This is a genomic window from Pseudomonas sp. 2725, from assembly GCF_050434585.1.
GTDB classification, from domain to species: domain Bacteria; phylum Pseudomonadota; class Gammaproteobacteria; order Pseudomonadales; family Pseudomonadaceae; genus Aquipseudomonas; species Aquipseudomonas jessenii.
In genome coordinates this window covers 1-53,607 of record NZ_JBNDIV010000002.1, presented here as the reverse complement: position 1 = coordinate 53,607, position 53,607 = coordinate 1, and the positions used below count along the sequence as shown (strand labels likewise).

The window sequence follows — 53,607 nt, the reverse complement described above, 5'->3', positions numbered from 1 at the left end:
ACAAACAGATCCGCCTGCAAATCCAGAGCCCGGCGCTGCTCAAGCCGATGCTGCAATACGGCTTGCATCTGGGCCAGCAGGCCGAGATGGTCACCGACAGTTTGCGCGCGTTGTTCCTTGAGGCCTGCGGCTACGAGACCAAGGTGTTCGAGTTCATCTCACTGGACCACACCAACAAGAACAAGATGATCCTGGCGGTCAAACGCGCAGAACCAGTGGACCCGGCTCAGTTGCTGGCGAAGATTCAGGAGCTGAAGGATTTCTATCGCATCAGCGAGCATTGCCTGGAAACCCTGCTGCGCTCCGACGGTTACCTCTGATCCTGTTGTAGGAGCGAGCTAGCTCGCGATGGACGTCAACGATAACGCGTGCTTTCTGAATCAACGCGTCGGTTTCAAGTCCTTCGCGAGCAAGCTCGCTCCCACAGGATTGGGTTTGATCGCTGTCTTGCGCCCGAGCATCACCGTCACGATCACCCCGCCAGCAAACAGCCAGGTAATCGGCTCCACATGTTCACCGAAGAACAGCGCCGAGAAGGCGATGGTGAAGAAGATCTGCAGCAACTGGATCTGACTGACCCGGGCAATGCCACCCATGGCCAGTCCGGCGTACCAGGCAAAGAAACCGATGAACTGCGAAAACAGCGAGACATATCCGAAGGCCCACCAGGTCTTGGCGGAAATCTCGCCCTGATGTTGTAGTGCCAGATACACCACCGGGCCGATCAGCAGCGGCGTCGACAGCACCAGCGCCCAGCAGATCACCTGCCAGCCGCCCATCTCCCTGGCCAGCCGGCCTCCTTCGGCGTAACCCAATCCGCCCACTGCAATGGCACCAAGCATCAGCAAGTCACCGGCCTGAATGCTGCCGGCACCGCTGATCAGTGCATAACCGAGCACCAGCGCACTGCCCAATGCGGCGCAGGCCCAGAAGGCTTTCGAAGGCCGCTCATGGGACAACCACGCGGCGTACAGCGCCACGCACAGCGGCTGTAATCCGTTGACCAGCGCGCCGTGGGACGCCGGCAAGGTTTGCATGGCCCAGGCCGACAATACCGGGAAACCCAGGATCACCCCGGCCATCACCAGCGCCAGGCCTTTTACCTGCTTCCAGGTCGGCCATTTTTCCCGGTGCCACAGCAACAGCAACGCCGCCGGAACCGCTGCAAACAGTGCCCGGCCCAGGCCATTGAGCAGCGGGTGGAGTTCCTGCACGACGATCCGCGTGAAGGGCAGGGTGAGGCTGAAGATCACAACGCCGAGCAGGCCCAGGGCCATGCCGGTGTTTTCGCGCGAGGACATGATGGCAACCAGAATCGTGGAAGGTGGGAGGTGTTGTTATCTAGCCATAAACCCGGTGTAAGCCGCTGTTACAGCTAGGTGCAGAGTTATCCGTACAGTTGCGAACACACCTATGTGGCGAGGGGGCTTGCCCCCGTTGGGCTGCGCAGCAGCCCCTATCCGGTTTCATCAACCGAACCGCACTGTCCTATTTTGCGCCTGCTTCGCAGGCGAACGGGGGCAAGCCTCCTCGCCACAAGGTAGTAGCCGGTTGTTACCCGACCCGCCGGATAAGGACTACCTTGAATACTCCTGCACGCCCACTTCCAGAGGAGTCCTCCCCATGGCTGCGAAAAAAATTCTGATGCTGGTCGGTGATTACGTCGAAGACTATGAAGTGATGGTGCCGTTCCAGGCGTTGCTGATGGTCGGCCACACGGTGCACGCCGTTTGCCCGGACAAGGCTGCCGGCCAGACCGTGCGCACGGCGATCCATGACTTTGAAGGCGACCAGACCTACAGTGAAAAACCCGGTCACCTGTTTGCCCTCAACTTCGATTTCGCCAAGGTCAACGCCGCCGATTATGACGCGGTGCTGATTCCGGGCGGCCGTGCGCCGGAGTACCTGCGCCTGAACGAAAAAGTCCTGGAACTGGTGCGCGCGTTCGACAAGGCTGGCAAGCCGATCGCTGCCGTGTGCCATGGCGCGCAGTTGCTGGCGGCAGCGGGTGTTCTCGAAGGTCGCGAATGCAGCGCTTATCCGGCCTGCGCTCCGGAAGTGCGACTGGCGGGCGGTACGTATATCGATATTCCGGTGACGGACGGCCATGTCCAGGGCAATCTGGCCACCGCTCCGGCCTGGCCTGCGCATCCGAACTGGCTGGCCGGTTTCCTGGGGTTGTTGGGTACTAAAATCACGCTGTAAAGAGGGGCATGCCCATGTGCGAGCTGTACGTCAAAGCCGACCCGATACTCTACGAATCGCGCTCCCGCTCGCTGCGCATTTGCGGGGTGGTCACCACCTTGCGGCTGGAGAATCAGTTCTGGGACATCCTCAGCGAAATCGCCGAGGTCGACGGCATGACCACCAATCAGTTGATCGCCAAGCTGTATGAAGAGGTGATGGACTACCGCGGCGAGGTGGTCAATTTCGCTTCGTTCCTGCGGGTGAGTTGTACGCGGTATCTGAGCCAGCGGCGGACGTCAGCACCGGAGTTGTCGGTGGTGCGGGCTGCGGCGAAGTAAGGAAGATCGTGTCGACGCCATCGCGAGCAAGCTCGCTCCCACAATGGTTTGGTGTACACAAGTCTACTGTGGGAGCGAGCTTGCTCGCGAAGGGGCCAGAGCAGGCGACAGAAACCCGAGGCTGGTCTTTACTGTGAAGCGCGCAACCTTTCAATCGCCAAGGAGAAAGAGCATGTCCGGATGGTATGAAGTGAGCAAAAGCAGCAATGGCCAGTTCAGGTTTGTCCTCAAGGCGGCCAACGCCGAGACCATTCTGACCAGCGAGCTGTACACCACCCACGCCGCCGCCGACAAAGGCATTGCCTCGGTCCAGGCCAACAGCCCGCTGGATGAGCGTTACGAGAAGAAAATCACCAAGGATGGCCACCCGTATTTCAACCTGAAGGCGGGCAACCACGAGATCATCGGCAGCAGCGAGGCCTATTCCTCCGATGCCGCCATGGAGAAAGGCATCGCCAGCGTGAAGGCCAACGGTTCGTCCAAGGTGGTCAAGGACAAGACGTTGCCGGTGCTTTGAGATCAACACACATCCCCTGTGGGAGCGGGCTTGCTCGCGAAGAGGCCGTCACATTCAACCTGTCTATTGAATGTTCCACCGTCTTCGCGAGCAAGCCCGCTCCCACATTTTGGTTTTGTGTATGGCAGGAAGTCAGCGCAAGGCGTTCAGCAGCCCTTGCAACTCACCACAACCTGCCTCACTCAACGGGAATACCGGCAGCCGCGGATCCCCCACCTCCAGGCCCGTCGCCCGCAAACCCGCCTTGATCGTCGCCGGCAAGCCACCCTTGAGGATGAAATCCAGCAGCGGCAACTGGCGATAGAACAGTTCGCGAGCCTTGCGCAAATCGTTGGTCAGCACTGCTTCGTACAAATCCAGGTTGAGCTGCGGGATCAGGTTCGGCGCAGCGGTGCACCAGCCTTTTGCGCCGGCGGCGAAGGCCTCCAGGGCCAACGGATTGCAGCCGTTGTAGAACGGCACCTGGCCTTCGCCGAGACGTTGCAGTTGATGCATGCGCTGGATGTCGCCGGTGCTCTCCTTGACCATGGTCACGTTTTCCACGGCGTTGACGATGCGCAGGATCAGGTCCACCGACATGTCGGTGCCGCTGGTGGCCGGGTTGTTGTAGAGCATGATCGGCACGCCGATGCTGTCGCCGATGGCGCGGTAATGGGCGAGGATCTCCGCTTCGCTGAGCTTCCAGTAGGACGTGGGTAGCACCATCACCACATCGGCGCCTTGAGCTTCGGCGAAACGCGCGCGGCGCACCGCTTTAGCGGTGGTCAGGTCGGACACGCTGACGACGGTCGGCACGCGCCTGGCCACGTGCCTGATGCTGAACTCGCTGACCTGATCCCACTCTGCGTCGCTCAAGTAGGCACCTTCACCGGTGCTGCCCAGCGGTGCGATGGCGTGTACGCCGCCCTCGATCAGTCGGTCGATGGAGCGCCCGAGGGCATTCAGGTCAACGCCCTCGCCGTGGGGGGTGAAAGGGGTGATGGTGTAACCGATGATGCCGTGAATGTTTGCGGTGGACATGGTGTCTCTCCGTTCGATCGATGGGTTCAGTTCAGGCAATCGGCGTGTTGGCGCAGGATCTGCCGGGCGTAGTAGTTGAAAGCGGCGGCATGCCGCTTGGGCCGGGCAATCCAGTCGTGGGCTTCGCGGCCCAGTTCGGGAATGATCGGCTTGATGGTCCCGGCGCTCATCGCCAGCAGTTGCAGTTTCGCGGCGCGTTCGATCAGTTGCGCGATGACGCAGGCTTCCTCGATGGTGCCGCCGGTGGACAATTGGCCATGGTGCGAAAGCAGGATCGCCCGTTTGTCGCCCAGTGCCCCGGCAATCAGCTCGCCTTCCTCGTTGCCCACCGGCACGCCCGGCCAGCCTTCGAGAAACGCGCAGTCGTCATAGAGCGGGCAGAGGTCCATGTGGGAAATCTGCAACGGCACTTCCAGCATCGACAAGGCTGCAACGTGGGTTGGATGGGTGTGAATGATGCAGTTCACATCCGCTCGGGCGCGGTACACCCAACTGTGAAAACGATTGGCCGGGTTGGGCATGCCGTGGCCTTCGAGCACCTCCAGGTCCTCGTTGACCAGCAGCAGGTTGCTCGCGGTGATTTCGTCGAAACCCAGGCCCAGTTGTTGAGTGTAGTAAGTGCCGGGTTGCGGACCACGGGCGGTGATTTGTCCGGCAAGGCCGGAATCGTGACCATGCTCGAACAGGATGCGGCAGGTCAGGGCCAGCTTTTGCCGGGCGGTCCACGTATTATCCGCCAGGGTATTTTGCATTTGGCTCAGCGCGTGCTTGACCAGCTGCTCTTTGGGCAGTGCTAATGTCTTGGCCATATCGGTGTCCTTTGGGTGATTCAATGGACGTCGGGTTTGCCGTTCACCGGTTCCTCGCAAAGTCGTCGGTGAGTGCAAATGACACTAAAGAGCCTATATGACACATTGTGTCATTGGCAAGGACAAATCGTTGCCTCCTTGATGGATAAATCGCTCTACATGTCTATCCGTTTGAAATTACTCAGAAAAAAACTTGGCGTGACGTTGGAAACCCTGGCCGAACAATCCGGCATGACCAAGAGTTACCTGTCGAAAGTCGAGCGCGGGTTGAACACGCCGTCGATTGCTGCGGCCCTGAAACTGGCCAGGGCGCTGAATGTGAAGGTCGAGGAACTGTTCTCTGAAGACAACGTCAGCCTCGACAGCTACAGCCTGGTGCGCAGCCACGAACGGCAACCCTTGGGCGTCAGTGACAACAATTCGGGTTACGCGGTGCTGGCCCATCAGGTCAGCGAACGCAGCCTGCTGCCGTTCATCATCTACCCGCCGGCCGAGTTCACCGACAAGACCTTCAAGGAGCATTTGGGCGAGGAGTTTTTATTCGTCCACGAAGGGCGGGTGGAGGTGGACTTCATGAACGAGCGCGTGCTGCTCGATCGTGGCGATGCGTTGCACTTCAATGCGCAAAAGCCGCACCGGATTCGTTCGGTGGGCGAGGTGCAGGCGCAGTTGCTGGTGGTGGTGCACAGCGCTGAAGAATGAGTTGACTGCAAAAGCATCGCGAGCAAGCTCGCTCCCACAGGGATCACGCTGAACCTGTGGGAGCGGGCTTGCTCGCGAATGCGTCAGATCAGTTGCCGCTAAACCTCGACCGGAACCGCCAGCTTCGTGCCACCCAACGCATGGCTCTTCGAATCAAAAAAACGCAACTCAACCCCCGTCCCCTCAAACACCTTCGCGTAATGCCGCTTCTGGTGCTGGATGAAGGCCTTGCTGCGCGGGTAAATCGAGATCGCCACCACCTGCGGTTTCGCCAGGCGCAAGGCATGGATGATGTGGCTGTCCTGCTCCCCCAACGCATGGCCGAAGATGCACAGCGCCTGGCCGTGACCGAGTAATTGCTCGTAGCAGAACGACAGGTAATCCGAACTGCGAATGGTCTTGAGCTTGTCCGCACTCGGGCCTTCATTGACGAACAGCGGCACGTCGTCGAGGGTCTTGATCGTGTTGTTGATGGCGAAATTGCCCAGCAACGTGCCCTCTGTCGACATCAGCTTGCGCGCCGTGCCGTCCTGGTTGCGCACCAGATGCAGACCGCCGTGTAGGTACAGCAAACGGGTTTTATCGGTGGTCGTGTCGCTCAGGTCGAAACCGGGCTCGGCGCCCTGGAACAGATCGCTGATCGCCTCAGGTTGGTGTTGCACTGCCCAGTAGTTGAGCAGGTCGTAATTGGTGGTGAACACCGTGTGGTAGCTGGCCAGCTCCTGATTGATCGTCGCCAGCGTCGAAGGCACCACCAGCCGCCACGGGATATGCACCGCATGCACAGTGTTGATCAGTGCTTCCTTGATCGCGTAGTAGCGATTGCGCGGGGCGGCGGAGCTGACGGCCAGGGCCTTGTTGACCCGGCTGGTGGTTTTCAAGGCGCTCAGTACCTGCTCGAAACTGCGGGTCTGCATCGCATCGAACACGCTCAACTCGGACGGGCTCAGGGGCTTTTCTTCAACGGTGCGGGCGTTTTCGAACAGCGATTCGTAGCCGAAATCGTCCCACACCGCGCGACTGGCACCGTTGCCCACCAGCAAGCCACTGAACGAAGTGGTGCTGCGCAAGGCGTTCCAGTCTTCAAGTTGAGCATCGACATCCTGGAAATCGGTCATTGCGTTCTTCGTCTCACGGCAAAAGGTCTGTGGGCGGCGACTTTATCACGACCGGTGCCTGGACCACGGCACGACGTGGGCGAAGAACGCTATGCTGCGACTTCGCCTGAGCCGACTTCGCCGAGTACCCGATGCTGCAAAAAAGCCTGATCCGCCGTCTCGACCTGATCACCCTGCAACTGTTCGTCGCCGTGCACGAAGAGGGCACGCTGACCCGTGCAGCGGTGCGCGAAGCGATTGCCGTCTCGGCGGCGAGCAAGCGTTTGATGGAGCTGGAGGAGGCGTTGGGCATCAGCCTGTTCGTGCGCCAGGCCAAGGGCATGTCCCTGACGCCGGCCGGTGAAACCCTGCTGCACCATGCCCGGCAGATGTTGTTCAACGTCGAGAAAATGGGACTTGAACTGGGCGAGCACAGCCACGGTGTGCGCGGCTACGTGCGGATGCTCGCCAACCTGTCGGCGATCATTCAGTTTTTGCCCGAGGACCTGCGGGATTTTTCCGAGCGTCACCCACAGGTCAAGACCGACCTCGAAGAACGCCCCAGCGCCGGGGTGATTCAGGGCGTGCTCGACGGCGTGGCCGACCTCGGGATCTGTTCCATCGACAGTGACATCAAGGGCCTGCACAGCGTGCTGTATCGCCAGGACAAACTGGTGGTGTTGATGCCGTCGCACCATCCATTGGCGAGTCGGTCCAGCGTGGCGTTCGCCGATACGCTGGACAGTGATTACGTTGGGTTACATGCCGCCAGTTCGATCAACATGCGGACCCATGCCGCCGCCCGCGAGGCCGGCAAGGTGCTGCGGGTGCGAATTCATGTGCCAGGGTTCGACGCCATGTGCCGCATGATCCAGGCCAACATGGGGATCGGCATCCTTCCGCAGCGCGCCTATGAATTGTTTGGCCGGGCGCTGGGTTTGCACGCGGTGCCGTTGACGGACGAATGGTCCGATCGGGCGTTGATTCTGGTGGTGCGCGATGAGGCGTTGCTGTCGCCGGTGAGCCGGATGTTGTTTGAGCATTTGCGGGATACAGCCTGATAGTTCTCGGCTGAATGGGCGGGCCTCATCGCGAGCAAGCTCGCTCCCACACTGGGTCGGCGCCGCACTGAGGATCCCTGTGGGAGCGAGCTTGCTCGCGATGACTGACCTGAGGCCACGACAATTTCCCAAAGCGTTCGCATTTCGCGAACGCCCGTTGCCAACTGAAGGTTGGATTCCCGAGCGACCTGTCCTCTAGCCTTGGCACATATTCCAAGAACAAGAGGTACCCCGCGATGACTGCCCCTTTGAGTGCGATCAAAGTGATCGAGATCGGCACGCTGATCGCCGCGCCGTTTGCGGCGCGCATGCTGGCCGAGTTCGGCGCCGAGGTGATCAAGATCGAAGCCATGGGCCAGGGCGATCCCCTGCGCAAATGGCGCAAGCTGCACGAAGGCACCTCGTTGTGGTGGTACCTGCAATCACGCAACAAGAAGTCCCTGGCGCTGAACCTCAAATCCCCTGAAGGCATCGAACTGGTCAAGCAACTGGCGACCAGCGCCGATGTGCTGATCGAGAACCTGCGCCCCGGCGCCCTGGAAAAACTCGGCCTCGGTTGGGACGTGTTGCACGCGCTCAATCCCAACCTGACGCTGGTGCGGATTTCCGGATACGGCCAGACCGGCCCGTACCGTGATCGTCCGGGTTTCGGTGCCATAGGCGAAGCCATGGGCGGGATCCGCTACACCACCGGCACGCCTGGTTCGCCGCCGGCGCGGGTCGGCGTGAGCCTTGGCGATTCCCTGGCGTCACTGCATGCGGTGATCGGTGCGCTGATGTCGCTGCTAAGGGTCAAGACCGGGCAGGGCGGCGGGCAAATCGTTGATGTGTCCCTGGCCGAAAGCGTGTTCAACGTCATGGAAAGCCTGGTGCCGGAATACGACATGCTTGGCCATGTGCGCGAACGCAGCGGCGGTGCCTTGCCGGGTATCGCGCCGTCCAACACCTACCTGACGGCCGACGGCGCCTACGTGGTGATCGCCGGCAACAGCGATCCGATCTACAAACGCCTGATGCAAACCATCGGCCGCGCCGATCTGGCCGAAGCGCCGGAGTTCGCCCACAACGACGGGCGTGCAGCCAAGAGCAACCTGCTCGACGCCGCCATCACCCACTGGACCAGCAGTTTGCCCATCGACGAGGTGCTGGCCGCGCTGGAGGCCGCCGAAGTCCCGGCCGGACGCATCTACTCGGTGGCCGACATCGTCGCCGATCCGCACTATCAGGCGCGGGACATGCTGCTCAATGCCGAGTTGCCCGGTGGCGCCACGGTGAAGATGCCAGGCATCGTGCCGAAACTCTCCGAGACGCCCGGCGGCGTGAACTGGTCCGGCCCCGGGCTGGGCCAGCACACCGACGGCATCCTCGCGCAATTGGGCCTGACTGCAACAGACATCGAACGCCTGAAAGTCGAAGGAGTGGTGCAATGATCAGCGATTATTCCGACCACCTGATCGTGCAGGAAGTGTCCCCGCGCGACGGTTTGCAAATCGAGCCGACCTGGGTTGAAACCCACGACAAGATCGCTCTGATCGATCAACTGTCGCTGGCCGGGTTCAGCCGCATCGAAGCCGGTTCGTTCGTGTCGCCCAAGGCCATTCCTGCGCTGCGCGATGGTGAACTGGTGTTCAAGGGCATTACCCGGCAACCGGGGGTGATCTATGTCGCGCTGATCCCCAACCTCAAAGGCGCGCAGCGGGCATTGGCGTGCCGTGCCGATGAGCTGAACCTGGTGATGTCCGCCAGCCAGACCCACAACCTGGCGAACATGCGCATGCGTTGTGAGGATTCATTGGCGGCGTTCGGCGAGATTGTGCAGTTCGTCGGCGACAGCCCGGTGCGACTCAACGCCAGCATCGCCACCACCTTCGGCTGCCCGTTTGAAGGCAAGATCGATGAGGACCGGGTACTGCAAATCGTCGACGCCTATCAGGAGCTCGGCATCCAGGGCATCACCCTGGCCGATACCACGGGCATGGCCAACCCGCGTCAGGTCGAGCGGCTGGTGCGCCGGGTGCTGCAAAGGGTCTCCCCATCAGACCTGACCCTGCATTTTCACAACACTCGCGGTCTTGGCCTGTGCAACGTGCTGGCCGCTTACGAGGTCGGTGCCCGGCGCTTCGACGCGGCCCTCGGCGGCCTCGGCGGCTGCCCGTTCGCACCGGGGGCATCGGGAAACATCTGCACCGAGGATCTGGTGAACCTGTGCGATGAAGTCGGCATTCACACCGGCATCGATCTGCCGCTGTTGCTGAAACTGTCCCGGGGACTGCCGGCGCTGCTCGGCCATGAAGTGCCCGGTCAACTGGCCAAGGCCGGGCGCAATTGTGATTTGCACCCGATACCCTCCTGACCAAACACGAAACCCTGTGGGAGCGGGCTTGCTCGCGAAGACGGAGTGTCAGTCGACATCTTTGCTGAATGTCAGACCGCTTTCGCGAGCAAGCCCGCTCCCACAAAAAAAGCACCTCAACCAGACAACAAAAACAATCGGACACCCACGGGAAGTCCGCCTGGAGAAACGCAATGAGCCTTAATGCACTGGAGGCCGGCGCGAGCCCGGCCGTTAGCCACGACGAAGAAAAAGCCCTGGTCAGCAAAGTCGCCTGGCGCCTGATGCCGCTGATCATGGTCTGCTACCTGTTCGCCTTTTTCGACCGCATCAACATCAGCTTCGCCAAGTTTCAGCTGCAGGCCGACCTGAGTCTGAGCGACACCGCTTACGGCCTGGGTGCCGGGTTGTTCGTGGTCGGTTATGTGATTTTCGAAGTGCCCAGCAACATGATGCTGTACAAGGTCGGAGCCCGGCGCTGGATCGCCCGGATCATGATGTCCTGGGGCCTGGCCACGGCGGCTATGGTGTTCGTCAACAGCGAATGGCAGTTCTACGTGCTGCGCTTCGTGATCGGCGCGATGGAGGCGGGTTTCGCTCCGGGCGTGCTGTATTACCTGACCCTGTGGTTCCCGCAGCACTATCGCGGGCGAATCACCTCGATGCTGTTCCTGGCGTCGGCGTTCGCTGGCCTGGTGGGCGCGCCGTTCTCGGGTCTTGTGCTGCAACACCTTGACGGTGTGCTGCAAATGCGTGGCTGGCACTGGCTGTTCCTGCTCGGTGGCGTTCCGTGTATCGGCCTCGGTTTGCTGGTGCTGACCCTGCTCAAGGACCGCATCGAAGACGCCCATTGGTTGACGCCTTCGGAGAAGACTTTGCTGGCCAGCCGTATCGCTCAGCATGAGCCGCACAAGAGCGGTGGTTCGCTGCTCGCCGCCCTGCGGATTCCGGGCTTCCTGACTTTGGGGCTGATCTATTTCCTGATTCAGGTGGCGTCCTACGGCTTGAATTTCTGGGCGCCGCAACTGATCCGCAGCGCAGGTACCGAGAGTCCGGTGATGATCGGCTTGCTGACGGCCATCCCGTACATCTGCGGCGCCATCAGCATGGTGGTGATCGGACGGCTGTCCGATGCTACTGGCGAGCGGCGCAAGTTTGTCGCCGGTCTGGTGGCGGTCGGTGCGGTCGGGTTCTTCTGTGCGGGGATCTTCGCCAGTCACACGACCTTCCTGATTGTCGCGTTGGGCCTGCTCGGTGCCGGGATCATCGCCTCCATCCCGAGCTTCTGGACCCTGCCGCCGAAACTGCTGGCCGGTGCCGGCGCGGGCGCGGCCGGCGGGATTGCGGTGATCAACACCCTGGGCCAGTTCGGCGGCATCGTCAGCCCGGTGATGGTCGGCCGAATCAAGGATCTGACCGGCAGCACCACGCCGGCGCTGTATGTCATTGGTGTGTGTGCGCTGATTGCGGTGGCGCTGTTGTTGTGGGGGTTGCCGCAGAAGTTGCGCACACTCGATAAGTTTTAAAAGATCGCAGCCTTCGGCAGCGCCTGCTCGGACCACGCATCCCGGTAGGCGCTGCCGGAGGCTGCGATCTTTTGATCTTCAAGAAGTCGCTGTCATCGCTTTTTCCGCAGCGTCACTAAACTGAATCAGCACCACCCCGGCCATCAACAGCACCACCCCAAACACCTTGGGCAAGCTGAGTGGCCGCTCCACCAACCCAAACCAGCCGAAGTGATCCAGCAACAACGACCCCACCACCTGCCCCGCCAGCGCCAATGCCATGAACCCCGCGGCACCCAGCTTGGGCAGCAGCACCAATGCCAGGGAAATGAATATCACCCCAAAAGCGCCACCGGCCCACATCCAGAGCGGCGCCTTGCTGATGAATGCCAGTGATGGCAACGGCAAGCGCATCGCAACGATGATCGGCAACAGCACCACAACGCTCACCAGCAACGAGGCGAGTGTCGCCCACAGCGGATGGCCCAACCCGCGCCCGAGATTGACGTTGATCGCGCTCTGAAACGGCACCACCGCCCCGGCGATCATCGCCAGTCCAATCAGACCGGCCCAATGCAACGTACTCATGATCGATCTCCAACAGGTTTTGCTGGACTCTAGGGTATTCGTCGCGCAGATTTAAATTCCGTTTTGTTATCCAGAACATGCAGCAGATGAATAATCTTCGCCGTATCGACCTCAACTTGCTGGTGATCCTCGACGCCTTGCTCAGCGAGCAACACGTGACCCGGGCGGCCGAGCGTCTGCACTTGAGCCAGCCAGCGGTCAGCCATGCGCTGGCGCGCTTGCGTGACCTGCTCGGCGATCCGCTGCTGGTGCGCGCCGGTGCCGGTCTTGTGCCGACTCCGCGAGCGCTGGAACTCGTGGTACCGCTGGCCGCAGCCCTGGCCCAGGTGCAAGCGCTGCTGGCGCCGAACGCCTTCGATCCCGCGACCACCCAGCGCACCTTCCGTCTGGCGATGTCCGACTACGGCGCCGCCATTGTCTTGCCGGGACTGATCCGAACGTTGCGCCGCGAAGCGCCGGGCATCGACCTGCAAATCAGCCATGGAAGCCGCGAAAGCATGCTCGAAGGGGTGCTCAACGGTGACATTGATGTCGCCGCCGGTGTATTCCCGGAAATGCCCCATGAGTTGCGCAGCACGCCCCTGTTCGAAGAACACTATGCCTGCCTGGTGGACCGCAACAGCCTGCCCGCCGATGGTGGCCTCGACCTGCCCACTTACCTGGCTCGGCCTCACGTCCTGTTGGAAATGCGCGGCAGCGGCACCCCGGAAATCGAGCGTGCATTGACTGCGTTGCGCGAACGCCGGCGTGTGGCTGTCAGCCTGCCACACTGGAGCGTCGCCCCGCAGCTCATCAGCGGCACCGACCTGATCCTCACCGTCGCGTCGCGCGGCTTGCGCGATATCGATCAGTCTTCATTGGTTGTCGTGCCACCGCCGTTTCACATTCCGTCGTTCACCTTTGTGTTGGCGTGGCATAAACGGCGGGGTGGGGATCAGGCGTTGAACTGGTTGAATGAGCGGATCGTCCAAGGGACCCACCGTTGACTGATTTCTGTCGCGATCAGGCAGTCGGCAGTTGAGGTCCTGATATAGACTGGCCACCATTCACCAAGCCGTTCAAAAGGACTCCCCATGACCCCATCGTTGCTAATGGCCGTGCTTGCCTCGGGTTTTATCTACGGCATCACCCCGGGGCCGGGTGTGCTGGCGGTGTTCGGCATTGGCGCGGCCCATGGGCGACGGGCCGGGGCGGGGTTTCTGTGCGGGCATTTGCTCGGCGATGTGCTCTGGTGCAGCACGGCGCTGATTGCGATTGTCGGTGCGCGGGAGATCGGCAGTACCGCGTTCGACGTGCTCGGTGTGCTCAGCGGCCTGTACCTGTTCTGGCTCGGCTGGCGTGCGGTGCGCGCCCGGCGTAGCAGCGGTGATGCGCCGCAGGGCCCGGCGCGGCAGCCGTTCTGGCACGGCATCCTGTTTGGCCTGACCAATCCCAAGGCCTATCCGGTGGCGGTGGCGACGTTCACGGCATTGCTGTCGAGTCGCGCGGAACTGCTCAACTGGTCAATGCTGCCGGCGCTGATCGCCCTGAGTTTCGTCGGCGGGTTGCTCGCCTACGCTATTCTCATCGGCATCGTCGGTGCACGGCGTGTGCGCACCTTGTACCAGCGTCATGAACTGGCAATCACCCGGTTGTGCGGGGTAATGTTCATCGGTTTCGCCATCAATGCGCTGGTCCATGCGTTGCCGGGGCTGATGCCGGAAAAGGCTTGAATGTAATCACAGGGATGCAAGGCTGACGGGGCAGGGATGATTGAAGAGCGCTGCATTATCGGGGCACCCACGCTGAACCATGGAAAACCGGAATTCCGCGCCGCTGGCGAGTTATATCGATCTGTTGCTGGACGCCGTCTGTGCGGTGGATAAGCAGGGCCGCTTCGTCTTTGTCAGCGCGGCATGCGAGCGCATTTTTGGCTACAGCGCCGATGAGATGATCGGGGAGGCGATGATCGACATGGTGCACCCGGGCGATCGCCAGCGCACCCTCGACGCGGCCCGGGAAATCATGGGCGGTGAGCCCAAGCTCAACTTCGAAAACCGCTACCTGCGCAAGGATGGCAGTGTGGTGCACATCCTCTGGTCGGCACGCTGGTCCGAGGACGATCAACTGCGCATCGCCGTTGCTCGTGACATCACCGAGCGTAAGCAGGCCGAGTCCCGGCAGGCAGCGTTGTATGCGATTTCCGAAGCGGCCCATGCGACAGAGGATCTGCTGGCGTTGTTCAAGCGCATCCACATGATCATCGGCGAATGGCTGCCGGCATTGAGTTTTTCCGTGGCGCTGTACGACCAGCACTGCGCACAGCTGAACTTCCCCTATCACGTCGATGACCACGAGCCACAGCCCGAACAGCCCGGAACCATGACCGGGCGCCTGTGTGTCGAGGTGATCTGCACGGGGCAGCCGATCCTGTTGACTCCGGGCCAGTGCCCACCTCTTGCCGGCTTCGAAATGCTGCAGACCGAACAGAACGCACCCTGTTGGCTGGGTGTGCCGCTGAGTTCGCAAAACGGCACCATCGGCGCGCTGATCGTCAAAAGCATTCCGGGCGGCGAACGCTACACCGAGCAAGACAAGGAGCTGCTGCAATACGTCTGCGCCCAGGTCGCCACGGCCATCGAGCGCAAGCAATTGCACGCCCGCCTGCAACACATGGCCCAGTACGACCAACTGACCCAGTTACCCAACCGCGAGCTGCTGCGCGAACGGCTCAAGGCGTCACTGCAAGTGGCCCGGGAGGGCGGCGGGCGCATGGCGCTGCTGTACGTCGACCTTGACCGCTTCAAGCAAGTCAACGACACCCATGGGCACGCGGTCGGCGACATGCTGTTGCAAGCGGTGGCCAACAGGCTCAAGGGCTGCGTGCGGGAAATCGACACCGTGGCCCGCATCGGCGGCGATGAGTTCGTGGTGTTGCTGCACAGCATTCACGCGGCGGACGATACCGACCTTGTGGTCGAAAAAGTCCGTCAGGTCCTGGCTCAGCCCCTGCGCCTGGACGGGCACAGCCTGAATATCCTGCCCAGCATCGGCGTCGCCCGATACCCCGATCACGGCACCGAAGAGAAGCAATTGTTCCGGCATGCCGACGAGGCGATGTACTGCGCCAAACGCGAGCATCACCTGCGACTGGTCTGAAAAACCGCGCACCGTTCGTCGTGGCATCCACGTAATTTTCTAAACCTTTTGGGGCGCGCAAATTCAGATTCTATGCGGGCTACAGCTCGCCGCGACTACCACCAAGAGGAAGAGAATCATGCCTAATTCAAGAAACTCGAACTCGGGGAACTTCGCCAATGATCGAACGAAGGCCTCTGAAGCCGGTCGCAAGGGTGGGAAAACCACCACGACGACTGTCGACAAAGAGCCTGCGAAACCCGACATGGGCCGCAAGCCCGGACAGAAATCCAAGTAATGGATGATGGTGGTTTTGATTGAGAAGCGGGGGCGAAAGCTCCCGTTTGAATTTGAAGAGGAGGGCGCGACCATGAGCCGGATGGCCACCCGATTATGTAATACAAGTCTTGCCGCGTTACTGGGCCTGTTTGCCAGTGGCGTCTTTGCCCAGTCGACTGCCGAGTTCATCGACGAGGCCTCGGCAAAAGGTATTGCCGATATTGAAGCAAGTCGCCTGGCGCACCAGAAAGCCGAGTCCAAAGAGGTCAAGGACTACACCATTATCGTCATCAACGACCGCACCACGGCGAACCAGCACCTGGCGAAAATCGCCAAGCAACTGGATATACCGGTCGCCCCCCGGGAAGAAATTGTCGAAAAGGCCAAAGCCCTGATGCCACAAGTCATGGATGGGGCGACCTACGACGAGGCCTATACCGCCAGTCAGGTGAAGACCACGCAGGAAGCCATCGAACAGCTGCAGCAGGAGGCGCAGACCACCGACGTGCCGCAAATAAAGGCGTTCGCCGAAGAAACCCTGCCTAAATTGCAAAATCACCTGGAAATGGCCAAGGCGTTGCAAGCCAGCCGTTGACCTGAAGGTTTCAACACAAACGGCGCGGGGCTTCAGTCACGCGCCGTTTTTCTGTTCAGCACTGGTCCAGATGCGGCTTGGGAGTATGCGTTGGGTTCAGGCTGTCGAGGTCGAACACCTGGTTCTCGCCCATGGCGCGGTAGTGCCTGCGCAGCGCCTCCAGTTGCTTGAGGTCCAACGCCTCAAGCCCGAGCATGGCCTGTTGCGCCTCCTTGGTCACCCGCAGCAATTCGTCGACTTTCAAATGCAGGATGTCGGTGTCGCGGTTCTGCGTGTTTTGAATCAGGAACACCATCAGGAAAGTGATGATGGTGGTCGAGGTATTGATGACCAGTTGCCACGTATCGTTGAAATGAAAAATCGGCCCGCTCAAACCCCACAGGAAAATCAGGATCAACGCGCTCATGAACGTCTTGGGGCTACCGGCCCAAAGGGCTAGTTTCTGCGCGATTTTTGCGAATTTCATGACCGTGTTCCTTTTGAGGGGGCGCCTGATTTTTCAGACAGTGGCGGGAGAATGAAAATTCGGCTGGGGTTGCAAACCAATGAAGCATGGAGGTAGGCAAGATCTTAATTTTGGGTGGGAATCTTCCTTTGTATCGGTTTGTGTCTAGTATCAATGGCAGTCAATTTGCCAGCATGTGTTCACACGGATCGAAACCGGAAAAGAGGCTACTCATGGAATTCTTCGAAAAGTTAGCAAGTCTCGCTGCCAAAGTTCGTTTGCAGAGCGCTGCCATTCAAACGGAAGAAGCGACCAAGAATGCTTTTGTCATGCCCTTTATCAGTACGGTACTGGGCTACGATGTTTTCGATCCGACGGAAGTGACACCTGAATTCGTTTGCGATATTGGAACGAAGAAAGGGGAGAAAATTGATTACGCAATCATGAAGGCTGGTGAGGTTCAGATTCTCATCGAGTGCAAAAAAATTGGTGAGCCGCTGCATATCAATCATGCCTCCCAGCTGTTCCGCTATTTTCATGTCACCAGCGCTCGAATCTCCATTCTCACCAATGGCCAGGTCTATAAGTTTTTCACTGACCTGGACGCGCCAAACAAAATGGACGAGAAGCCATTCCTTGAACTCGACCTGCTGGATATCGACGAGTATTCCGTCCCAGAGTTGGTGAAACTCACCAAATCTGCATTCGATGTGGAGTCGATCATCAGCGCCGCAGGTGAGCTGAAGTACGTCAGCCAAATCAAGAAGGTGATTGCTTCTCAGATAAGCAAGCCTGACGACGACTTCGTGAAAGTGTTTGCTTCTCGGGTTTACGACGGAGTGATTACTCAGAAGGTCCGCGAACAGTTCCATGAGCTCACGAGAAAGGCTGTGGTGCAGTTTCTCAACGACCAAATCAATGACAGGCTCAAGTCGGCAATGAGTGGCGCCCTCCAGCCTGCGCAGGCCTCTTTACCAGTCGCTACTGGTGACACTGAACAATCCGATGTTCGAGATGAGTCAGAGGACAAAGTTCTGACGACATTGGAAGAACTGGAGGGCTATCACATCGTCCGGGCCGTGGTTCGGTCGGTTGTTGATGCCAAGCGGATTGTTCAGCGTGACACACAGAGTTACTTCGGCATCCTGCTCGACGACAACAACCGCAAGCCGATCTGCCGACTGCACTTCAACCGATCACAGAAATACATCGGCATATTTGACGAAGAGAAGAATGAAACCCGGCATGCAATCAACTCCGTTGATGACATTTACGAGTACTCGGATCATTTGAAGAAGACTGTCGGGTACTACGATTAAGATTGCTGTCTAGCGACGAAAAAAACTGGTTAATAGAGCCTAGGCCGATCAGTTAAGGTGAAAAACTGTGGGAGCGAGCTTGCTCGCGATAGCGCCATGTCAGTCGACGACGATGTTGACTGTGCAATCGCCATCGCGAGCAAGCTCGCTCCCACAGAAGTTTTCGCAACAAAGGTGGAATAGAGCAGAGCCTATTGGCCGATGTATCGTAGCGAACTGGTGGTCTGCCCAGATCACGACAACGTACCGACAGGAGAACGCAATGAGTTGGTCCGCCAAACAGTACGTCGCTTTTGAAGATGAACGCACCCGTCCCGCCCGTGACCTGCTGGCGGCTGTCCCCGCCGGGGACGTGCGCTTGGCCATCGATATCGGTTGCGGGCCCGGCAACTCCACCGAGTTGCTGGTCGAGCGCTTTGCCGATGCCACGGTGCGTGGGCTGGACAGTTCCAGCGACATGATCGACGCCGCGCGCAAGCGCTTGCCGCAGGTGCAATTCGACATCGCCGACATCGACACCTGGAATGACAGTGGCCCGTTCGATGTGATTTTCGCCAACGCGGTGTTGCAGTGGGTGCCTGATCACGCCACGTTGCTACCGTCGCTGGCGAGCAAACTGGCGCCGGGTGGCAGCCTGGCCGTCCAGATGCCTGACAACCTGAATGAACACTCGCACCGCTTGATGCGTGAAGTCGCCGCTGATGGCCCATGGGTCGGCAAACTGGCAGGTGCCGCCGGGCAAAGGACCGAAATGGCCGATGCCAGTGGCTACTATTCGATTTTGAAAGCCTGTTGCACCCGCGTCGATGTGTGGCGCACCACTTACCATCATCCGCTCGCAGGCGGTGCATCTGGCGTGGTGGAGTGGTTCAAGGGCAGTGGCTTGCGACCGTTTCTCGATCCGCTGGACGAGGCGGAGCGGGCGCAGTATCTGAAGCAATATCAGACTGCTATCGAGCGGGCGTACCCGGCCATGGCCGATGGTTCGGTGCTGTTGCCGTTTCCGCGACTGTTTATCGTCGCGACCCGCTGAAGCAAAACAGGGACAGTTGATGAGCGTCATCTGCCCCTTTTTTCGATTTTGAAAAATCACTGTGGCTTGTTCTTTTTTGAGCGCCGGGCACTCAAGTACTCAAAGGCAAAGGAGGCAAAGCCGAACAACCCGATCAATGAAATGATCATGATTCCCAACTCTGAATTGTGCATGTTGATCTCGAGGCGAAGGATGAGCCGGGAGAATAAGGGAACTGTTGCTGGGCTCAACGCAGCTCTACGGCTTCTTTACTCGCTTGCGGTGATCTATACGCAAAAGATATGAGCGTCCAGGTGGCAGGGTCACATTCAGCGCTGAACACCAACCCACTGTTTTGAGTCATATCAGGGGCTCCAATCAGTTACTCGATCACGTCGATTTCCACGAGTGCCCACGTACAGCCAGCGTACTTTGGATTAGATGTGTGCAGGGTAACGCTGCTGGCTGAGGGGAAGGGTGCACCGTTCTCGGCGAGCATCTCGAAATACCCCTCAATGGCTTGTTGAACCATGGCTATTGCATCTTCCAGATCTTCACCGGCGCTAAAACAACCTGGCACATCCGGGACTTCCACACCCCACGCATGTTCGTCGTCGTCCATGAAAATCGCAATCGGGTAAAACATGTTCATGGTCCTCCGTGAACACAGCGGGTGAGGTTATGAACCCCAAAGGGCGCCCCCGAAAGGCGCCGGGTGGACTGTCAGGAAGGTTCTACATCCATGCGTCGAGCGATTACATCAAGCACATCGCATCCATCGCGCAATGGCACGCAGCAGAGCAATGCGAAGTCGCTGAGGACCACGGTGTCGGAGGTCAGGTCGCCACGCATCGCGAGGTTTTCAAGAAGCTGCGTCACGGCGCGAATTCTGTAGCTGGCGGTGCTGAGCAGGAAATGCAGGGGTTGGGTGGTGTTGACGTAGAGGGAGGGGAGGTCGTCGGCGTTGCTGGTTAAAGCCATATATTCATTCATGAGTGATTCCTTGAATTGAAGTGAACTACCACTCAGTGTCGCCAAACAAAAGGTGGTAGCTGTACGCAGGTTGGCGAACCGGGACAAGGCAAACCGGTAGACCCAAAGGTCTCCCACGCACAGCCACCATAAACAGGTAGCCAAGTGCGTTCAGAAACGCTCCGAGATTGCTCGGAGGTTCCTATGCTTTGTCATCGAGTCGCCAAACCCGATACGCCATTTGGGCGCGCTCGGACTATAGGCCTCGTGGCAAAAGCACAGCAATGCGCGAGTGTACGGACATTTCCCAGTGTCGTGTAGGACGTTGCTTTTTTGAGCGTTGATCTCCGTTGGGCCTTTAAAAGTGGGCCCTTAGTACTAGCGTTGGCAGACGCATCACCAAATCCCGCGCACAAAAAAACGGCCACTTGGGCCGGTTTTTTGTTCTCCATATCTCCCGTCAGACAACCTGTACTGAGGCTGAAATCTGGAGGGAGGTCTACGCCATCAGGCAACACCCGCCAGCAAGCTTTCGTAAGGAATCCGCAACCCGTCGTGCAGGCGCTTGATCATCGACAGGCTCAATTTACGTTTGCGGTTCAGCACCTCAGATACCCTTCCGCTCGTACCAATGAAGGGTTCCAGATCGCGAGGGGTCAGGCCTTGCTGGTCCATGCGAAATTTAATTGCCTCAATCGGATCGGAGGGCGGCATCGGGTAATGCTCGTCTTCGTATTTCTCGATGAGCAGCGCCAGAATTTCCAGCTCATCGCCTTCAGGCGAACCAATTTCAGCTCCCCACAATTGTTCCACCCGTGCAAATGCAGCAGTCAGGTCTTCTTGATTGCGAATAGGTTTAATGTCCATCACACGGTCTCCGCGTTGATCTGATCGTACTGGGTGTGGGTGCCAACGAATCGTATGAAACCGAGCTGGCGCTGATAGTCGATTGCCATGATTACCCGGTATTTGTTGCCACCGATGTTGAATACAACCCTGCCACCCTTGAGGATGCTGGCCGTTCTCAGCTCCGCTTTAACCTCTTGCGGCGTGCCATAAACGGCTTTCTCCATGTGCCGATACCATTCAACCAGTGGTGTTTCGGAGTCAGCATAAGCCGGGCTACTTTCCCAGAACTCCCGCAATGTCCCTTTTGCAATCACACGCACTGCACTTCCTCCCATTTTGGGAGATAGTAGTCTTCGTTTCGAAGAGATGCAATCTCTGACTCCGTAGAAGAAATCCTTTATCGGGATAAGAAAAACGTTAACAAAACCCGGTTCTTGCGCAAAAACGCTAATTTTCAGAGTTTGGAGAAGCTAATCCAAATCCCGGACACAAAAAAACCGGCCATCAAGGCCGGTTTTTTCTGTCTCTGCATCCCCCGTCAAAACCACCCTGACGTGAGATCAAAATTCGATTGGAGCGGGTGAAGGGAATCGAACCCTCGTTATCAGCTTGGGAAGCTGGAGTAATGCCATTATACGACACCCGCTCAGAGCGCTGACTTTGTACCAGATACGGCCGGCGATTTGAAGTTTTTCTTTACGTGGAGCGGGTTTAACGCAGATGTGACAAAAAAGCCCGGACCGCATGACGGTCGATCGCGGGCAAGCCTCGCGCCTGCGCAATACGTTTAACGCAGCAGGGCGGGGCTTGCTCGCGATGACGCTACTTCAGCCTGCCAATGCATGGTGTTCCTGGACGTTGTGGTAACGCGGTCGGCTTTCGAGTTGCGCTGGTTTCAGGAAGCCCATCAGTGCGTTGCGGCTGTCTCGGCAGGCGGCTTTGTGCTCCATGTCGAGAAAGTGGCCGGTGGCCTGAATGGTGCTGAACGTGCTGTGTTGCACGTGGCCGGCGAACAACCGGGCGTCGTCGGCGGCGGTGTATTCGTCCCATTCGCCGTTGAGGAACAGCACCGGCACGTCGATTTTCTTCGCCGCGTGGAGGTAGCACTGACGGTCGCTGTGCAGCACGTCGCTGATGTGGAAGTGCATCTGCCCGTACTCATGTTCGGCCAGGGAGCTGACGTGGCGATAGTTGAAGCGCTTGAACAACGACGGCAGGTGTTTGCCGATGGTGTCGTTCACCAGGTGCCCGACCCGGTCGCGGTCCAGGTTGCCGAGGTGTTCGACGCCGCGCTCGAGGTAGTCGAGCATGTGCGCGTTGATCACCGGGGAGAACGAGCTGATCACGGCTTTTTCGATGCGCCGTGGCCGTTGCGACAATGCCATCATGGTCGCGGCACCGCCCCAGGAAAACGACAGCACGTGCTCGGCGGCGAAGTGGTCGATCAGCTCCAGCAGGATCTGCCCTTCGATTTCCTTGGTGAGCATTTTTTCATGCAGGTTGTGGGCTTTTGACCGGCCCGCGTAGGGCTGGTCGTAGCAGACGACGTTGAACTGCGGATGGAGGTTTTTCACGGTTTGTGCAAACGACGCAGTCGTGGCCATCGAGCCGTTGACCAAGATAATGGTCTTCTCTGCGGCGTCTGCGCGATAGAACTCCGTGTAAACCCGATACTGACCCTGTATATCCAGCACAGCGATTTCTGGCCTCATGTCATAAGACTCCTGGCAAGCGGGTATGCGCGCAAATGAGATTGCACGAGCTTTGTGACAGGTAGGCATACGCCTGGAATTTGAGAGGCCCATGTCGATCCATTGCAGTCCGGTCGACGGGTATTGTTATTGGCGGGCAGTCTGCCGGATGAGGCCGGAACCCTTGGGTTCCTACCGGCAAAAAGTTTCTTAGAAGTATGGGGTGACTCGTCGGTCACATTTCGGCCGACGTCCTGATTCAAGCAGGGGTCACATCATTGCGCAAGTGCCGTTGGTAAATTGTTCGACAACTTTCTGCTGAGCGGTCGCGCGCTTAGATCGATCCGATCTCTTCGTCGGTCAGCGGGCGGTATTCGCCCGGTTTCAAGGTGTCGTCGAGTACCAGCGACCCCATGCGTTCGCGATGCAGGCGCATCACCTTGTTGTCGAAGTGGCCGAACATGCGCTTGACCTGGTGATAGCGGCCCTCGACGATGCTCAGGCGTGCGCATTTTGGCCCGAGCAGCTCTAGCCCGGCGGGTTGCGTGGTGAGGTCTTCGAAGGCGAAGTACAGCCCTTCGTTGAATTTGATCGCGTACTCGGGGCCGATGTCCTGCTCGGTTTCGACGTAATAGACCTTGGGCAGTTTGGTCTGCGGCTGGGTCAGGCGCCGCGACCAGCTGCCGTCGTTGGTGATCAGCATCAGGCCGGTGGTGTTGAAGTCCAGGCGTCCGGCGATGTGCAGTTCGTCCTTGTCCGGTTCATGGATCAAATCGAGCACGGTCGGGTGCTGCGGATCCCGGGTGGCGCTGACGCATCCGGCGGGCTTGTGCAACATGAAATGGCGCAGGGGTTTACCGACTTGCAGCACCTCGTTGTCGACTTCGACGCGGCTGAATTCGCGGACTTCGCTGTGCGGGTCGCTGACGACTTTTCCGTCAACCCTGACGCGTTTTTCCACCAGCAACAAGCGCACCTGCTTACGGTTGAAGCACGGCAGGTTGCTGAGGAAACGGTCGACACGCATGACTTAAGGATCGGTAAGGACAGGGGCGCGCATCTTACTTGATCGACCCGGACGCTGCTTGCAACTGCGCCTCGACTTCAGCGCAGCGCGGGCACAGGCACGAGGCGTCGCGCAGTTCCGCCGGCAGCGCCTGGAGCACCGCCGGGTCGATGCTGACGCCGTAGCACCAGCAGGCGCGGTCGGCGGTTCGCGGATCGGCCAGGGTGCAGTCGTTGGGTGCACCGCAGGCCGGGCAGAGGTCAGGCTGGTTCATAGCTGGAGTGAGGTTTTTCCGCGCAGGTTCGGTTACGGCCAGTTTGCTTGGCCCGATACATCGCATGATCCGCCCGTGACAGCAGGCTGTGCAAGGTGTCATCGGGCTGCTGGGTGGTGAGGCCGATGCTGACGGTCACATGCAAGGCCTGACTGTTGTAGGCATAGCGCTGTTGTTCCACGTGCTGACGAATTTTCTCGGCAATCATCAGACCGGTCTTACCGTTGGTGTCCTTGAGCAGCACGATGAACTCTTCACCACCCCAGCGGCAGACGATGTCGGAGTGCCGCAGGCAACTTTCCAGATCCCGGGCGAAACCGATCAGTACCTGGTCGCCGGCCAGGTGGCCGTAGGTGTCGTTCAGCGCCTTGAAGTGGTCCAGGTCCAGCAGCAAAGCGGTCAGCGGCTTGGGCTCGCGCCGGGCTTCGTGCATGGCCTGCGCGGCCAGCAGGTCGAAGCCGCGACGGTTGGGCAGTGCGGTCAGGCTGTCGAGGATGGCCTGGGCCTGGATCTTGTCCTGATAGCGTTTGATCACCCGGTTGAGCAGGGCCAGCACGATCAAGGTGACCAGCAGGCAGATCAGCAGGTTGAGGTACAGCGACTGGCGGATTTCACCGAGGGCGCTGTCTTCGCGTTTGTCGACGAACAGGTACCAGTTCAGCTCCGGGATAAACCGCACGTTGAGGAAATGCCCCTGGCCCTGCACGGAGTATTCATAGCTGCCGCTGTGGGGTTTGGGCAGCCGACTGACCAGGTCTTTCATGCTGTCGAGTTCACTGAGTTTCTGCCCGATGTGCGCGCCCTGCGGCCCCCCTTCGGCGCCGGTGAGTACCAGGCGCCCGAAGTTGTCGACGAAATACACACTGCGTTGATAACGCTGCTGGTACTTGTCGATCAGCTTGATCACGGCGTCGACGGTCAGGCCAACCCCGGCCGCGCCGATGAATCGGCTGTTGTAGTCGTAGACCTTGTAGTTGATGAAGAAGGTCAGGTTGTCCTTGTTGGCGAGATCCGGGTCGACGTTGATCTCGTACGGATCCTTCATGTCCCGCACGCGAAAGTACCAGGCATCGCGGGGCTCGGTGGTCTTGACCTGCTTGAGCACACCCTTGGCGTGGTAGTAGGTCAGGCTGGTGTTGGAGACGAAGAACGCGGTGTAGGCGCCGTAGTGGGTCATGACCTCGTTGAGGTAACGGGTCATCTGGTCGGAGTCCTTTTCACCATTGACCACCCAGTCGCGCATGAAGGTGTCGCGGGCCATCATCGAGGAAATCAGGATTGGCCTGACGAGGTCTTTCTGGATTTCCGAGTAGACCGTATCCGATGTCAGCGGCAGTTCGGTGTTGACGATGTTGTCGCGGATCGAGGCCCGGGAGGCGTAGTAACTGAGGAAGGAGGTGGCGAGGAAACCTGCGCCCAGCAATGCGACCAGCGTGAGCACCAACGAACGTTGAGAGTACAGCGGCGAGCGAAGCGGCATGGCAGTTCCATTGGCAGTCATCCGATGGTTGCATTCTAATGGCACTGCGGGGAAATAGCTGCTCCATGTGTGCCGCGAATGGTCGTCCCCACATTCCACGAAGGGTTACGCCCGCCGCCAGCGTGAATGAGGCGGCACTTTGATGGTGCTCGTGTGCACCGCATTGGAACCTGTCCGCCGCTGATCAGACGGTGGGTGCAACGTCGCACTTGGCAGGGGATTGCCAGTCAAAACAGGTGTAAGTCGGAGCGTGCCGACTGCTGTTACAGGTCTTTACGGAGGCCGCCATGTTGCGTCGATTATTGTTAGGTGCAGTACTGGGTCTTGGATTGTCTGGCTGCTACTACTACGCCGGTCCTGCCGACGTCTACGGGGGACCTTATTACTACCCCGGCTACTACTCGCCCTATTACTACGGTTACTACGGTCCGCGTTATTACGGTGGTTATCGCGCCTATTACTACGGTGGGCATGGTTACTACCGTGGCCACGGCGGCGGACATCATGGCGGTGGACATCGAGGTGGCCACCGTTAATCAGGGCGCGAACGAATGAAAAACCTTTCATCGGCCAGATGTTTCCACTTGTTTCGAGGGCGCACCAGATTCCGAATTCGGTGTCTGATCTTTCGACAGTCACCGAACATTTGTCTGTCGCCTGCCAGCGTCGCTGGTGTGGCTTACCCGCGGTCCAGGAGGCCGCCATGCTCTGTCGAATTCTTCTGTTAGCTGTGTTGGGATTGTCCCTTGGTGGGTGCGTGCCTTATTACGATGAAGGAGGCAGTTACTACAGTTCCGAGGTCTATACCTCGCCATCGCCAACCTATTACGCCGGGGGGAGTTCCTACTACTCCAATGGTGGCGGTTACTACACACCGCCGCCCCGGTACTACGTGCCGCCAGCGCGGTATTACCAGCCGACACCGCGCTATTACTCACAGCCACGGATCTATCAACCGTCGCGCTATTACTCGCAGCCGCGGATGTATCAACCATCGCGCCATTACCAGTCGGCCCCTCGTTACTATCAGCCGTCGCGTGGCGACTACCGCACGCATCAGAACCATGGCTGGGACGGCCGTAACCGCGGGAACTGGAACAACGACTATCGCGGAAACGGTCGAGGCTATCGCAGCGGGCGGGGCGGCCACCGATAGCTTTGTACAAAACACAACTCTGAATGTGGGAGCGAGCTTGCTCGCGAAGGCGGAGTGTCAGTCAACATCAATGTTGCTGAGATGACGCTTTCGCGAGCAAGCCCGCTCCCACAGTGTTGTGTGCAGTTTTCAGTATTCGGACAAATCCGCCAGCGGATGCCGACCTTCCCAAGCCTTGTGAAAATGCGCCTCTACCACCGCGTCCGGCACGTTGTTGATGTCCGGCCAGTGCCAGTGCGGCTTCTGGTCCTTGTCGATCAGCCGGGCACGTACGCCTTCGCTGAATTCCGGATGCCGACAGCAGTTGAGGCTCAGGGTGTATTCCATCTGGAAGACTTCGGCCAATGACAGGTGTCGGGCACGAATGATCTGCTCCCACACCAGACGAGCGGTCAGCGGAGCGCCTTCGCTCAGGGTCCTGGCTGCGCGGCTCAGCAACAGGTCGGTGTGATCGCGCAAGGCGCTGATGGCCTTCCAGGCGCAACGCACGTCGCTGACATCCAGCAGTTCGTCGATCTGCTGGCGGCGCGGCAGCCACTGGGCTTCGGGCATCTGCGCCGCGGCTTCCTGCTGCAAGGCCTTGAGCAGGCTGTTGAGCTGCATGGGTGTCTGTTCCTGCCAGTTCAATTGCAACAGGCCTTCGATCAATTCCGGCTGCTGCTCATCGAGCAGGAAACGATCGGCCAGGTCCAGGTCGATGGCATCGCGGCCGTTCATGTGCGCACCGGTCAGGCCCAGGAACAACCCGAGCTTGCCGGGCAGGCGCGACAGAAACCAACTGGCGCCAACGTCAGGGTACAGGCCGATGCTGATCTCCGGCATGGCCAAGCGGCTGCTCGGCGTGACGATGCGAATGCCTGCCCCTTGCAACAGTCCCATGCCACCGCCGAGCACATAGCCGTGGCCCCAGCAGATCAGCGGTTTCGGGTAGGTATGAAGTTTGAAGTCCAGGCGATATTCCGCCGCAAAGAACTGCGCGGCCAGTGGCGGTACTTCGCCCGGATGGACGCGACAGGCTTCCACCAGGCTGCGCACTTCGCCGCCGGCGCAAAAGGCCTTGGCACCGTTGCCGCGCAATAGAACGCAGACGATCTGCGGATCCTTGGCCCAGGCCCCCATTCGGTCGCGCAGGGCGTTGATCATCGGCAGGGACAGGGCGTTCAGGGACTTTTCGGCATCCAGGCTGGCGATGCCGATGCGCGCGCCGTCGGTGCCGGTGAGTTCTTCGAAGTGCAGATTCATCGTGACCTCGATCGGGAATTTGAGGGTTAAGTATGATCGCTGTGTGGGAAAGTGCCGGATCTGCGTCAGATCAATTGACAAGCGTGATGCGCTTTCCTAGGGTTCGCCCCATTGTTTTTGCCGGATGTAACCATGACTGCTGACGACCGTATCAAACTCGAACCGGGCTGGAAGGAGGCACTGCGTGCCGAATTCGACCAGCCCTACATGGCAGAGTTGCGAAACTTCCTGCAACAGGAGCGGGCGGCCGGTAAGGAGATCTATCCGCCGGGGCCGATGATTTTCAACGCGCTCAATTCCACGCCGCTGGACAAGGTCAAGGTAGTGATCCTCGGGCAGGACCCTTATCACGGCCCGGGCCAGGCCCATGGCCTGTGCTTCTCGGTGCAACCGGGCGTGCCGGCGCCGCCGTCGCTGGTGAACATTTATAAAGAGCTCAAACGCGACCTGAACATCGACATTCCCAGCCATGGCTACTTGCAAAGCTGGGCCGAGCAGGGCGTGTTGATGCTCAATACCACCATGACCGTGGAGCGTGCCAACGCCAATGCGCACAAGGACAAGGGCTGGCAGTTTTTCACGGATCGAATCATTGAAGTGGTCAGCCAACAGCAACCGCACCTGGTCTTCATGCTGTGGGGCGCCCATGCCCAGAGCAAGCAGAAGCTGATCGATGCGACCAAGCATCTGGTGTTGACTTCGGTGCATCCGTCACCGCTGTCGGCCTATCGCGGCTTTCTCGGTTGCGGGCACTTCAGCCGGACCAATAAATTTCTGGAACAGAATGGCGAGACGCCGATCGAGTGGCGGTTGCCGCCGGTTTGATGGGCTGAGCAAGAGGGCCCCATCGCGAGCAAGCTCGCTCCCACAAGGATCACGCGAACCCTGTGGGAGCGAGCTTGCTCGCGATGAAGGCAACTCGGTCTATCAGACTGAATCCGGATCGCGGTTCCAGTACTTGAACAACGGCTCCGCCAGAAACAACACAAACAACAGCCGCATCACCTGCATCGCCGTCACCAGCGGCACCGACAGTTGCAGGGTTTCCGCTGTCAGGCTCATCTCGGCAATCCCGCCGGGCATCATGCCCAAGGTCAGTGAGCGCAGATCCAGATGGGTCAGCGCACTCAACCCCAATGCCGCCGCCGTGGCGATCAGCATGGTCAACACCGTGCCGATCAGGGTGCGCCCCATGAACGACGGCGCACGCCGGAAAAACTGCCGGTTGAAGTGACAGCCCAGACCGCTGCCGATCAACCATTGGCCAATCTGGCTACCGCCGTCGGGCAAGCCGATGTGCAGGTCCCAGCCGATGCTGACGGCCGCACTGACCAGCAGCGGCCCGAACAGCCAGGGGTTGGGTTGACGCAGGCGCTCCCAGATCCAGGCCGCCAACGCGCCAGCGGGAAACAATACCGCCAGCCAGCGCCAATCGATGCTACCAGCGTGGGAAATCGGCGCACCGTCCCCCAACAAATACTTGAAGGCTGCCGGCACGCACAGCACCACCACCAACACCCGCAAACTCTGCCCCGCCGCCACACGGCTGAGCACCGCACCATTGCGGGCGCCGAGGTTGACCATCTCCCCGGAACCGCCGGGCATGCTGGAAAAGAACGCCGTGGCGCGATCTTCTCCGGTACGGCGCATCAGCCACACGCCGACCACGGCGGACAGGCTGGTGATCAACGCACCAAAGAAAATCAAACCGAAATGACTCAGCACCTGCTCCATCACCACCGGGGTGAAGTGCAGGCCAATGCCGATACCGACGATCCACTGGCCGCACTTGCGCCCGCCAGGGATTTCGGCCAATTGCCAGGGTGTCAGGCAGCGCACGAGGATGATCGCCAGCAACGAGCCGACCATCCACGGCAAAGGCCAGCCGACCTGGCTGGCGAGATAACCGCCCAGCAGGCCGACCAGCGGGGTTCCCCACCAGAGTTTGAAGGGGGACCGATCAGACATCGGCGACAACGCGTTGCGCCACTGAACGTTTACGCCAGATACGCACAATCGGCACCAGCAACATGACCACGATCAACCCCCAGACACCGACGGTGATGCCGCTCGACCAGAGGATGTCCAGCGAACCGTTGGAGATCGACAACGCCCGACGCAGGTTCTGCTCCATCAAGCCGCCAAGGATGAAACCCAGTAGCACCGGCGACAGCGGGAAGTCGAGCTTGCGCAGGATGTAGCCGAAGATGCCGATACCGATCATCAGGAACAGGTCGAAGGTGGTGGCATGCACCGCGTACACGCCGATAGCGGTGATGATCGCAATCATCGGCACCAGCGCCCAGTTCGGCACGGCGAGGATTTTGGTGAAGATGCGGATCATCGGGATATTGAGGATCACCAGCATGATGTTGGCGATAAACAATGACGCAATCAGGCCCCAGACGATGTCCGGTTGCTGTTGGAACAGCAGGGGGCCGGGCGTGATGTTGTACAGCGACAGCGCACCGATCATCACCGCCGTGGTGCCCGAGCCGGGAACACCGAGGGTCAGCATCGGCACCAACGCGCCGCAGGCTTCGGCACCGATGGCGGTTTCCGGGGCCGCAAGACCGCGTTTGTCGCCCTGGCCGAATTTGCCGCTTGGGCCGGCAATGCGTTTCTCGGTCATGTAGGCCACCGCACTGGCCAGCGTCGCTCCGGCACCCGGCAGTACGCCCATGATGAAGCCGAGCACGCCACAACGCATGTTCACCCAGAACACCGAAGCGGCTTCCTTGAAGTTGAACAGCATGCGCCCGGTCGCCTGGAAGGCTTCCTGGCCACGGTGGGTTTTTTCCAGCAGCAACAGGATTTCACTGATGGAGAACAGGCCCAGCACCAGCACTACGAATTGAATGCCGTCGGTGAGGTGGATGTTATCGCCGGTGAAGCGGTACACACCGCTGTTGGCATCAATGCCGACCGTCGACAGAAACAGCCCGATCAGCGCGGCGATGAAGGTCTTGAGCGGGCGGTCGCCGGCCATGCCGCCGAGACAGACAATCGCAAACACCATCAGCACGAAGTATTCCGCCGGGCCGAAGGCAATCGCCCATTTCGCCAGTATCGGCGCGAACACCACCATCCCGCAGGTGGCAATGAAAGCGCCGATGAACGAACTCCAGGCCGACAGCGACAGGGCAACACCGGCCAGGCCTTGACGGGCCATCGGGTAGCCGTCGAGGGTCGTCATCACGGTGGAGGCTTCGCCGGGAATGTTCAGCAGGATCGAACTGATCCGGCCGCCGTATTCGCAACCCAGATACACCGCCGCCAGCAGGATCAATGCCGACTCCGGCGGCAGGCCCAGTGCGAACGCAATCGGGATCAGCAATGCCACACCGTTGATCGGCCCCAGCCCCGGCAGCAGGCCGACGACGGTGCCGATCAGCGTGCCGCTGAGGGCGGTCACCAGGTTGTAAGGGGTTAGTGCGACGCCGAAGCCGTGACTCAAATAACCAAGCGTATCCATATCAGTTCTCCAGAACGTCGAGCAGGCCCAGAGGCAGTGGCACGTCCATGACTTTGTCGAACAGCAGGTACAGACCGACGCTCATCAGGCTGATGATTATCGCGCCCGGCAGCCAGCGTCCGCCGTACAGGCGAGCCATCGGTATGCCAACCAGCATGCTGCTGAGAATGAAGCCCAGCGGTTCGAACAGCCCGGCGAAGACCAGCAGCAACAGTACGCAAACACCTATTTTGGTCAGGGTTTCGCGATCCAGCGGTGGCTCTTCTTCGGTGTGCTTGATCGGCGAAGGGCGATACACCATGTACACCAGCGCCAGGCCCATCAGTCCCAGCATCAGCAGGGGGAAGGCTCGCGGGCCGATCGGTTCGTAGGAAAAAGGTGCCTGGTACGGCCAGGCCATCGCCACCAGGCTGAGGCAGGCCAGCAACAGCACCGAAGCAAAAATGCGTTGTAAGAGCATGGGGAACTCCTGTGCCGCGACTCCGCCAAACGGAGCCGCGGCCGCTAGACAGAGGCGATCACTGGATCAGGCCGAACTCTTTGGCCAGCACTTTGTAGTCCGCAACCTGCTTCTTCACGTAGGTGTCCAGTTCCGGGCCGGTCATGGCGAACGGGAACAGTTCACGCTGGTCGCGCAGCTTGGCGAACTCGGGGGAGGCCAGCAGCTTGTCGAAGGAGTCCTTCCACCAGGCATAGTCTTCATCGCTGACTTTTGGCCCGAGGTAGAAGCCGCGAACCACCGGCCAGACGATGTCGTAGCCTTGCTCGCGGGCTGTCGGAATGTCCTTCATTTCCGGCTCGTCCAGGCGCTTGTCGGAGAACACCGCCAGCAGGCGCATGTCGCCGCTCTGGATGTGCGGCATGGAGTCGGAGATGTCGGTGCTGCCGACCTGGATGTGGCCGCCGAGCAGGGCGGTAGCAATCTCGCCGCCACCTTCGAGGGCAACGTAACGCAGGTCACGGGGGTTGATCCCGGCGGCCTTGGCGATCAGCGCGGTTTGCATCCAGTCCTGGCTGCCGACGGTGCCGCCGGAGCCGATCACCACTTTGCTCGGATCTTTCTTCAGTGCCTGGACCAGATCGTCGAGGGTCTTGTAGGGCGAATCGCTTTTCACCGCGATGGCGCCATAGCTGGTGCCAACGGCAGCCAGCCAGCGCACGTGGCTTTCATCGAAACGACCGAACTTGCCCTGGGCCAGGTTCAGCAGCGAACCACTGGACCAGGCCACCAGGGTGCCAGCATCGGCCGGACGTTGGGCGACCACTGCGTTGTAGGCTACTGCGCCAACGCCGCCGGGCATGTAGGTCACGCGCATCGGTTTGGTCAGCAGTTTTTCGTTGATCAGCGCGCTTTGCGCCAGTTTGCAGGTCAGGTCGAAACCGCCGCCGGGCGAGGCCGGTGCGATGCATTCCGGGCGTTTGGGTTCGGCAAGCACATGGCCGGTAAACAGCAGTACGCTGGCCGCGAGGGCAATTTTACGCATTGACAGGTTCATTCAAGTCTCCTTGGGAGTTGTTGTTATGGACGCACTGAATTACCAAAGGGCAACGCTATAGCTCACCAGCAGACGCACTTCATCGGCATCGCGAGCAGAGTAGTTAGAGCGGTAGGTGGCATTGCGCAGGCGCACGGCGACATCCTTGAGCGCGCCGCTTTGTACAACATATTTAATCTCGGAGTTGCGTTCCCACTCTTTGCCTTCGTCACCATTCTTGAGCTTGATGTTGTCACCGCTCACGTAACGGCTCATGAAGGTCAGGCCGGGGACGCCGAGGGTGACGAAGTCGAAGTCATAACGCGCTTGCCAGGAGCGTTCTTCGGCGCCGGCAAAGTCGTTGATCTGCACGAAGTTCACCAGGTACGGGTCGGCGCCATCCACATACGGGAATGCGCTGTCGCCGGACATGTGCTGGTAGCCCGCGCTGAACTTGTGGCCGCTCAAGGCGTAACTCACCAGGCCGTTGAGGGACTTGTTGTCGATCTTGCCGCCGCGGGCCTCGCCCTGGTCATCGCTGATGGCAAACCGCAGGTCGGTACCAAAAGTGCCGGGGCCGAATGGCTGCGAAGCGATCAAACCGAGGAAATGCTGGTTGTAGACTTCATCGAGTTGCGCGAAGTGGTAGCTGCCGGTGATCTTGTCGGTGAGCTTGTAGTCCAGGCCGCCAAAATCAAAGTGCTTGCCGGCCACGGTGCCAGCGAAACGGCCGTTCTTGTTGTTGAGGGCAATGTCCTCGAAGTCGGTGCTGTCACGGTCCTTGGCTTTATCCAGACGCCCGCCGGTGAAAGTCAGGTTCTTGAGCTCTTTGGATGTCAGCATGCCGCCCTCGAAGGTCTGCGGCAGGATGCGCCCGTCATTGGGCTTGAGGATCGGCAGTTCCGGGATCAGGGTGCCGACTTTCAGCTCGCTGGCGGAGATTTTCATTTTGCCGGTCAGGCCGAGCTTGGAGTATTCGTCGACGGCGCGCCCATCGTCGGTCGGCAGCAGGCCGGTACCGGTACGGTCCGGGCTCGAATCGAGCTTGACCCCCATCATGCCCAGCGCATCGACACCGAACCCCACGGTGCCGTCGGTGTAGCCTGATTTCAGATTGAGCATGAACCCCTGGGCCCACTCGTCACGCTTGGACTGTTGGGCGCTGGTGCCGTCGCGAAAGTCGCGATTGAAGTACATGTTGCGGGTTTCGAAAGTGGCCGAGCTGTCTTCGAAGAATGCGGCCTGGCTCAACGGCGAAAAGCCGGCAAGGGCGGCAGCGCTGGCAAGCGCAGTGTGGCTGAAACGGGAGAGGCGGGCAGGCGCGATAGCCTGGGTCTGCAGGGACTGCATGGATGACTTACTCCGTTTATTGTTCTTATTTGTCGAAAACGCTTCGAGGCGTTTTTCGTATCGCTGTGTGGCTGCAGCGACGGCAGTCGAAACTGTCCGTGGCTGGACTGTAACGGGCTAACCTTTCGCTAACCTTTCAGCTTACTTTCACGGTTTTCGGGCTTCACAGCGGCGGTTGCGGCTGTAAACTTCGCGCCAGAGAATGGCGTCGACCATCCCGGAATGAGGTAAAGATCCATGCGTGTTCTGCTCGTCGAAGACCATTTGCAGCTCGCCGAAAGTGTCGCCCAGGCGCTCAAGAGCACCGGGCTGACCGTGGACGTCCTGCACGATGGCGTGGCGGCCGACCTGGCGCTGGGCAGCGAGGAATACGCCATGGCGATCCTCGATGTCGGCTTGCCGCGCATGGATGGTTTCGAAGTGCTGGCGCGTTTGCGGGCGCGGGGCAAGAACCTGCCGGTGTTGATGCTGACCGCCCGCAGCGACGTCAAGGACCGGGTCCACGGCCTCAACCTCGGCGCCGACGACTACCTGGCCAAGCCGTTCGAACTGACCGAACTCGAAGCCCGGGTCAAAGCCTTGTTGCGCCGCAGCGTGCTGGGCGGTGAGCGCATTCAGCGTTGCGGTGTGCTGGCCTACGACCTGGAAACCCGGCGTTTCACCCTCGGTGAAGAATTGCTGACCCTGACCTCCCGCGAACAGGCCGTGCTCGAAGCCCTGATCGCGCGCCCCGGTCGGGTGATGAGCAAGGAGCAGCTGGCGTCGCAAGTGTTCGGTCTCGACGAAGAAGCCAGCCCCGATGCCATCGAAATCTACGTGCACCGCCTGCGCAAGAAACTCGACGGCCAGCCGGTCGCCATCGTGACTTTTCGCGGCCTCGGTTACTTGCTGGAAAGCCGCGATGCATAAGCCCAGCAGCCTGCGCTGGCGGTTGCTGTGGAACCTGGCGCTGTTGCTGGTGGTGTTGATGCTGGCCAGTGGTTTGAGCGCCTACTGGAACGGACGCGAAGCTGCCGACACGGCCTATGACCGGACCCTGTTGGCGTCGGCGCGAACCATCGCTGCCGGCGTCTCTCAGCGCGACGGCACCCTGAGTGCCGACGTGCCCTATGTGGCCCTCGATACCTTTGCCTACGACAGTGCCGGGCGAATTTTCTACCTGGTCAACGACATCAATCAGAAGCTGATTTCCGGTTACGAAAACCTGCCGGCGCCACCGCCGGGAACGCCGCGCACCGATGACTATCCGGCGCTCGCACGTTTCTACAACGCCCAGTACCGCGGGCAGAACGTGCGCGTGGTGAGCCTGCTCAAGCCCGTGAGCGAGCCGAACATGAATGGCATGGCGGAAATTCGCGTGGCGGAAACCGATGAAGCGCGCGTCAGCATGGCCCGCAGTCTGGCGGCGGATACTTTGCTGCGCCTGGGCATGCTGGCAATCGGTGCGTTGATGCTGGTGTGGTTCGCGGTGAGTGCTGCGTTGCGCCCGCTGGAGCGCTTGCGCACGGCGGTGGAAGAGCGCCAGCCGGACGATCTGCGCCCCTTGCCTTTGGTGGAAGTGCAGCGCGAATTGTGGCCGCTGGTGCGCGCACTCAATCACTTTACCGAGCGCTTGCGTGGCCAGTTCGAGAAGCAGGCACAATTCATCGCCGACGCCGCCCACGAACTGCGCACGCCGCTGGCGGCACTCAAGGCGCGCCTGGAGCTGGGCCAGCGCTCGGCTGAGCCCGATGTCTGGCGCAGCACCCTGGAGAATGCCGCCCAGAGCACTGATCGATTGACTCATCTGGCCAATCAGTTGCTTTCCCTGGCGCGGGTCGAAAATGGTGCCCGGGCGATTGCCGAGGGCGGCGCGCAGTTACTCGACCTGAGTCAGTTGGCACGGGAACTGGGCATGGCCATGGCGCCGTTGGCCCACAAGCGTGGTATCGCGCTGGCGCTGGAGGCGGATGAACCGGTCTGGCTGCGGGGCGAGCCGACGTTATTGAACGAGCTGCTGAGCAATCTGGTGGATAACGCATTGGCCCACACGCCGCCGGGTGGCAACGTGATTCTGCGGGTCTCGGCGCCCGCCGTGCTGGAAGTCGAAGATGATGGCCCCGGCATTCCTCTTGAAGAACGCGATCGGGTATTCGAGCGCTTTTATCGCCGCAATCAGCAAGTGGCCGGTTCCGGATTGGGGTTGGCGATTGTCGGTGAGATCTGCCGCGCGCATCTGGCCCAGATCAGCCTGCACGATGGCGAGCGGGCGGGGTTGAAGGTGCGGGTGAGTTTTATCTCCGGGGAGTAACACAACATCTGTGGCGAGGGGGCTTGTCGGAATGCCGCACCACCCCGTTCGGCTGCGCAGCAGTCGTAAACCTGACTATGCGGTGTGCCTGGCTTACACGGTCGCAGGTTTTGGGGCCGCTTCGCAGCCCAACGGGGGCAAGCCCCCTCGCCACAAGGATCAGTAAAACATCGTGCGTGTTTCTTCCAGGTCGGCGCACATCGCCTTGTCGTCAAAATCGATTCCAAGTGCTTTGTAGGCCGGTACGTTCAACGCATCGGTACTGGCGAGCGGGTGATCGGTGTCCTGCAGGCAATACAGGCTGGCCACCTGTACCAGATCCACATAGTCGATCTGCGCAGACTGGCGCTTGAAGTTCAGGTAAAGCCGCGGCACTTGCACCAGCATGTCGGGAAATTCCCAGACCCTGAGCAGTTTTTCGCCGATTAGCGGATGAATCCGGTCGATCACATGGTTGAGGCTGACCGGGTCGGACAGCAGCTCGTAGTGATCTTCGGCGTAGGTCAGGATCGGCAGCACGCCGATCTGGTGCACCAGGCCGCCAAGGGCCGCCTGATCGGGCTTTAGTCGGGTGCAACTGCGGCACAAGGCGTAGCTGACGCCGGCGATTTCCAGGCTTTTACGCCAGACATCGCGCATCTTCTGTTCCACCACGTCGGAGCGGGCATGGAAAATCTGCTCCATGACCAGGCCGATCGCCAGGTTACAGCTGTAGTTGATGCCCAGGCGGGTGATCGCGGTATGCAGATCGGTCACTTCCTGGGTCGCGCGCAACAGTGGGCTGTTGACCACTTTGATCAGGCGTGCCGACAGCGCGGTATCACGGCCGATCACTTTGCTCAGGGTACTGACGCTGACTTCCGGGTTTTCCGCGGCCTTGCGAATCTGCAGGGCCACTTCCGGTAACGTTGGCAGAACCAGGTCATCGTTATTGATGGCCTCAACCAAATCCTGTTGGACCTTTTCCGCCAGCTTGCTCATTTAGTCTCTCTAGGTGTCGCGCCAAGTGCTGCCGTTATTGCTGGATTTCGCGGTCGCGGTCCAGTTCATAAGGCAGGTCGAGCAGCTGCAAGGACGGCCCTTCGAGTGCGCCCAGGTGGATGTCTCCACTTTCTGCTGCTTCGGCTTGCAACACAGCCAGGAGTTCAATGTTCTGTCCGGCGCGGGCCGCCAGCACCACTTCGCCGATGGCGCTGCCGTGGGTCGGGGAAAACAGCGGGGTACCCGGTTCAGGCAGTTCGCCGGCAGCCAGTTGCAGGCGATACAGGCGGCGCTTGAGTTTGCCCAGGTACTGCATCCGCGCGACGATTTCCTGCCCGGTGTAGCAACCTTTCTTGAAACTCACGCCACCGACCGCTTGCAGGTTGAGCATCTGGGGGATGAACAACTCGCGGGTGCCGGGCATGACCTGGCCGATCCCGGCGCGGACCTGGCCCAGCAGCCATTGATTCAGATCGCCTTCGCTCAGCACAGCCGAAAGCTTGCCTTTGACTGCGTCGGCTTGACCGACGGCAACCCACAGTTCGGCACGTTCAGGCGAGACGCGGATGGCGATCAGTCCATCGTTGCGCACGACGCTGTCGGTTTCTGCCGGCAGGTCCAGGCCGAGGCTGACCAGTGCGGCGTCGCCATGGTCGACACCGAAGCGGACCCAGGCGGCACTTTCGTCGGTCAGTTTCGACTTGGAAAACACCGCGTATTTTTTCAGGTCCGCCAGTTGCGGTTCGAGCAATTCGGTGGCCATGGCCAGGACCACGCCGTCACCCTCGAGCAGGATGCGGAAACTCGATTGCATCCGGCCTTTTTGCGTGCAGCGGGCACCGAGGCTGGCCCGGGAATCGCTCAGGTAGTTGAGGTTGCAGGTCAGTTGGCCTTGCAGGAATTTGCTGGCGTCCGCGCCGCGGACCGCGAGAACACCTTCATGAGAAAGGGTGCAGAAAAAAGCAGAATCGGCCATGGGTCATCGCAGGGTAAAAAGTCTGATGGACATCATAAGGGGCCGCCTTCGAAATGGGTAGTTAACAAAGGCTCGACGGTGGCCGACCAAAGCCGACTGTTCGACGGGGCGCGGGCCTGTATACTTGCGGCCTATTTGAGGAGCGCTCCATGGTCGAAGATGTTGAACTGAACCGCCTCTATTGGCACAGCCGCCGCGGCATGCTTGAGCTTGATGTGTTGCTGGTGCCGTTTGTGAAAGAGGTTTATCGGCACCTCAACGAGGTTGATCGCGCCTGCTATGTCAGGTTGCTCGAATGCGAAGATCAGGACATGTTCGGCTGGTTCATGGAACGCAGCGAATCGGAAGATCCTGAGCTGCAACGCATGGTTCGCATGATCCTGGATCGTGTCCAGCCCAAGTAATGGGTTCGAATGCCGCTGGCATGCCTCACGGCAGTTGCTGGCGGCCTATCTTCTGGCCCAGCTGTTCGCGTTGGGTTCGTTGTTTTTACTGTCAATTCCGGTCTGGGCCAGCTCGCTCGGCGTCGTGCTGTGCGTGGTTCACGGAGCCTGGCTGTTGCCCCGGCAAATCCTGCTGACCCACCCGCAGGCCTTTTGCGGCTTGCGGCGCGATGCCGATGGCTGGCAGTTGTGGAGTCGGGCCAGGGGTTGGCAGGCCGTACAACTAAGGCCGGACAGCCTGGCGCTGCCGTTGGTGGTGGTACTGCGTTTTCGATTACGGGGCGAGCGCCGGGTCAGGGCCATTTGCGTACCCCGGGATGCGCAGGCGGCGGATGTGCACCGACGCCTGCGGGTGCGGCTCAAGTTCAGCCGACGTAGGTGGGCGGTACCAGAATAGTGTCCAGCGCGACCGGCAACATGTCCGGGTAGTCGAGGGTGTAATGCAGGCCACGGCTTTCCTTGCGTTCCATGGCTGACAGAATCATCAGCTCGGCAACCTGGGCCAGGTTGCGCAGCTCGATCAGGTCCCGGCTGACCTTGTAGTTGCTGTAGAACTCGTCGATTTCATCCAGCAACAGCTGCACGCGATGTTGCGCCCGTTGCAGACGCTTGTTGGTGCGCACGATGCCAACGTAGTCCCACATGAATCGCCGCAGCTCATCCCAGTTGTGCGCAATGATCACGTCTTCATCGGAATCGGTGACCTGACTCGCATCCCAGGCGGGAAGGGGCGTTGGCATCGGAACCCGGGGCAACTGTTCGAGAATGTCCGCGGCCGCCGAGCGGGCATAGACGAAACATTCCAGCAGCGAGTTGCTGGCCATGCGGTTGGCACCGTGCAGGCCGGTGAAACTGGTTTCGCCGATGGCATACAGCCCCGGCACATCGGTGCGACCCTGTTGATCGACCATCACGCCGCCGCAGGTGTAGTGCGCCGCCGGGACCACCGGGATCGGTTGTTTGGTGATGTCGATGGAGAATTCCAGACAACGTTCGTACACCGTCGGGAAGTGCGTCTTGATGAAGGCTTCGGGTTTGTGGCTGATGTCCAGATAGACGCAGTCGACGCCCAGGCGCTTCATTTCATGGTCGATGGCCCGGGCGACGATGTCTCGTGGGGCCAACTCGGCCCGTGGATCGAAGCGCTGCATGAAGCGCTCGCCGTTGGGCAGCTTCAGGTGGGCACCTTCGCCTCGCAGGGCTTCGGTGACCAGGAAACTCTTGGCTTGCGGGTGATACAGGCAAGTAGGGTGGAACTGGTTGAATTCCAGATTCGCCACCCGGCAGCCCGAGCGCCAGGCCATGGCGATGCCATCGCCGCAGGCGCCGTCAGGGTTACTGGTGTAGAGGTAAACCTTGGCCGCACCACCGGAGGCGAGGATCACAAAGCGGGCGCCGTAGGTGTCGACTTCGCCGGTGCCGCGATTGAGCACATAGGCGCCGAGGCAGCGATCACCTTCGAGTCCCAGGCGTTTCTCGGTAATAAGGTCAACCGCAACCCGCTGCTCCAGCAGTTCGATGTTCGGTCGTTTCCGGGCCTGGTCGAGCAGGGTGGTGAAAATGGCAGCGCCGGTGGCATCGGCTGCGTGGATGATGCGCCGATGGCTGTGACCGCCCTCGCGGGTGAGGTGGAACTCGAACCCGCCATCTTCGTTACTCGACTGTTCATCGCGGGTAAAGGGCACGCCCTGGTCGATCAGCCATTGAATCGCTTCCCGGCTGTGCTCGACGGTAAAGCGCACGGCGTCCTCATGACACAGGCCGCCGCCGGCATTGAGGGTGTCATCGACATGGGACTCAACGGTATCGGTGTCATCGAGAACGGCCGCAACGCCGCCCTGGGCCCAGAAAGTCGAGCCATTGGCGAGGTTGCCCTTGCTCAGAACGGCAATGCGCAAATGACTGGGCAAGGTCAGCGCAAGGCTCAAGCCGGCAGCACCGCTGCCAATTACCAGAACATCGTGTTGAAACTGTTGGCTCATTTCAGGATTCCGCTCAAAGCGACCCGGGTCGGGGGTGGCGCAGCTGGACTTTCGAGTCAATGCAGCCGCACTGCCCACTAGTATATAGAGGGGGGGAGCGGCACAATACCCGAGCTAGCATGGCATTGTGAAACTACCGTGACGCAAAACATCGGTCGCTTCGTCGGATGTTTTTCTGCCCGTTGGGCGCGAGAATGACTGTATCGCCGATTTAACAGTCTTTTTCCCTTCACGGTTACACAATGTCGGGTTGGTACGGCTATAAATAATTGGAACTTTTGCCAAAGGCCCAAGATCAATAGACGGTTGCCTGAAACAAGGGACAGTGTCGGTTTCAGTGCGGGATTGCAGTTCGATCCTTGCTGAAGAATCCGATGACAAGATTATCCGCGCAGCCGGGTCAACTCGTGCTGCGCTTTTCGTGCGTGCCAAATCAGAGCCCGCAGGAAACTTGCCTGGAGGGGGAGAACTTTTGCGAAAAGCCCGAGTCTATGTTTGCAAGTCTGGTGGTTTACTTCTGCAAGCCTCCTCCGAGCTCATCGAGGAGTGTTCATGCTAACCCAGGAAGAGGATCAGCAACTGGTCGAACGCGTTCAGCGCGGCGACAAGCGTGCTTTCGATCTGCTAGTGCTGAAATACCAGCACAAAATTCTCGGGTTGATCGTGCGTTTCGTGCACGACACCCATGAAGCCCAGGATGTGGCACAAGAAGCCTTTATCAAGGCATACCGTGCACTTGGAAATTTTCGCGGAGACAGCGCGTTTTATACGTGGCTTTACCGCATCGCCATCAACACGGCGAAAAACTATCTGGTTTCACGCGGCCGTCGGCCGCCGGATAGCGATGTCAGTTCCGAGGATGCAGAGTTCTACGATGGCGATCATGGCCTCAAGGATCTCGAGTCGCCAGAACGGGCTTTGCTGCGGGATGAGATCGAAGGCACCGTCCATCGAACCATTCAGCAACTGCCGGAAGATTTGCGTACGGCTTTAACTTTACGTGAGTTTGATGGTCTGAGTTACGAGGACATTGCGAGTGTCATGCAATGTCCGGTAGGCACCGTGCGCTCCCGGATTTTCCGCGCCCGGGAGGCCATCGACAAAGCCCTGCAGCCGTTGTTGCAGGAAAACTAAAGACAGCGGCGACAGCCAAGAGAGGAACGCCATGAGTCGTGAAGCCCTGCAGGAATCGCTGTCCGCAGTGATGGATAACGAAGCGGACGAATTGGAATTGCGTCGGGTATTGAATGCCTGTGACGATGTTGAAACCCGTGAAACCTGGGCTCGTTATCAGATCGCTCGGGCAGTGATGCACAAGGATCTGCTGCTTCCACGCTTGGACATCGCCGCGGCTGTTTCTGCTGCCCTGGCTGACGAAGCCGTACCGGCAAAAGCTTCCCGTGGTCCATGGCGCAGCCTGGGTCGTCTGGCGGTCGCTGCCTCGGTGACCCTGGCGGTGCTGGCCGGTGTGCGTCTGTACAACCAGGATGAGATCGCCGGTGTCGAACTGGCCCAGCAATCCGCTCAACCCGGACTGGCTGCTCCTCAAGTAAAAGGCCCAGCCGTTTTGGCAGGCTACAATGAGAGTTCGGATGCTACTGGCCCAATGGCCAACGGCGTACTGCAAGGTCAGCCAGGCTGGCACGATCAGCGTCTGCCAGGTTACTTGCGCCAACACGCACAACAGGCTGCATTGAAAGGCACTGAGAGCGCTCTGCCTTACGCTCGTGCCGCAAGTCTGGAAAACCGTTAAGGAGGATCATGCGCGCCATACCTCTACTTTCGCTTCTGCTCAGCGGCTGGTTCATCGTTCCAGCCCAAGCCGGTGAAGCCCAGGACTGGTTGACCCGCCTGGGCCAGGCAGAGCAACAGCAAAGCTTTCAGGGTACTTTCGTCTACGAGCGTAACGGTAGTTTTTCTACCCATAACATCTGGCACCGCGTCCAGGATGGAAAGGTCCGCGAGCGTTTGATCCAGCTCGACGGTTCCGCTCAGGAAGTCGTTCGCATTGATGGGCAAACCCAATGCGTCAGCGGCACACTGATAGCAGGGCTTGGGGACTCCCCGAACTCCGCCGCCCGTGCACTCGATCCTCAAAAGCTCAAGAATTGGTATGACCTGGCCGTCATCGGCAAGTCGCGTGTCGCCGGGCGTTCGGCGGTGATCGTATCGCTGACACCCCGTGATCAGCACCGCTACGGTTTTGAACTGCATCTGGACAAGGAGACCGGCCTGCCTCTGAAGTCCTTGCTACTGGACGACAAGGGGCGGTTGTTGGAGCGCTTCCAGTTCACGCAAATGGATACCGCTGACGTCCCTTCCGAAAAAGACCTGCAGGCCAGTACTGATTGCAAGCCGGTCAATCTCGAAAGTGACAAGGCCTCTGCCGTCAAGGCTGCCCAGGTCTGGCGTTCCGACTGGTTGCCGCCCGGCTTCGAGCTGACCAGCAGCACCGCTCGCAAGGATCCGCAGACCAAGACCCAGGTCAATAGCCTGATGTATGACGATGGCCTGACGCGTTTTTCGGTATTCCTCGAGCCGTTGAATGGCGCAACAGTCACCGACACCCGTACTCAGTTGGGGCCGACCGTTGCGGTTTCCCGGCGCCTGGCCACGGCACAGGGCGACATGATGGTGACTGTCGTTGGCGAGATACCGGTCGGTACTGCTGAACGGATAGCGCTTTCAATGCGCACCGACGCCGCTGCAACCAAGCAGTGAGCTGAATTTGAAATGTTTCGTGAGCATTTCAGTTTGCAAAAATCCCGTAAATTTTTTATAGGTCAGAGCCCCTCGGCTCTGGCCTTGTTTGTTGTTCCCGGAACAAAAATACCGGCGTATTGTTCCCGGTGTTCCTTGCTCCATATCGCTTAACCATGCTCGTCGTAACGGGAGCCGTATGTCGATACCACGCTTGAAGTCCTACCTTTCCATTATTGCCACCGTGCTGGTGCTCGGTCAGGCGGTCACCGCCCAAGCGGTCGAATTGCCTGATTTTACGCAACTGGTCGAACAGGCTTCGCCTGCGGTCGTGAACATCAGTACCACGCAAAAGCTGCCGGATCGCAAAGTCAACCAGCAGATGCCCGACCTCGAAGGCTTGCCACCGATGCTGCGCGAGTTCTTCGAACGGGGCATGCCGCCACAATCGCGCTCACCTCGTGACCGTCAGCGCGAGGCAACCTCCCTGGGTTCGGGTTTCATCATCTCTTCCGATGGCTATATCCTGACCAATAATCACGTGATCGCCGATGCTGACGAAATCCTCGTCCGCCTGGCCGATCGCAGCGAAATGAAAGCCAAGCTGATCGGTACCGATCCACGTTCCGACGTGGCGCTGCTGAAAATCGAAGGCAAGGATCTGCCAGTGCTCAAGCTCGGTAAATCCCAGGACCTGAAGGCTGGCCAATGGGTTGTCGCGATCGGTTCGCCATTCGGCTTTGACCACACGGTGACCCAAGGTATCGTCAGTGCCGTCGGTCGCAGCCTGCCGAACGAAAACTATGTGCCGTTCATCCAGACCGACGTGCCGATCAACCCGGGTAACTCCGGTGGTCCGCTGTTCAACCTCAACGGTGAGGTGGTCGGGATCAACTCGCAGATCTATACCCGCTCCGGTGGCTTCATGGGCGTGTCGTTTGCAATCCCGATCGACGTGGCCATGGATGTTTCCAATCAGCTGAAATCCGGTGGCAAGGTCAGCCGTGGCTGGCTGGGCGTCGTGATTCAGGAAGTGAGCAAGGACCTGGCCGAGTCGTTCGGCCTGGAGAAGCCGGCCGGTGCGCTGGTTGCCCAGATCCAGGACGATGGTCCGGCTGCCAAGGGCGGCCTGCAAGTTGGCGACGTGATCCTGAGCATGAACGGTCAGCCAATCGTCATGTCGGCCGACCTGCCGCACCTCGTTGGCGCGTTGAAGGCTGGCAACAAGGCCGATCTGGAAGTGATTCGTGACGGCAAGCGCAAGAATGTCGAATTGACAGTCGGCGCGATTCCGGAAGAAGGCAAGGAGCTGGATGCGCTGCCAAAATCCAGCATCGAGCGCAGCAGTAATCGCCTGGGTGTTTCCGTGGTCGAGCTGACTGACGAGCAGAAGAAAACCTACGACCTCAAGGGTGGTGTGCTGATCAAGGAAGTGCAGGACGGCCCTGCTGCCATGATCGGCTTGCAGCCGGGTGATGTGATCACCCATCTGAACAACCAGGCCATCGGTTCCACCAAGGAGTTCGCGGACATCGCCAAGGCGCTGCCAAAGAACCGTTCGGTGTCGATGCGGGTACTGCGTCAGGGGCGTGCGAGCTTCATCACCTTCAAGCTGGCTGAATAACCCGGTTGTTGGTTGCATAAAAAACCGCCTCGAAAGAGGCGGTTTTTTTGTGTCCGGACCTTTTGTCGCCGGGGCGTCAGCCCATCATGTCCTTGATCATGCGCTCTTGTTCCATCAGCTCGCGTTGCCGCGCGTCGATCCGCGAAGACAGCGGGAAGTTGCTGCCAGCCCTGCGTTTGGCGAAGTCCAGTTGCTGAATGGCCTGTTTGTAGTCACCGACCAGCGCAAAGTATTCGGCGCGAGCCTGATGCAGGCCGATGATATTGCCCGACAGGCCGCGCGTCTCGGCAACCTGATACCACACGTCCGGGTCATCCGGGCGGGACTTGAGCAGGCTTTCGAGGGCTTTCTCCGCATCCGCAGTACGGTTTTGCTTGAGCAGCAGGTCGACGCGAATCTGGTTCAGCGGGTAGTTGCCAGAGTATTGGCCCATCAACCGGTCAACCCGGGACTGGGCATCCGCCAGGCGATTATTGGTGATATCCAGATCGACCTGAGCCAGGTTGTAGATGATTTCGTTGGGTGACTTGGCCAGCAACTGCTTGAGGTTTTCCCGTGCTTCGTTCAGTTGGCCGCCCTTGATCTGGGCGATCGCCAGGCCGTAGCGTGCCACGTCGTTTTTCGGGTTCTCGTCGAGCTGGGCGCGGAAGCGCTTGGCGCCAAGCCCCGGGGTTTCTTCATAGATCAGCTGTACGCGTGCGCGGATCAGTTGGTAGCGCATGCTGTCTTCGATACCGCCCTTTGGAAACTGTTCGGCGCGGTTGCGGGTGTCGGCGATACGCGATTCGGTGACCGGGTGGGTCAGCAGAAATTCCGGTGGCTTGGCATCGTAGCGGTACTGACGCCCCAGTCGTTCGAACATGGTTGGCATCGAGCGAGGATCGTAACCGGCCTTTTCCAGATTGAGGATGCCGATACGGTCGGCTTCCTGCTCGTTCTGGCGGGAGAATCGCCGCTGTTCCTGAATGGCTGCGGCCTGTGTGCCGGCAATGGCCGCGATCCCGGCGTCACCGCCACCGGCGGCTGCCAGCACGATACCCGCCAGCAATGCAGCCATCATGGGTACTTGCATGCGTTGCTGCGCTTCGACGCCCCGGGCAAAGTGGCGCTGCGACAAGTGAGCCAATTCGTGCGCCAGTACCGAAGCGTATTCGCCCTCGGTCTGGGCGTTGAGGAACAAACCTCCGTTCACCCCGACGATCCCGCCCGGCGCTGCAAAGGCGTTGAGCTGCGGGCTGTTGATCAGGATGAATTCCAGGCGTCGGTCAGTGACCTGGCTGGTCTCGACCAGTCGGTAAACGCTGGATTCCACGTAATTCTTGAGCTGAGGATCGTTGAGCTGCGAAACCTGACTGCGCAACATTGCCAGCCAGGCGCGGCCGAGCTGGTATTCCTGTTGCGGCGAGACAATGGCAGAACTGGCGTCGCCGAGTGACGGCAGGTCGTCGGCAAAGCCCGGTGAGGCGAGCAGGCAAGCGAGCGTCAGCAGGGTGGGGCGCAAAAAAGTCATGCACAAAGCCTTAGTCGACAAAGACCTTACTGTAGCCGGACACCGGCGTTGCGACCAGATATTCTAGGCAACACAACCACCTGACCCGGAGTGATGCAATGACCGACGCTGTAGAGCATGACGTTGAACTGGACGCCAGCGGCCTGAATTGCCCGTTGCCGTTGCTCAAGGCCAAGATGGAGCTCAACCGGCTGGCCAGTGGCGCGGTGCTCAAGGTCATCGCCACCGATGCGGGTTCGCAACGCGACTTTCGCACCTTTGCCCGATTGGCCGGTCATACCCTGCTTCGTGAAGAAGATGAGGCGGGTGTTTACCGCTACTGGTTGAAAAAAGCCTGAATTCGGCTGCGTTTACTCCTAAGGATTATTGATGTTCAAAGTGTTGCGCGACTGGATTCAGCGCTATTTCTCCGATGAAGAAGCGGTGGTGCTGGCTGTCCTGCTGTTTCTGGCGTTCACCGCCGTGCTGACCCTGGGCGGTATGCTGGCGCCGGTGCTCGCCGGGATGGTGCTGGCGTACCTGATGCAGGGGCTGGTGGTGACCCTCGAGCGCCTGCGGGTGCCGGGCGGGGTCGCGGTGGGGCTGGTCTTTGCGTTGTTCATGGGGCTGTTGCTGGTGTTTATCGTGGTTGTCGTGCCATTGCTCTGGCATCAACTGATCACCCTGTTCAACGAGTTGCCCGGCATGCTCGCCAAGTGGCAGTCGCTGTTGCTGCTGCTGCCCGAACGCTATCCGCATCTGGTGTCCGATGAGCAGGTACTGCAGGCCATCGAAGCGGCGCGGGGCGAAATCGGCAAGTTTGGTCAGTGGGCACTGACGTTCTCGCTGTCGAGCCTGCCATTGCTGGTGAACATCATGATCTATCTGGTGCTGGTGCCGATCCTGGTGTTTTTCTTCCTCAAGGATCGGGCCATGATCGGCCAGTGGGTGCGCGGTTACCTGCCCCGTGAGCGGGCGTTGATCACCCGGGTCGCCCATGAAATGAACCGGCAGATCGCCAATTACATTCGCGGCAAGGTCATCGAAATCTTCATTTGCGGTGGCGTGACCTACATCGCCTTTGTTGTCCTTGAACTCAATTACGCGGCGCTGCTGGCACTGCTGGTGGGGATTTCGGTGGTGGTGCCTTATGTCGGCGCCGTTGTGGTGACCGTGCCCGTATTTCTGATTGCACTGTTCCAGTGGGGCTGGAGCGATCAGTTCATATACTTGATGGCGGTCTACGGGATCATTCAGACGCTGGATGGCAACGTGCTGGTGCCATTGTTGTTCTCGGAGGCGGTCAACCTGCACCCGGTGGCAATCATCTGCGCAGTGCTGTTGTTTGGCGGGTTGTGGGGGTTCTGGGGGGTGTTCTTCGCGATTCCCCTGGCGACGCTGTTCAAGGCCGTGCTGGATGCCTGGCCGCGCAAGGAGCCGGAGGTCGCGCCGCTGCTTTAAGGGGCAGGTTTGATCGTTCAGTGGGGCTGATGACCCCTTCGCGAGCAAGCTCGCTCCCACAGTTGACCGAGTTGTTCAGAAAATCACGGTTAGCTGTGGGAGCGAGCTTGCTCGCGATGGCGTCCGAAAGAACGCCCGGAAATCAGGCCTTATTCAGAGCCTGGGCCGCGGCCAATACCGCATCAACATGCCCCGGCACCTTCACGCCGCGCCATTCCTGGCGCAGCACGCCGTTGGCGTCGATCAGGAACGTGCTGCGATCCACGCCCATGTATTCCTTGCCGTAGAGCTTTTTCAGCTTGATCACGTCGAACAGCTGGCAGATGGCTTCGTCCTTGTCGCTGATCAGCTCAAAGGGGAATTCCTGTTTGCACTTGAAGTTCTCGTGGGATTTGAGGCTGTCGCGAGACACGCCGAACACTTCGGTATTGGCGGCCTTGAACGCAGCGTATTGATCACGAAAGCCCTGCCCCTCGGTCGTGCAGCCCGGTGTGCTGTCCTTGGGGTAGAAGTAGATCACTACCTGCTTGCCTTTCAGGCCGGCGAGGCTGACGGTTTGCCCGCTGGTGGCGGGGGCTTGGAAATCGGCAACCGGTTGGTCGATGGCAACGGCCATGAAAGCTTCCTTACATTGGGTTCTGTGGGCGCCAGGGTTCGATCAGGGCATCGAGGTTCAGCGCGTCGGCAAAATCCAGGAACTGATCGCGCAGCCAGCTGATTTGCACGCCGGCCGGCAAGGTCACGGTAAACGTGGCGTTGAGCATGGTGCCGCCGGTCTGCGGAGCCTGATAAGTGTCGCAGGTGAGGTTTTCCAGCTCGACATTGTGGTCCATGAAGAACTGGCACAGCTCGTTGATGATGTCCGAGCGGTAGGCCGAGCTGACATAAGCGACGTACGGCAGGGCCTGAGGGCGGTTTTCCAAGGCCGCGCTGCGCACCACGTTGACCGTGAACGCATGCCGCTTGGCCAATACTGGCAGGCTGCCTTCCAGGCGTGCCAGGGCATCCCAGCTACCGGAGATTTCCAGCACCAGGGCACTGCATTCGCCATGGCGGGTCAGGCGAGAGGTGACAACGGCGCAGCGGTTTTCATGGCTGGCGCGGCACAGGACGTTGGTCAGCTCCATGGGGTTGGCGCCGAGGGCACTGATAACAAGGAATTGTTCGCGAACTGTGGGGGTGGACATGCAGCATTCCTAAAGCGATGAGCGGTCGGTACGTCCAGAGGGCGTTTTGCCGGGGCGAGCCTGCGGATGCGAATTCAGAAACCCCCAAGCGGCAGGTCGCGACGTGCTCCGGCAGGGCGGGAGCGAGAGGCGGCAACGCTGGATCAGGGCTTGTGATGCCGTAAATGGAGGCTGAAACCCGGCGCGCGAGCTTGTCTGTACCGATCAAAGTCTGAAGGGTAGCGAAAACCGGCGCCAAGGGGAATGGCGGCAGCACAGTACTTCGCTTGTGCAAGCATCTTGGCGCCAGTACCATTACGGCTCTCTTTTTCCGGCAGGAGCGGTTTCATGATTGCGGGCAGTATGGTGGCACTGGTCACACCCATGGATGCACAGGGGCGTCTTGACTGGGACAGCCTCAGCAAACTCGTGGACTTCCACCTTGAAAACGGCACCCATGCCATTGTCGCCGTCGGCACCACCGGCGAGTCGGCAACCCTCGACGTCAACGAGCACATCGAAGTCATCCGTGCCGTGGTGAAGCAGGTCAACGGTCGTATTCCGGTGATTGCCGGTACCGGCGCCAATTCGACCCGCGAAGCCGTCGAATTGACCCGTAATGCCAAGGAAGCCGGCGCCGATGCCTGCCTGCTGGTAGTGCCGTACTACAACAAGCCGACCCAGGAAGGCCTGTACCTGCACTTCAAGCACATCGCCGAATCGGTCGACATCCCGCAGATTCTCTATAACGTTCCCGGCCGCACCTCCTGCGACATGCAGGCCGAAACCGTGATCCGCCTGTCCACCGTGCCGAACATCATCGGTATCAAGGAAGCGACCGGCGACCTCAAGCGCGCCAAGGCCATCCTCGACGGCGTAAGCAAGGACTTCATCGTCCTTTCCGGCGATGATCCGACCGCGGTCGAGCTGATCCTGATGGGCGGCAAGGGCAACATTTCCGTTACCGCCAACGTCGCGCCGCGTGAAATGGCCGATCTGTGCGAGGCCGCCCTCAAGGGGGATGCCGAGACTGCACGGGCAATCAACGAAAAACTGATGCCGCTGCACAAGGACCTGTTCATCGAAGCCAACCCGATTCCGGTGAAGTGGGCTTTGGTTGAAATGGGCCTGATGCACGAAGGCATTCGCCTGCCGTTGACCTGGCTGAGCACACCTTGTCACGAAACGCTGCGCACGGCCCTGCGCCAGTGCGGCGTCCTGGTTTAATTGAGGAAGTACAACGCATGAAGCGAATGGCCGGACTTTCCGCACTTGCCTTGATTATCTCCAGCACCAGTGGCTGTGGATGGATCTGGGGCCCGGAAGGTTATTTCCGTGACCGTGGTAGCGATTACCTGGAAGCGCAACAGACTGCACCGATGCAAATGCCACCGGATGTCCGTACCGCCAAGCGTCTGGATCCGCTGTTGCCGATCCCGCGCAACGTGGCCGATGACACCGCCAAGGGCGAATACATCGTTCCTCGGCCGCAGCCGCTGACCGCGGGTGCTGACGCCGGTGCCTACTCCCTGCAGAAGAGCGGCGGCTCCAGCTCCATCCTGGCGCAGAATCCGCCGGCTGAAGTCTGGCCCGTGGCCGTTCAGTTCTTCCAGGACAACGGTTTCCGTCTGGATGAACAGCGTCCGCAAACCGGTGAATTCACCACGACCTGGCAGCATTCCGATGAACTGTCTGCGGCCATGGCCAAGCGCCTGAGCGCGGCCGGCGTCAGCACGGACAGCGAAACCCGCGTGCGGGTGCGCATCGAGCCGGGCGTGCAGCGCAATACCAGTGAAGTCTATGTGGTCAGCGCCGAGCGTCCCGCCGGCAGCACCGCCGACGTGGCCTTCACCAACCGTTCGGTCAACACTGGCCTGGACGCGGCACTGGTCGACGACATGCTCGCGAGCATGAGCCGTATCTCCGAGAAGGGCGGTTCGGTTTCCATGCTGGCTTCGCGTGATTTCGACGCGCCAAGTCGTGTCAGCCTGAGTGAAGACGGCAGCGGCAACCCTGTGCTGAACGTCGGTACCGACCTGGATCGTGCCTGGTCGAGCGTCGGTCGTGCGCTGGAACAAGGCGAATGGCGTGTTGAAGACATCAACCGCAGCCTGGGCCTGTACTACATCAACCTGGCCGAAAAAGCCGAGAGCAAAGACGACAAGCCAGGCTTCTTCAGCAGCCTGTTCGGCAGCGCGCCGAGCAAGGAAGAGCTTGAGGCCCGCGCCGAGCGTTATCAGGTTCGCCTGAGCAAGGTTGGCGAGAACGTCCAGGTCACCGTAGAGAAAAACATCAACACCGTGGCGCCGGCCGATGTGGCGCGTAAAGTGTTGAGCAAGATTCAGGACAACCTGGGCTGATCCTATGCGTTTTGCCGTTCTCGGCAGCGGTAGTCAAGGGAACGGCACGCTGATAGCCAGCGCTGATACGTACGTATTGGTGGATTGTGGTTTTTCCCTGCGGGAAACCGAAAAACGCCTGCTGCGCCTGGGTGTGAACCCTGCGCAGCTGAGCGCGATACTCGTGACCCACGAACATGCCGACCACGTGCATGGCGTGGGTTTGCTGTCTCGGCGCTACAATCTGCCTGTCTACCTCAGTCGCGGGACCTTGCGCGGGATGCGCAAACCTATTGAGCCCGCAGGCTTTCTGGCCGGCGGCGATCAACTGCAAATCGGCGACTTGAGCATCGGTGTCATTGCCGTGGCCCACGATGCACAAGAACCGACGCAATATGTTTTCAGTGACGGTTTACGGCGCTTCGGCCTGTTGACCGACCTGGGCTCGTATTGTGACAAGGTGCTGGACGGCTATCGGGACCTCGATGCGTTGATGATCGAGTCCAATCACTGTCGTGACATGCTGGCTCGCGGTCATTACCCGTACTTTCTCAAGCAGCGGGTAGGCGGTGAACTGGGGCATTTGAATAACCACCAGGCGGCATTCCTGGTGGCCGAGCTGGGCTGGAAAAACCTGCAACACCTGGTCCTGGCCCATCTGAGCAGCAAGAACAACCTGCCGCGGCTGGCCCGGCAATGTTTTGTCGACACCCTTGGGTGCGACCCGGACTGGCTGCAACTGGCCGATCAAGATTCAGGGCTCGACTGGCGACATATCGCCTAGCCCATCTACTTAGCAAGCGGAGCCCATCATGGAAAAACGTGAAGAACTCTACCGCGGCAAAGCCAAGTCGGTTTACAAGACCGACGACGCTAACCGCTTGATCCTGCTGTTTCGTAACGACACCTCGGCGTTCGACGGCAAGCGCATCGAGCAGCTCGACCGCAAAGGCATGGTGAACAACAAGTTCAACGCCTTCATCATGCAGAAGCTCGAAGCGGCCGGCGTGCCGACCCAATTCGACAAATTGCTGGGCGACAACGAATGCCTGGTGAAGAAACTCGACATGATCCCGGTCGAATGCGTCGTGCGTAACTACGCCGCCGGCAGCCTGGTCAAGCGTCTGGGTGTCGAAGAGGGCATGAAGCTCAACCCTTACACCTTCGAACTGTTCCTGAAGGACGACGCCAAGGGCGACCCGTTCATCAACGAATCCCACGTCGTGGCCTTTGGTTGGGGCACTGCCGAGCAACTGGTGCGCATGAAAGAGCTGTCGCTCAAGGTCAACGAAGTCCTGAGCAAACTGTTCGACGACGCCGGCCTGCTGCTGGTCGACTTCAAGCTGGAGTTCGGTGTGTTCCACGATGGCTCCATCGTGCTGGGCGACGAATTCAGTCCGGACGGCTGCCGTCTGTGGGACAAGGCCACCGGCAAGAAAATGGACAAGGACCGCTTCCGTCAGGACCTCGGTGACGTCATCGAAGCCTATGAAGAAGTCGCCAATCGCCTGGGCGTACCGCTTTAACCGACGCAAGCATCTGATAGCACAGAAATATTTCGCTTAGGGGGTTCGCTTCCTGCGAAAGTGTTGTTATGATGCGCGCCGTTGGAGAGATGCCAGAGTGGCCGAATGGGACGGATTCGAAATCCGTTGTACCTTCACCGGTACCTAGGGTTCGAATCCCTATCTCTCCGCCATTATTGAACAAGACGAAGCCCCTGAAGTGGTTAAACATTTCAGGGGCTTTTTCGTTTCTGTCGTATTGGTCGGGGAGGGCATTTCGTGTCCCGGCATTTTTGACGTGATACTCGTCATGCTCTTGGGATCCCTTGGGTATCCATTTGCCGTAGGGCTTTCTCACCATTGTTGTATCTATATGTCCAGGTGATGTGGTTTGGGTTCGTTGCTGTCCCAGTGCTTTATATAGATGCTGGAGGTTCTCATGGTGGCGACCCGGGCGCTTTGGCAAGGAAGTAGAATTTTCAGGTGGGGGGTTGACCACGTATTTTAATACTGTATTATTCGCCTCCCGCTAACGAGCAGTTTGATGTGGCTCTTGGTTTAAGTAGTTGATTTTGTTGAAAAATCAGAAACTTTTAAGGTTGCAAATTGAAAAGATGCGCTGTAAGATGCGCATCTCGGTTGAGACGAAAGATCTTAACCAATCGCTCTTTAACAACTGAATCAAGCAATTCGTGTGGGTGCTTGTGGAGTCAGACTGCTAGTCAACAGATTATCAGCATCACAAGTTACTCCGCGAG

The 53,607-nt window shown here is 59.6% G+C and carries 58 protein-coding genes, 2 tRNA genes and 1 pseudogene (1 of these 61 only partly in view); 34 read left to right on the top strand and 27 right to left on the bottom strand.

Translation table 11 applies throughout. The annotated features are described in order from the left end of the window. On the top strand, positions 1-320 hold the end of the coding sequence (locus ABIE16_RS04560; RefSeq protein WP_218495083.1) for a class I SAM-dependent methyltransferase. The gene continues 895 nt to the left of window position 1, outside the view; only the last 320 of its 1,215 coding nucleotides appear in the window; the start codon falls outside the window, past its left edge; the stop codon is at positions 318-320. Positions 321-380: 60 nt separating this feature from the next. Here ABIE16_RS04560 and ABIE16_RS04555 read toward each other — a convergent pair whose 3' ends face one another. After that, the gene (locus ABIE16_RS04555; protein ID WP_349733367.1) at positions 381-1,301 is read right to left on the bottom strand and encodes a DMT family transporter; all 921 of its coding nucleotides are present in this window, start codon (positions 1,299-1,301) and stop codon (positions 381-383) included. 322 nt (positions 1,302-1,623) lie between these two features. Between ABIE16_RS04555 and ABIE16_RS04550 the strand changes: the two genes are divergently transcribed. The 3 genes from ABIE16_RS04550 (at position 1,624) to ABIE16_RS04540 (ending at position 3,042) form a co-directional block, all read left to right on the top strand. Further along, a complete protein-coding gene (locus tag ABIE16_RS04550) occupies positions 1,624-2,205 on the top strand; it encodes a DJ-1/PfpI family protein (protein ID WP_008051822.1) in 582 nt (193 codons plus the stop codon). Between the two features lie 14 nt (positions 2,206-2,219). Next, positions 2,220-2,525, top strand: a complete 306-nt coding sequence (locus ABIE16_RS04545) for a ribbon-helix-helix domain-containing protein (RefSeq protein ID WP_095945146.1) — start codon at positions 2,220-2,222, stop codon at positions 2,523-2,525. 172 nt (positions 2,526-2,697) lie between these two features. Beyond that, a complete protein-coding gene (locus ABIE16_RS04540) occupies positions 2,698-3,042 on the top strand; it encodes a YegP family protein (protein ID WP_150814255.1) in 345 nt (114 codons plus the stop codon). Between the two features lie 132 nt (positions 3,043-3,174). Here the strand turns inward: ABIE16_RS04540 and ABIE16_RS04535 are convergent, their stop codons facing one another. Next, entirely contained in the window at positions 3,175-4,062 is an 888-nt protein-coding gene (locus ABIE16_RS04535) for a dihydrodipicolinate synthase family protein (RefSeq protein WP_429520632.1), read from the bottom strand. A 26-nt stretch (positions 4,063-4,088) separates the two neighbouring features. Further along, the gene (locus tag ABIE16_RS04530; RefSeq protein WP_429520631.1) at positions 4,089-4,871 is read right to left on the bottom strand and encodes an aldolase; all 783 of its coding nucleotides are present in this window, start codon (positions 4,869-4,871) and stop codon (positions 4,089-4,091) included. A 159-nt stretch (positions 4,872-5,030) separates the two neighbouring features. Here ABIE16_RS04530 and ABIE16_RS04525 point away from each other — a divergent pair, with 159 nt between their 5' ends. Then, positions 5,031-5,573 carry a helix-turn-helix domain-containing protein gene (locus tag ABIE16_RS04525; RefSeq protein ID WP_218495088.1) on the top strand — a complete coding sequence of 181 codons (543 nt, stop codon included), beginning with the start codon at positions 5,031-5,033 and terminating at the stop codon, positions 5,571-5,573. Between the two features lie 98 nt (positions 5,574-5,671). Here the strand turns inward: ABIE16_RS04525 and ABIE16_RS04520 are convergent, their stop codons facing one another. Then, a complete protein-coding gene (locus ABIE16_RS04520; protein WP_429520630.1) occupies positions 5,672-6,691 on the bottom strand; it encodes a DUF4917 family protein in 1,020 nt (339 codons plus the stop codon). Positions 6,692-6,822: 131 nt separating this feature from the next. Between ABIE16_RS04520 and ABIE16_RS04515 the strand changes: the two genes are divergently transcribed. The 4 genes from ABIE16_RS04515 to ABIE16_RS04500 all read left to right on the top strand — a co-directional run bounded on the left by ABIE16_RS04515 (position 6,823) and on the right by ABIE16_RS04500 (position 11,589). Continuing rightward, a complete protein-coding gene (locus ABIE16_RS04515) occupies positions 6,823-7,731 on the top strand; it encodes a LysR family transcriptional regulator (protein WP_429520629.1) in 909 nt (302 codons plus the stop codon). Positions 7,732-7,967: 236 nt separating this feature from the next. Then, positions 7,968-9,161, top strand: a complete 1,194-nt coding sequence (locus ABIE16_RS04510) for a CaiB/BaiF CoA transferase family protein (RefSeq protein ID WP_154861774.1) — start codon at positions 7,968-7,970, stop codon at positions 9,159-9,161. Then, on the top strand, positions 9,158-10,084 hold the full coding sequence (locus ABIE16_RS04505; protein ID WP_429520628.1) for a hydroxymethylglutaryl-CoA lyase: 927 nt from the start codon (positions 9,158-9,160) through the stop codon (positions 10,082-10,084). The genes ABIE16_RS04510 and ABIE16_RS04505 overlap by 4 nt, the downstream gene beginning before the upstream one ends. Positions 10,085-10,257: 173 nt before the next feature. Continuing rightward, the gene (locus tag ABIE16_RS04500; RefSeq protein ID WP_218495093.1) at positions 10,258-11,589 is read left to right on the top strand and encodes an MFS transporter; all 1,332 of its coding nucleotides are present in this window, start codon (positions 10,258-10,260) and stop codon (positions 11,587-11,589) included. Between the two features lie 78 nt (positions 11,590-11,667). On the opposite strand, the gene ABIE16_RS04495 is transcribed toward ABIE16_RS04500, so the two are convergent. After that, complete coding sequence (locus ABIE16_RS04495; RefSeq protein ID WP_057716047.1) at positions 11,668-12,156, bottom strand: DMT family transporter; 489 nt, start codon at positions 12,154-12,156, stop codon at positions 11,668-11,670. Between the two features lie 77 nt (positions 12,157-12,233). On the opposite strand from ABIE16_RS04495, the gene ABIE16_RS04490 reads away from it, so the two are divergent. The 5 genes from ABIE16_RS04490 to ABIE16_RS04470 all read left to right on the top strand — a co-directional run bounded on the left by ABIE16_RS04490 (position 12,234) and on the right by ABIE16_RS04470 (position 16,147). Then, positions 12,234-13,142: a LysR family transcriptional regulator gene (locus tag ABIE16_RS04490; protein ID WP_407514075.1), complete on the top strand. Its 909-nt coding sequence runs from the start codon at positions 12,234-12,236 to the stop codon at positions 13,140-13,142. An 87-nt stretch (positions 13,143-13,229) separates the two neighbouring features. Continuing rightward, entirely contained in the window at positions 13,230-13,868 is a 639-nt protein-coding gene (locus ABIE16_RS04485) for a LysE family translocator (RefSeq protein WP_218495096.1), read from the top strand. Between the two features lie 79 nt (positions 13,869-13,947). After that, complete coding sequence (locus tag ABIE16_RS04480) at positions 13,948-15,294, top strand: diguanylate cyclase domain-containing protein (RefSeq protein ID WP_429520627.1); 1,347 nt, start codon at positions 13,948-13,950, stop codon at positions 15,292-15,294. A 118-nt stretch (positions 15,295-15,412) separates the two neighbouring features. Beyond that, on the top strand, positions 15,413-15,571 hold the full coding sequence (locus ABIE16_RS04475; protein WP_007976786.1) for a KGG domain-containing protein: 159 nt from the start codon (positions 15,413-15,415) through the stop codon (positions 15,569-15,571). 72 nt (positions 15,572-15,643) lie between these two features. Then, entirely contained in the window at positions 15,644-16,147 is a 504-nt protein-coding gene (locus ABIE16_RS04470) for a DUF4142 domain-containing protein (RefSeq protein WP_429520626.1), read from the top strand. 55 nt (positions 16,148-16,202) lie between these two features. Here the strand turns inward: ABIE16_RS04470 and ABIE16_RS04465 are convergent, their stop codons facing one another. Then, complete coding sequence (locus ABIE16_RS04465) at positions 16,203-16,613, bottom strand: low affinity iron permease family protein (RefSeq protein ID WP_429520625.1); 411 nt, start codon at positions 16,611-16,613, stop codon at positions 16,203-16,205. A 212-nt stretch (positions 16,614-16,825) separates the two neighbouring features. Here ABIE16_RS04465 and ABIE16_RS04460 point away from each other — a divergent pair, with 212 nt between their 5' ends. Continuing rightward, a complete protein-coding gene (locus ABIE16_RS04460) occupies positions 16,826-17,911 on the top strand; it encodes a type I restriction endonuclease (protein WP_429520624.1) in 1,086 nt (361 codons plus the stop codon). Positions 17,912-18,173: 262 nt separating this feature from the next. Beyond that, complete coding sequence (gene tam, locus ABIE16_RS04455; RefSeq protein ID WP_429520623.1) at positions 18,174-18,944, top strand: trans-aconitate 2-methyltransferase; 771 nt, start codon at positions 18,174-18,176, stop codon at positions 18,942-18,944. Positions 18,945-19,314: 370 nt separating this feature from the next. On the opposite strand, the pseudogene ABIE16_RS04450 reads toward tam, so the two are convergent. The 9 genes and pseudogenes from ABIE16_RS04450 to ABIE16_RS04410 form a co-directional block, all read right to left on the bottom strand. After that, positions 19,315-19,569: pseudogene (locus ABIE16_RS04450) on the bottom strand (type II toxin-antitoxin system HicB family antitoxin); the annotation flags it as partial. Between the two features lie 77 nt (positions 19,570-19,646). Continuing rightward, positions 19,647-19,916, bottom strand: coding sequence for a short-chain dehydrogenase (locus tag ABIE16_RS04445; protein ID WP_429520622.1), 270 nt, complete (start codon positions 19,914-19,916; stop codon positions 19,647-19,649). Positions 19,917-20,402: 486 nt separating this feature from the next. Next, on the bottom strand, positions 20,403-20,762 hold the full coding sequence (locus ABIE16_RS04440) for a helix-turn-helix domain-containing protein (RefSeq protein WP_007984691.1): 360 nt from the start codon (positions 20,760-20,762) through the stop codon (positions 20,403-20,405). Then, complete coding sequence (locus ABIE16_RS04435) at positions 20,762-21,064, bottom strand: type II toxin-antitoxin system HigB family toxin (RefSeq protein ID WP_218495101.1); 303 nt, start codon at positions 21,062-21,064, stop codon at positions 20,762-20,764. The genes ABIE16_RS04440 and ABIE16_RS04435 overlap by 1 nt, the downstream gene beginning before the upstream one ends. A 252-nt stretch (positions 21,065-21,316) precedes the next feature. Then, a tRNA-Gly gene (locus tag ABIE16_RS04430) sits at positions 21,317-21,390 on the bottom strand. 181 nt (positions 21,391-21,571) lie between these two features. Further along, entirely contained in the window at positions 21,572-22,456 is an 885-nt protein-coding gene (locus tag ABIE16_RS04425) for an alpha/beta fold hydrolase (protein ID WP_090453634.1), read from the bottom strand. A 313-nt stretch (positions 22,457-22,769) separates the two neighbouring features. Next, positions 22,770-23,462, bottom strand: coding sequence for a pseudouridine synthase (locus tag ABIE16_RS04420; protein WP_102672061.1), 693 nt, complete (start codon positions 23,460-23,462; stop codon positions 22,770-22,772). 34 nt (positions 23,463-23,496) lie between these two features. Next, positions 23,497-23,715: a cysteine-rich CWC family protein gene (locus ABIE16_RS04415; RefSeq protein WP_008050697.1), complete on the bottom strand. Its 219-nt coding sequence runs from the start codon at positions 23,713-23,715 to the stop codon at positions 23,497-23,499. Continuing rightward, positions 23,702-25,195 carry a sensor domain-containing diguanylate cyclase gene (locus tag ABIE16_RS04410; protein ID WP_429520621.1) on the bottom strand — a complete coding sequence of 498 codons (1,494 nt, stop codon included), beginning with the start codon at positions 25,193-25,195 and terminating at the stop codon, positions 23,702-23,704. Before ABIE16_RS04410 ends, ABIE16_RS04415 begins: the two co-directional genes overlap by 14 nt. Before the next feature lie 287 nt (positions 25,196-25,482). On the opposite strand from ABIE16_RS04410, the gene ABIE16_RS04405 reads away from it, so the two are divergent. Together ABIE16_RS04405 and ABIE16_RS04400 are read left to right on the top strand one after the other, a co-directional pair. Beyond that, complete coding sequence (locus tag ABIE16_RS04405) at positions 25,483-25,731, top strand: hypothetical protein (protein ID WP_102672051.1); 249 nt, start codon at positions 25,483-25,485, stop codon at positions 25,729-25,731. Between the two features lie 167 nt (positions 25,732-25,898). Continuing rightward, positions 25,899-26,351 (top strand): hypothetical protein, encoded by a 453-nt coding sequence (locus tag ABIE16_RS04400; protein WP_079246795.1) that lies wholly within the window; start codon positions 25,899-25,901, stop codon positions 26,349-26,351. Between the two features lie 129 nt (positions 26,352-26,480). Here ABIE16_RS04400 and ABIE16_RS04395 read toward each other — a convergent pair whose 3' ends face one another. Continuing rightward, a complete protein-coding gene (locus ABIE16_RS04395; RefSeq protein ID WP_218495105.1) occupies positions 26,481-27,593 on the bottom strand; it encodes an enoyl-CoA hydratase/isomerase family protein in 1,113 nt (370 codons plus the stop codon). Positions 27,594-27,725: 132 nt separating this feature from the next. Between ABIE16_RS04395 and ung the strand changes: the two genes are divergently transcribed. Continuing rightward, entirely contained in the window at positions 27,726-28,418 is a 693-nt protein-coding gene (ung, locus tag ABIE16_RS04390; RefSeq protein WP_218495106.1) for a uracil-DNA glycosylase, read from the top strand. A 102-nt stretch (positions 28,419-28,520) separates the two neighbouring features. Here the strand turns inward: ung and ABIE16_RS04385 are convergent, their stop codons facing one another. Genes ABIE16_RS04385 through ABIE16_RS04365 form a run of 5 tightly spaced genes read right to left on the bottom strand, consistent with a single transcriptional unit; the run spans position 28,521 to position 33,893 of the window. After that, a complete protein-coding gene (locus ABIE16_RS04385; protein WP_429520620.1) occupies positions 28,521-29,561 on the bottom strand; it encodes an AbrB family transcriptional regulator in 1,041 nt (346 codons plus the stop codon). Then, entirely contained in the window at positions 29,554-31,068 is a 1,515-nt protein-coding gene (locus ABIE16_RS04380; RefSeq protein ID WP_057716033.1) for a tripartite tricarboxylate transporter permease, read from the bottom strand. The genes ABIE16_RS04385 and ABIE16_RS04380 overlap by 8 nt, the downstream gene beginning before the upstream one ends. A gap of 1 nt (position 31,069) precedes the next feature. Beyond that, positions 31,070-31,528, bottom strand: a complete 459-nt coding sequence (locus ABIE16_RS04375) for a tripartite tricarboxylate transporter TctB family protein (RefSeq protein WP_429520619.1) — start codon at positions 31,526-31,528, stop codon at positions 31,070-31,072. A gap of 58 nt (positions 31,529-31,586) precedes the next feature. Next, positions 31,587-32,564, bottom strand: a complete 978-nt coding sequence (locus ABIE16_RS04370; RefSeq protein ID WP_218495108.1) for a Bug family tripartite tricarboxylate transporter substrate binding protein — start codon at positions 32,562-32,564, stop codon at positions 31,587-31,589. Positions 32,565-32,603: 39 nt separating this feature from the next. Further along, positions 32,604-33,893: an OprD family porin gene (locus ABIE16_RS04365; RefSeq protein WP_102672046.1), complete on the bottom strand. Its 1,290-nt coding sequence runs from the start codon at positions 33,891-33,893 to the stop codon at positions 32,604-32,606. 237 nt (positions 33,894-34,130) lie between these two features. Here ABIE16_RS04365 and ABIE16_RS04360 point away from each other — a divergent pair, with 237 nt between their 5' ends. Together ABIE16_RS04360 and ABIE16_RS04355 are read left to right on the top strand one after the other, a co-directional pair. After that, positions 34,131-34,802 (top strand): response regulator, encoded by a 672-nt coding sequence (locus tag ABIE16_RS04360; RefSeq protein WP_007979804.1) that lies wholly within the window; start codon positions 34,131-34,133, stop codon positions 34,800-34,802. Next, a complete protein-coding gene (locus ABIE16_RS04355; RefSeq protein ID WP_057716029.1) occupies positions 34,795-36,183 on the top strand; it encodes a sensor histidine kinase in 1,389 nt (462 codons plus the stop codon). The genes ABIE16_RS04360 and ABIE16_RS04355 overlap by 8 nt, the downstream gene beginning before the upstream one ends. Before the next feature lie 159 nt (positions 36,184-36,342). Here ABIE16_RS04355 and ABIE16_RS04350 read toward each other — a convergent pair whose 3' ends face one another. Further along, complete coding sequence (locus ABIE16_RS04350) at positions 36,343-37,164, bottom strand: HDOD domain-containing protein (protein ID WP_218495110.1); 822 nt, start codon at positions 37,162-37,164, stop codon at positions 36,343-36,345. Between the two features lie 34 nt (positions 37,165-37,198). After that, positions 37,199-38,140: a YgfZ/GcvT domain-containing protein gene (locus ABIE16_RS04345; RefSeq protein WP_218495111.1), complete on the bottom strand. Its 942-nt coding sequence runs from the start codon at positions 38,138-38,140 to the stop codon at positions 37,199-37,201. Between the two features lie 149 nt (positions 38,141-38,289). Here ABIE16_RS04345 and ABIE16_RS04340 point away from each other — a divergent pair, with 149 nt between their 5' ends. Then, positions 38,290-38,544: a succinate dehydrogenase assembly factor 2 gene (locus ABIE16_RS04340; RefSeq protein ID WP_057716026.1), complete on the top strand. Its 255-nt coding sequence runs from the start codon at positions 38,290-38,292 to the stop codon at positions 38,542-38,544. Beyond that, on the top strand, positions 38,528-38,980 hold the full coding sequence (locus tag ABIE16_RS04335) for a protein YgfX (RefSeq protein WP_218495112.1): 453 nt from the start codon (positions 38,528-38,530) through the stop codon (positions 38,978-38,980). The genes ABIE16_RS04340 and ABIE16_RS04335 overlap by 17 nt, the downstream gene beginning before the upstream one ends. Here ABIE16_RS04335 and nadB read toward each other — a convergent pair. Next, positions 38,949-40,565, bottom strand: a complete 1,617-nt coding sequence (nadB, locus tag ABIE16_RS04330) for an L-aspartate oxidase (RefSeq protein ID WP_429520618.1) — start codon at positions 40,563-40,565, stop codon at positions 38,949-38,951. The genes ABIE16_RS04335 and nadB overlap by 32 nt on opposite strands. A gap of 552 nt (positions 40,566-41,117) precedes the next feature. Between nadB and rpoE the strand changes: the two genes are divergently transcribed. From rpoE to ABIE16_RS04310, 4 genes are all read left to right on the top strand, one after another. After that, complete coding sequence (gene rpoE / locus ABIE16_RS04325; protein ID WP_003172477.1) at positions 41,118-41,699, top strand: RNA polymerase sigma factor RpoE; 582 nt, start codon at positions 41,118-41,120, stop codon at positions 41,697-41,699. Positions 41,700-41,730: 31 nt separating this feature from the next. Then, a complete protein-coding gene (locus ABIE16_RS04320; protein ID WP_057716023.1) occupies positions 41,731-42,318 on the top strand; it encodes a sigma-E factor negative regulatory protein in 588 nt (195 codons plus the stop codon). An 8-nt stretch (positions 42,319-42,326) separates the two neighbouring features. Continuing rightward, positions 42,327-43,286: a MucB/RseB C-terminal domain-containing protein gene (locus ABIE16_RS04315; RefSeq protein ID WP_154861746.1), complete on the top strand. Its 960-nt coding sequence runs from the start codon at positions 42,327-42,329 to the stop codon at positions 43,284-43,286. A 178-nt stretch (positions 43,287-43,464) separates the two neighbouring features. Then, complete coding sequence (locus ABIE16_RS04310; protein WP_090453675.1) at positions 43,465-44,889, top strand: DegQ family serine endoprotease; 1,425 nt, start codon at positions 43,465-43,467, stop codon at positions 44,887-44,889. Positions 44,890-44,965: 76 nt separating this feature from the next. Here the strand turns inward: ABIE16_RS04310 and ABIE16_RS04305 are convergent, their stop codons facing one another. Beyond that, positions 44,966-46,399 carry a M48 family metalloprotease gene (locus ABIE16_RS04305; RefSeq protein WP_057716020.1) on the bottom strand — a complete coding sequence of 478 codons (1,434 nt, stop codon included), beginning with the start codon at positions 46,397-46,399 and terminating at the stop codon, positions 44,966-44,968. 98 nt (positions 46,400-46,497) lie between these two features. On the opposite strand from ABIE16_RS04305, the gene ABIE16_RS04300 reads away from it, so the two are divergent. Both ABIE16_RS04300 and ABIE16_RS04295 read left to right on the top strand, forming a co-directional pair. Beyond that, positions 46,498-46,737, top strand: a complete 240-nt coding sequence (locus ABIE16_RS04300; RefSeq protein WP_007979782.1) for a sulfurtransferase TusA family protein — start codon at positions 46,498-46,500, stop codon at positions 46,735-46,737. Between the two features lie 31 nt (positions 46,738-46,768). Beyond that, entirely contained in the window at positions 46,769-47,839 is a 1,071-nt protein-coding gene (locus ABIE16_RS04295) for an AI-2E family transporter (RefSeq protein ID WP_057716019.1), read from the top strand. Positions 47,840-47,981: 142 nt separating this feature from the next. Here the strand turns inward: ABIE16_RS04295 and ABIE16_RS04290 are convergent, their stop codons facing one another. Beyond that, positions 47,982-48,455 carry a peroxiredoxin gene (locus ABIE16_RS04290; RefSeq protein WP_057716018.1) on the bottom strand — a complete coding sequence of 158 codons (474 nt, stop codon included), beginning with the start codon at positions 48,453-48,455 and terminating at the stop codon, positions 47,982-47,984. A gap of 10 nt (positions 48,456-48,465) precedes the next feature. Continuing rightward, positions 48,466-49,026: a glycine cleavage system protein R gene (locus ABIE16_RS04285; protein ID WP_007979776.1), complete on the bottom strand. Its 561-nt coding sequence runs from the start codon at positions 49,024-49,026 to the stop codon at positions 48,466-48,468. A 327-nt stretch (positions 49,027-49,353) separates the two neighbouring features. On the opposite strand from ABIE16_RS04285, the gene dapA reads away from it, so the two are divergent. From dapA to ABIE16_RS04260, 5 genes are all read left to right on the top strand, one after another. Next, positions 49,354-50,232: a 4-hydroxy-tetrahydrodipicolinate synthase gene (dapA, locus tag ABIE16_RS04280; RefSeq protein ID WP_046041557.1), complete on the top strand. Its 879-nt coding sequence runs from the start codon at positions 49,354-49,356 to the stop codon at positions 50,230-50,232. 17 nt (positions 50,233-50,249) lie between these two features. Beyond that, positions 50,250-51,365, top strand: a complete 1,116-nt coding sequence (bamC, locus tag ABIE16_RS04275) for an outer membrane protein assembly factor BamC (protein WP_057716016.1) — start codon at positions 50,250-50,252, stop codon at positions 51,363-51,365. A gap of 4 nt (positions 51,366-51,369) precedes the next feature. Next, entirely contained in the window at positions 51,370-52,128 is a 759-nt protein-coding gene (locus tag ABIE16_RS04270) for an MBL fold metallo-hydrolase (RefSeq protein ID WP_429520617.1), read from the top strand. Between the two features lie 28 nt (positions 52,129-52,156). Further along, positions 52,157-52,870 (top strand): phosphoribosylaminoimidazolesuccinocarboxamide synthase, encoded by a 714-nt coding sequence (gene purC / locus ABIE16_RS04265; RefSeq protein WP_429520616.1) that lies wholly within the window; start codon positions 52,157-52,159, stop codon positions 52,868-52,870. An 83-nt stretch (positions 52,871-52,953) separates the two neighbouring features. After that, positions 52,954-53,043, top strand: a tRNA-Ser gene (locus ABIE16_RS04260). Positions 53,044-53,607 lie beyond the last annotated feature (564 nt).

Bases quoted from the DNA above. Each gene is read 5' to 3' on its own strand.
- ABIE16_RS04555 (WP_349733367.1), bottom strand. From the start codon at position 1,301: ATGTCCTCGCGCGAAAACACCGGCATGGCCCTGGGCCTGCTCGGCGTT.
- ABIE16_RS04550 (WP_008051822.1), top strand. From the start codon at position 1,624: ATGGCTGCGAAAAAAATTCTGATGCTGGTCGGTGATTACGTCGAAGAC.
- ABIE16_RS04545 (WP_095945146.1), top strand. From the start codon at position 2,220: ATGTGCGAGCTGTACGTCAAAGCCGACCCGATACTCTACGAATCGCGC.
- ABIE16_RS04540 (WP_150814255.1), top strand. From the start codon at position 2,698: ATGTCCGGATGGTATGAAGTGAGCAAAAGCAGCAATGGCCAGTTCAGG.
- ABIE16_RS04535 (WP_429520632.1), bottom strand. From the start codon at position 4,062: ATGTCCACCGCAAACATTCACGGCATCATCGGTTACACCATCACCCCT.
- ABIE16_RS04530 (WP_429520631.1), bottom strand. From the start codon at position 4,871: ATGGCCAAGACATTAGCACTGCCCAAAGAGCAGCTGGTCAAGCACGCG.
- ABIE16_RS04525 (WP_218495088.1), top strand. From the start codon at position 5,031: ATGTCTATCCGTTTGAAATTACTCAGAAAAAAACTTGGCGTGACGTTG.
- ABIE16_RS04520 (WP_429520630.1), bottom strand. From the start codon at position 6,691: ATGACCGATTTCCAGGATGTCGATGCTCAACTTGAAGACTGGAACGCC.
- ABIE16_RS04515 (WP_429520629.1), top strand. From the start codon at position 6,823: ATGCTGCAAAAAAGCCTGATCCGCCGTCTCGACCTGATCACCCTGCAA.
- ABIE16_RS04510 (WP_154861774.1), top strand. From the start codon at position 7,968: ATGACTGCCCCTTTGAGTGCGATCAAAGTGATCGAGATCGGCACGCTG.
- ABIE16_RS04505 (WP_429520628.1), top strand. From the start codon at position 9,158: ATGATCAGCGATTATTCCGACCACCTGATCGTGCAGGAAGTGTCCCCG.
- ABIE16_RS04500 (WP_218495093.1), top strand. From the start codon at position 10,258: ATGAGCCTTAATGCACTGGAGGCCGGCGCGAGCCCGGCCGTTAGCCAC.
- ABIE16_RS04495 (WP_057716047.1), bottom strand. From the start codon at position 12,156: ATGAGTACGTTGCATTGGGCCGGTCTGATTGGACTGGCGATGATCGCC.
- ABIE16_RS04490 (WP_407514075.1), top strand. From the start codon at position 12,234: ATGCAGCAGATGAATAATCTTCGCCGTATCGACCTCAACTTGCTGGTG.
- ABIE16_RS04485 (WP_218495096.1), top strand. From the start codon at position 13,230: ATGACCCCATCGTTGCTAATGGCCGTGCTTGCCTCGGGTTTTATCTAC.
- ABIE16_RS04480 (WP_429520627.1), top strand. From the start codon at position 13,948: ATGGAAAACCGGAATTCCGCGCCGCTGGCGAGTTATATCGATCTGTTG.
- ABIE16_RS04475 (WP_007976786.1), top strand. From the start codon at position 15,413: ATGCCTAATTCAAGAAACTCGAACTCGGGGAACTTCGCCAATGATCGA.
- ABIE16_RS04470 (WP_429520626.1), top strand. From the start codon at position 15,644: ATGAGCCGGATGGCCACCCGATTATGTAATACAAGTCTTGCCGCGTTA.
- ABIE16_RS04465 (WP_429520625.1), bottom strand. From the start codon at position 16,613: ATGAAATTCGCAAAAATCGCGCAGAAACTAGCCCTTTGGGCCGGTAGC.
- ABIE16_RS04460 (WP_429520624.1), top strand. From the start codon at position 16,826: ATGGAATTCTTCGAAAAGTTAGCAAGTCTCGCTGCCAAAGTTCGTTTG.
- tam (WP_429520623.1), top strand. From the start codon at position 18,174: ATGAGTTGGTCCGCCAAACAGTACGTCGCTTTTGAAGATGAACGCACC.
- ABIE16_RS04445 (WP_429520622.1), bottom strand. From the start codon at position 19,916: ATGAATGAATATATGGCTTTAACCAGCAACGCCGACGACCTCCCCTCC.
- ABIE16_RS04440 (WP_007984691.1), bottom strand. From the start codon at position 20,762: ATGGACATTAAACCTATTCGCAATCAAGAAGACCTGACTGCTGCATTT.
- ABIE16_RS04425 (WP_090453634.1), bottom strand. From the start codon at position 22,456: ATGAGGCCAGAAATCGCTGTGCTGGATATACAGGGTCAGTATCGGGTT.
- ABIE16_RS04420 (WP_102672061.1), bottom strand. From the start codon at position 23,462: ATGCGTGTCGACCGTTTCCTCAGCAACCTGCCGTGCTTCAACCGTAAG.
- ABIE16_RS04415 (WP_008050697.1), bottom strand. From the start codon at position 23,715: ATGAACCAGCCTGACCTCTGCCCGGCCTGCGGTGCACCCAACGACTGC.
- ABIE16_RS04410 (WP_429520621.1), bottom strand. From the start codon at position 25,195: ATGCCGCTTCGCTCGCCGCTGTACTCTCAACGTTCGTTGGTGCTCACG.
- ABIE16_RS04405 (WP_102672051.1), top strand. From the start codon at position 25,483: ATGTTGCGTCGATTATTGTTAGGTGCAGTACTGGGTCTTGGATTGTCT.
- ABIE16_RS04400 (WP_079246795.1), top strand. From the start codon at position 25,899: ATGCTCTGTCGAATTCTTCTGTTAGCTGTGTTGGGATTGTCCCTTGGT.
- ABIE16_RS04395 (WP_218495105.1), bottom strand. From the start codon at position 27,593: ATGAATCTGCACTTCGAAGAACTCACCGGCACCGACGGCGCGCGCATC.
- ung (WP_218495106.1), top strand. From the start codon at position 27,726: ATGACTGCTGACGACCGTATCAAACTCGAACCGGGCTGGAAGGAGGCA.
- ABIE16_RS04385 (WP_429520620.1), bottom strand. From the start codon at position 29,561: ATGTCTGATCGGTCCCCCTTCAAACTCTGGTGGGGAACCCCGCTGGTC.
- ABIE16_RS04380 (WP_057716033.1), bottom strand. From the start codon at position 31,068: ATGGATACGCTTGGTTATTTGAGTCACGGCTTCGGCGTCGCACTAACC.
- ABIE16_RS04375 (WP_429520619.1), bottom strand. From the start codon at position 31,528: ATGCTCTTACAACGCATTTTTGCTTCGGTGCTGTTGCTGGCCTGCCTC.
- ABIE16_RS04370 (WP_218495108.1), bottom strand. From the start codon at position 32,564: ATGAACCTGTCAATGCGTAAAATTGCCCTCGCGGCCAGCGTACTGCTG.
- ABIE16_RS04365 (WP_102672046.1), bottom strand. From the start codon at position 33,893: ATGCAGTCCCTGCAGACCCAGGCTATCGCGCCTGCCCGCCTCTCCCGT.
- ABIE16_RS04360 (WP_007979804.1), top strand. From the start codon at position 34,131: ATGCGTGTTCTGCTCGTCGAAGACCATTTGCAGCTCGCCGAAAGTGTC.
- ABIE16_RS04355 (WP_057716029.1), top strand. From the start codon at position 34,795: ATGCATAAGCCCAGCAGCCTGCGCTGGCGGTTGCTGTGGAACCTGGCG.
- ABIE16_RS04350 (WP_218495110.1), bottom strand. From the start codon at position 37,164: ATGAGCAAGCTGGCGGAAAAGGTCCAACAGGATTTGGTTGAGGCCATC.
- ABIE16_RS04345 (WP_218495111.1), bottom strand. From the start codon at position 38,140: ATGGCCGATTCTGCTTTTTTCTGCACCCTTTCTCATGAAGGTGTTCTC.
- ABIE16_RS04340 (WP_057716026.1), top strand. From the start codon at position 38,290: ATGGTCGAAGATGTTGAACTGAACCGCCTCTATTGGCACAGCCGCCGC.
- nadB (WP_429520618.1), bottom strand. From the start codon at position 40,565: ATGAGCCAACAGTTTCAACACGATGTTCTGGTAATTGGCAGCGGTGCT.
- rpoE (WP_003172477.1), top strand. From the start codon at position 41,118: ATGCTAACCCAGGAAGAGGATCAGCAACTGGTCGAACGCGTTCAGCGC.
- ABIE16_RS04320 (WP_057716023.1), top strand. From the start codon at position 41,731: ATGAGTCGTGAAGCCCTGCAGGAATCGCTGTCCGCAGTGATGGATAAC.
- ABIE16_RS04315 (WP_154861746.1), top strand. From the start codon at position 42,327: ATGCGCGCCATACCTCTACTTTCGCTTCTGCTCAGCGGCTGGTTCATC.
- ABIE16_RS04310 (WP_090453675.1), top strand. From the start codon at position 43,465: ATGTCGATACCACGCTTGAAGTCCTACCTTTCCATTATTGCCACCGTG.
- ABIE16_RS04305 (WP_057716020.1), bottom strand. From the start codon at position 46,399: ATGACTTTTTTGCGCCCCACCCTGCTGACGCTCGCTTGCCTGCTCGCC.
- ABIE16_RS04300 (WP_007979782.1), top strand. From the start codon at position 46,498: ATGACCGACGCTGTAGAGCATGACGTTGAACTGGACGCCAGCGGCCTG.
- ABIE16_RS04295 (WP_057716019.1), top strand. From the start codon at position 46,769: ATGTTCAAAGTGTTGCGCGACTGGATTCAGCGCTATTTCTCCGATGAA.
- ABIE16_RS04290 (WP_057716018.1), bottom strand. From the start codon at position 48,455: ATGGCCGTTGCCATCGACCAACCGGTTGCCGATTTCCAAGCCCCCGCC.
- ABIE16_RS04285 (WP_007979776.1), bottom strand. From the start codon at position 49,026: ATGTCCACCCCCACAGTTCGCGAACAATTCCTTGTTATCAGTGCCCTC.
- dapA (WP_046041557.1), top strand. From the start codon at position 49,354: ATGATTGCGGGCAGTATGGTGGCACTGGTCACACCCATGGATGCACAG.
- bamC (WP_057716016.1), top strand. From the start codon at position 50,250: ATGAAGCGAATGGCCGGACTTTCCGCACTTGCCTTGATTATCTCCAGC.
- ABIE16_RS04270 (WP_429520617.1), top strand. From the start codon at position 51,370: ATGCGTTTTGCCGTTCTCGGCAGCGGTAGTCAAGGGAACGGCACGCTG.
- purC (WP_429520616.1), top strand. From the start codon at position 52,157: ATGGAAAAACGTGAAGAACTCTACCGCGGCAAAGCCAAGTCGGTTTAC.